61 protein-coding genes and 1 pseudogene (1 of these 62 only partly in view) are annotated in these 55,464 nt (G+C 75.8%); 30 read left to right on the top strand and 32 right to left on the bottom strand.

Translation table 11 applies throughout. The features are described 5' to 3' along the window. Positions 1–106, top strand: a 106-nt coding sequence (locus DQ240_RS00005; protein WP_147261914.1) for an integrase core domain-containing protein, incomplete at its 5' end; no start/stop codon positions are given. A gap of 121 nt (positions 107–227) precedes the next feature. Next, on the top strand, positions 228–653 hold the full coding sequence (locus DQ240_RS00010) for a hypothetical protein (RefSeq protein ID WP_113837940.1): 426 nt from the start codon (positions 228–230) through the stop codon (positions 651–653). Here DQ240_RS00010 and DQ240_RS00015 read toward each other — a convergent pair. The 4 genes from DQ240_RS00015 to DQ240_RS00030 are packed head-to-tail and all read right to left on the bottom strand — an operon-like array spanning position 650 to position 2,159. Next, complete coding sequence (locus tag DQ240_RS00015) at positions 650–931, bottom strand: DUF427 domain-containing protein (RefSeq protein WP_113837612.1); 282 nt, start codon at positions 929–931, stop codon at positions 650–652. The genes DQ240_RS00010 and DQ240_RS00015 overlap by 4 nt on opposite strands. Positions 932–971: 40 nt before the next feature. After that, positions 972–1,355, bottom strand: coding sequence for a PaaI family thioesterase (locus DQ240_RS00020; protein ID WP_113837613.1), 384 nt, complete (start codon positions 1,353–1,355; stop codon positions 972–974). Positions 1,356–1,383: 28 nt separating this feature from the next. Further along, positions 1,384–1,803, bottom strand: a complete 420-nt coding sequence (locus DQ240_RS00025; protein ID WP_113837614.1) for a MarR family winged helix-turn-helix transcriptional regulator — start codon at positions 1,801–1,803, stop codon at positions 1,384–1,386. 32 nt (positions 1,804–1,835) lie between these two features. Next, the gene (locus DQ240_RS00030) at positions 1,836–2,159 is read right to left on the bottom strand and encodes a hypothetical protein (protein ID WP_233498360.1); all 324 of its coding nucleotides are present in this window, start codon (positions 2,157–2,159) and stop codon (positions 1,836–1,838) included. An 89-nt stretch (positions 2,160–2,248) separates the two neighbouring features. Here DQ240_RS00030 and DQ240_RS00035 point away from each other — a divergent pair, with 89 nt between their 5' ends. Beyond that, a complete protein-coding gene (locus tag DQ240_RS00035) occupies positions 2,249–3,133 on the top strand; it encodes a bacteriorhodopsin (RefSeq protein ID WP_233498361.1) in 885 nt (294 codons plus the stop codon). Positions 3,134–3,136: 3 nt separating this feature from the next. Here DQ240_RS00035 and DQ240_RS00040 read toward each other — a convergent pair whose 3' ends face one another. Continuing rightward, positions 3,137–3,586 (bottom strand): GNAT family N-acetyltransferase, encoded by a 450-nt coding sequence (locus DQ240_RS00040; RefSeq protein WP_113837942.1) that lies wholly within the window; start codon positions 3,584–3,586, stop codon positions 3,137–3,139. 93 nt (positions 3,587–3,679) lie between these two features. On the opposite strand from DQ240_RS00040, the gene DQ240_RS00045 reads away from it, so the two are divergent. The 6 genes from DQ240_RS00045 to DQ240_RS00070 all read left to right on the top strand — a co-directional run bounded on the left by DQ240_RS00045 (position 3,680) and on the right by DQ240_RS00070 (position 9,790). Next, positions 3,680–4,699 (top strand): iron ABC transporter substrate-binding protein, encoded by a 1,020-nt coding sequence (locus DQ240_RS00045; RefSeq protein ID WP_113837616.1) that lies wholly within the window; start codon positions 3,680–3,682, stop codon positions 4,697–4,699. 101 nt (positions 4,700–4,800) lie between these two features. Further along, complete coding sequence (locus tag DQ240_RS00050; RefSeq protein WP_199588950.1) at positions 4,801–6,303, top strand: iron ABC transporter permease; 1,503 nt, start codon at positions 4,801–4,803, stop codon at positions 6,301–6,303. After that, positions 6,300–7,397 (top strand): ABC transporter ATP-binding protein, encoded by a 1,098-nt coding sequence (locus DQ240_RS00055; protein WP_113837617.1) that lies wholly within the window; start codon positions 6,300–6,302, stop codon positions 7,395–7,397. Before DQ240_RS00050 ends, DQ240_RS00055 begins: the two co-directional genes overlap by 4 nt. Before the next feature lie 58 nt (positions 7,398–7,455). Continuing rightward, on the top strand, positions 7,456–8,250 hold the full coding sequence (locus DQ240_RS00060; RefSeq protein WP_233498362.1) for an aldolase: 795 nt from the start codon (positions 7,456–7,458) through the stop codon (positions 8,248–8,250). A gap of 11 nt (positions 8,251–8,261) precedes the next feature. Further along, positions 8,262–9,119, top strand: coding sequence for an NAD(P)-dependent oxidoreductase (locus DQ240_RS00065; RefSeq protein ID WP_113837618.1), 858 nt, complete (start codon positions 8,262–8,264; stop codon positions 9,117–9,119). Further along, positions 9,116–9,790, top strand: a complete 675-nt coding sequence (locus tag DQ240_RS00070; RefSeq protein ID WP_233498363.1) for a glycosyltransferase — start codon at positions 9,116–9,118, stop codon at positions 9,788–9,790. The genes DQ240_RS00065 and DQ240_RS00070 overlap by 4 nt, the downstream gene beginning before the upstream one ends. Here the strand turns inward: DQ240_RS00070 and DQ240_RS00075 are convergent. The 3 genes from DQ240_RS00075 to DQ240_RS00085 all read right to left on the bottom strand — a co-directional run bounded on the left by DQ240_RS00075 (position 9,784) and on the right by DQ240_RS00085 (position 12,615). After that, positions 9,784–10,527, bottom strand: coding sequence for an ABC transporter ATP-binding protein (locus tag DQ240_RS00075; RefSeq protein ID WP_158548463.1), 744 nt, complete (start codon positions 10,525–10,527; stop codon positions 9,784–9,786). The two genes, DQ240_RS00070 and DQ240_RS00075, sit on opposite strands and share 7 nt — an antisense overlap. 90 nt (positions 10,528–10,617) lie before the next feature. Continuing rightward, positions 10,618–12,060, bottom strand: a complete 1,443-nt coding sequence (locus DQ240_RS00080; RefSeq protein ID WP_233498364.1) for a glycosyltransferase family 39 protein — start codon at positions 12,058–12,060, stop codon at positions 10,618–10,620. A 54-nt stretch (positions 12,061–12,114) separates the two neighbouring features. Further along, positions 12,115–12,615: a DUF6328 family protein gene (locus tag DQ240_RS00085; RefSeq protein WP_113837621.1), complete on the bottom strand. Its 501-nt coding sequence runs from the start codon at positions 12,613–12,615 to the stop codon at positions 12,115–12,117. Between the two features lie 112 nt (positions 12,616–12,727). Between DQ240_RS00085 and DQ240_RS00090 the strand changes: the two genes are divergently transcribed. From DQ240_RS00090 to map, 4 genes are all read left to right on the top strand, one after another. After that, on the top strand, positions 12,728–12,946 hold the full coding sequence (locus DQ240_RS00090; RefSeq protein ID WP_113837622.1) for a hypothetical protein: 219 nt from the start codon (positions 12,728–12,730) through the stop codon (positions 12,944–12,946). Positions 12,947–13,007: 61 nt separating this feature from the next. Continuing rightward, positions 13,008–14,672, top strand: a complete 1,665-nt coding sequence (locus DQ240_RS00095) for an alkaline phosphatase (protein ID WP_113837623.1) — start codon at positions 13,008–13,010, stop codon at positions 14,670–14,672. After that, entirely contained in the window at positions 14,669–15,955 is a 1,287-nt protein-coding gene (locus tag DQ240_RS00100; RefSeq protein ID WP_113837945.1) for an alkaline phosphatase family protein, read from the top strand. Before DQ240_RS00095 ends, DQ240_RS00100 begins: the two co-directional genes overlap by 4 nt. A gap of 28 nt (positions 15,956–15,983) precedes the next feature. Further along, positions 15,984–16,766 carry a type I methionyl aminopeptidase gene (gene map / locus DQ240_RS00105; protein WP_233498365.1) on the top strand — a complete coding sequence of 261 codons (783 nt, stop codon included), beginning with the start codon at positions 15,984–15,986 and terminating at the stop codon, positions 16,764–16,766. Between the two features lie 44 nt (positions 16,767–16,810). On the opposite strand, the gene DQ240_RS00110 is transcribed toward map, so the two are convergent. The 5 genes and pseudogenes from DQ240_RS00110 to DQ240_RS24465 form a co-directional block, all read right to left on the bottom strand. Then, a complete protein-coding gene (locus DQ240_RS00110; RefSeq protein ID WP_113837624.1) occupies positions 16,811–17,326 on the bottom strand; it encodes a PGPGW domain-containing protein in 516 nt (171 codons plus the stop codon). 35 nt (positions 17,327–17,361) lie between these two features. Beyond that, on the bottom strand, positions 17,362–17,895 hold the full coding sequence (locus DQ240_RS00115; RefSeq protein ID WP_113837625.1) for a hypothetical protein: 534 nt from the start codon (positions 17,893–17,895) through the stop codon (positions 17,362–17,364). A gap of 81 nt (positions 17,896–17,976) precedes the next feature. Continuing rightward, positions 17,977–18,246, bottom strand: coding sequence for a DUF2277 domain-containing protein (locus tag DQ240_RS00120; RefSeq protein WP_113837626.1), 270 nt, complete (start codon positions 18,244–18,246; stop codon positions 17,977–17,979). 20 nt (positions 18,247–18,266) lie between these two features. Beyond that, a complete protein-coding gene (locus tag DQ240_RS24195) occupies positions 18,267–18,527 on the bottom strand; it encodes a DUF6157 family protein (RefSeq protein WP_199588951.1) in 261 nt (86 codons plus the stop codon). A gap of 17 nt (positions 18,528–18,544) precedes the next feature. Further along, positions 18,545–18,694 (bottom strand): annotated as a pseudogene (locus tag DQ240_RS24465) (DUF6157 family protein); the annotation flags it as partial. Positions 18,695–18,738: 44 nt separating this feature from the next. Between DQ240_RS24465 and DQ240_RS00130 the strand changes: the two are divergent. After that, positions 18,739–19,140 (top strand): hypothetical protein, encoded by a 402-nt coding sequence (locus DQ240_RS00130; RefSeq protein ID WP_113837947.1) that lies wholly within the window; start codon positions 18,739–18,741, stop codon positions 19,138–19,140. A 10-nt stretch (positions 19,141–19,150) separates the two neighbouring features. After that, positions 19,151–20,065, top strand: coding sequence for an SDR family oxidoreductase (locus DQ240_RS00135; RefSeq protein ID WP_113837627.1), 915 nt, complete (start codon positions 19,151–19,153; stop codon positions 20,063–20,065). Position 20,066: 1 nt separating this feature from the next. On the opposite strand, the gene DQ240_RS00140 is transcribed toward DQ240_RS00135, so the two are convergent. Next, positions 20,067–20,801, bottom strand: coding sequence for a GAF and ANTAR domain-containing protein (locus tag DQ240_RS00140; protein ID WP_113837628.1), 735 nt, complete (start codon positions 20,799–20,801; stop codon positions 20,067–20,069). Between the two features lie 195 nt (positions 20,802–20,996). Between DQ240_RS00140 and eat the strand changes: the two genes are divergently transcribed. Genes eat through eutC form a run of 3 tightly spaced genes read left to right on the top strand, consistent with a single transcriptional unit; the run spans position 20,997 to position 24,603 of the window. Next, complete coding sequence (gene eat, locus DQ240_RS00145; RefSeq protein WP_113837629.1) at positions 20,997–22,436, top strand: ethanolamine permease; 1,440 nt, start codon at positions 20,997–20,999, stop codon at positions 22,434–22,436. Then, positions 22,433–23,845: an ethanolamine ammonia-lyase subunit EutB gene (locus DQ240_RS00150; RefSeq protein ID WP_113837630.1), complete on the top strand. Its 1,413-nt coding sequence runs from the start codon at positions 22,433–22,435 to the stop codon at positions 23,843–23,845. The genes eat and DQ240_RS00150 overlap by 4 nt, the downstream gene beginning before the upstream one ends. Further along, positions 23,842–24,603, top strand: coding sequence for an ethanolamine ammonia-lyase subunit EutC (gene eutC / locus DQ240_RS00155; RefSeq protein ID WP_113837631.1), 762 nt, complete (start codon positions 23,842–23,844; stop codon positions 24,601–24,603). The genes DQ240_RS00150 and eutC overlap by 4 nt, the downstream gene beginning before the upstream one ends. On the opposite strand, the gene DQ240_RS00160 is transcribed toward eutC, so the two are convergent. After that, on the bottom strand, positions 24,563–24,844 hold the full coding sequence (locus tag DQ240_RS00160) for a hypothetical protein (RefSeq protein ID WP_113837632.1): 282 nt from the start codon (positions 24,842–24,844) through the stop codon (positions 24,563–24,565). The two genes, eutC and DQ240_RS00160, sit on opposite strands and share 41 nt — an antisense overlap. A 19-nt stretch (positions 24,845–24,863) precedes the next feature. Here DQ240_RS00160 and DQ240_RS00165 point away from each other — a divergent pair, with 19 nt between their 5' ends. Beyond that, entirely contained in the window at positions 24,864–25,502 is a 639-nt protein-coding gene (locus tag DQ240_RS00165; protein ID WP_113837633.1) for a hypothetical protein, read from the top strand. A gap of 7 nt (positions 25,503–25,509) precedes the next feature. On the opposite strand, the gene cydC is transcribed toward DQ240_RS00165, so the two are convergent. The 3 genes from cydC to DQ240_RS00180 are packed head-to-tail and all read right to left on the bottom strand — an operon-like array spanning position 25,510 to position 31,511. Beyond that, entirely contained in the window at positions 25,510–28,887 is a 3,378-nt protein-coding gene (cydC, locus tag DQ240_RS00170; protein ID WP_113837634.1) for a thiol reductant ABC exporter subunit CydC, read from the bottom strand. Beyond that, entirely contained in the window at positions 28,884–29,912 is a 1,029-nt protein-coding gene (gene cydB / locus DQ240_RS00175; protein WP_113837635.1) for a cytochrome d ubiquinol oxidase subunit II, read from the bottom strand. The genes cydC and cydB overlap by 4 nt, the downstream gene beginning before the upstream one ends. 27 nt (positions 29,913–29,939) lie before the next feature. Further along, the gene (locus DQ240_RS00180) at positions 29,940–31,511 is read right to left on the bottom strand and encodes a cytochrome ubiquinol oxidase subunit I (protein ID WP_233498366.1); all 1,572 of its coding nucleotides are present in this window, start codon (positions 31,509–31,511) and stop codon (positions 29,940–29,942) included. 113 nt (positions 31,512–31,624) lie between these two features. Here DQ240_RS00180 and DQ240_RS00185 point away from each other — a divergent pair, with 113 nt between their 5' ends. Then, positions 31,625–31,984, top strand: coding sequence for a BlaI/MecI/CopY family transcriptional regulator (locus tag DQ240_RS00185; RefSeq protein ID WP_113837636.1), 360 nt, complete (start codon positions 31,625–31,627; stop codon positions 31,982–31,984). Between the two features lies 1 nt (position 31,985). Further along, positions 31,986–32,921: a M56 family metallopeptidase gene (locus tag DQ240_RS00190; protein WP_113837637.1), complete on the top strand. Its 936-nt coding sequence runs from the start codon at positions 31,986–31,988 to the stop codon at positions 32,919–32,921. A 33-nt stretch (positions 32,922–32,954) separates the two neighbouring features. Here the strand turns inward: DQ240_RS00190 and DQ240_RS00195 are convergent, their stop codons facing one another. From DQ240_RS00195 to DQ240_RS00220, 6 genes are all read right to left on the bottom strand, one after another. Next, complete coding sequence (locus tag DQ240_RS00195) at positions 32,955–35,249, bottom strand: cation-translocating P-type ATPase (RefSeq protein WP_113837638.1); 2,295 nt, start codon at positions 35,247–35,249, stop codon at positions 32,955–32,957. Next, positions 35,242–36,168, bottom strand: coding sequence for a hypothetical protein (locus DQ240_RS00200; protein WP_113837639.1), 927 nt, complete (start codon positions 36,166–36,168; stop codon positions 35,242–35,244). Before DQ240_RS00200 ends, DQ240_RS00195 begins: the two co-directional genes overlap by 8 nt. 21 nt (positions 36,169–36,189) lie before the next feature. Next, entirely contained in the window at positions 36,190–36,399 is a 210-nt protein-coding gene (locus tag DQ240_RS00205) for a heavy-metal-associated domain-containing protein (protein WP_113837640.1), read from the bottom strand. 27 nt (positions 36,400–36,426) lie between these two features. Continuing rightward, the gene (locus DQ240_RS00210) at positions 36,427–36,732 is read right to left on the bottom strand and encodes a metal-sensitive transcriptional regulator (RefSeq protein WP_091938955.1); all 306 of its coding nucleotides are present in this window, start codon (positions 36,730–36,732) and stop codon (positions 36,427–36,429) included. A 31-nt stretch (positions 36,733–36,763) separates the two neighbouring features. Next, positions 36,764–37,147, bottom strand: a complete 384-nt coding sequence (locus DQ240_RS00215; RefSeq protein WP_113837641.1) for a helix-turn-helix domain-containing protein — start codon at positions 37,145–37,147, stop codon at positions 36,764–36,766. Between the two features lie 74 nt (positions 37,148–37,221). Beyond that, positions 37,222–37,722 carry an Hsp20/alpha crystallin family protein gene (locus DQ240_RS00220; RefSeq protein ID WP_113837642.1) on the bottom strand — a complete coding sequence of 167 codons (501 nt, stop codon included), beginning with the start codon at positions 37,720–37,722 and terminating at the stop codon, positions 37,222–37,224. A 193-nt stretch (positions 37,723–37,915) separates the two neighbouring features. Here DQ240_RS00220 and DQ240_RS00225 point away from each other — a divergent pair, with 193 nt between their 5' ends. From DQ240_RS00225 to DQ240_RS00240, 4 genes are all read left to right on the top strand, one after another. Then, complete coding sequence (locus DQ240_RS00225; RefSeq protein WP_233498368.1) at positions 37,916–38,284, top strand: STAS domain-containing protein; 369 nt, start codon at positions 37,916–37,918, stop codon at positions 38,282–38,284. 9 nt (positions 38,285–38,293) lie between these two features. Beyond that, positions 38,294–39,595, top strand: coding sequence for a YibE/F family protein (locus DQ240_RS00230; RefSeq protein ID WP_113837644.1), 1,302 nt, complete (start codon positions 38,294–38,296; stop codon positions 39,593–39,595). 92 nt (positions 39,596–39,687) lie between these two features. Next, the gene (locus tag DQ240_RS00235; RefSeq protein WP_113837645.1) at positions 39,688–40,263 is read left to right on the top strand and encodes a class I SAM-dependent methyltransferase; all 576 of its coding nucleotides are present in this window, start codon (positions 39,688–39,690) and stop codon (positions 40,261–40,263) included. After that, positions 40,253–40,582 (top strand): TraR/DksA C4-type zinc finger protein, encoded by a 330-nt coding sequence (locus tag DQ240_RS00240; RefSeq protein WP_113837646.1) that lies wholly within the window; start codon positions 40,253–40,255, stop codon positions 40,580–40,582. Before DQ240_RS00235 ends, DQ240_RS00240 begins: the two co-directional genes overlap by 11 nt. A 3-nt stretch (positions 40,583–40,585) precedes the next feature. Here DQ240_RS00240 and DQ240_RS00245 read toward each other — a convergent pair whose 3' ends face one another. The 5 genes from DQ240_RS00245 to DQ240_RS00265 are packed head-to-tail and all read right to left on the bottom strand — an operon-like array spanning position 40,586 to position 45,479. Next, positions 40,586–41,485, bottom strand: a complete 900-nt coding sequence (locus DQ240_RS00245) for a glycosyltransferase family 2 protein (protein ID WP_113837647.1) — start codon at positions 41,483–41,485, stop codon at positions 40,586–40,588. After that, complete coding sequence (locus DQ240_RS00250) at positions 41,482–42,330, bottom strand: glycosyltransferase family 2 protein (RefSeq protein WP_233498369.1); 849 nt, start codon at positions 42,328–42,330, stop codon at positions 41,482–41,484. The genes DQ240_RS00245 and DQ240_RS00250 overlap by 4 nt, the downstream gene beginning before the upstream one ends. Positions 42,331–42,339: 9 nt before the next feature. Further along, complete coding sequence (locus tag DQ240_RS00255; RefSeq protein WP_113837950.1) at positions 42,340–43,410, bottom strand: prenyltransferase; 1,071 nt, start codon at positions 43,408–43,410, stop codon at positions 42,340–42,342. Positions 43,411–43,414: 4 nt separating this feature from the next. Further along, on the bottom strand, positions 43,415–44,200 hold the full coding sequence (locus tag DQ240_RS00260) for a class I SAM-dependent methyltransferase (RefSeq protein ID WP_113837648.1): 786 nt from the start codon (positions 44,198–44,200) through the stop codon (positions 43,415–43,417). A gap of 10 nt (positions 44,201–44,210) precedes the next feature. Continuing rightward, positions 44,211–45,479 carry a glycosyltransferase family 4 protein gene (locus tag DQ240_RS00265; protein ID WP_113837649.1) on the bottom strand — a complete coding sequence of 423 codons (1,269 nt, stop codon included), beginning with the start codon at positions 45,477–45,479 and terminating at the stop codon, positions 44,211–44,213. 85 nt (positions 45,480–45,564) lie between these two features. Between DQ240_RS00265 and DQ240_RS00270 the strand changes: the two genes are divergently transcribed. From DQ240_RS00270 to DQ240_RS00280, 3 genes are all read left to right on the top strand, one after another. Further along, positions 45,565–45,858, top strand: coding sequence for a Dabb family protein (locus DQ240_RS00270; protein ID WP_113837951.1), 294 nt, complete (start codon positions 45,565–45,567; stop codon positions 45,856–45,858). Then, positions 45,859–46,575: a hypothetical protein gene (locus tag DQ240_RS00275; protein WP_113837650.1), complete on the top strand. Its 717-nt coding sequence runs from the start codon at positions 45,859–45,861 to the stop codon at positions 46,573–46,575. Between the two features lie 100 nt (positions 46,576–46,675). After that, entirely contained in the window at positions 46,676–47,704 is a 1,029-nt protein-coding gene (locus tag DQ240_RS00280) for a DUF4192 domain-containing protein (RefSeq protein WP_113837651.1), read from the top strand. A gap of 3 nt (positions 47,705–47,707) precedes the next feature. Here the strand turns inward: DQ240_RS00280 and DQ240_RS00285 are convergent, their stop codons facing one another. Both DQ240_RS00285 and DQ240_RS00290 read right to left on the bottom strand, forming a co-directional pair. Further along, positions 47,708–49,777: a S9 family peptidase gene (locus tag DQ240_RS00285; protein WP_233498370.1), complete on the bottom strand. Its 2,070-nt coding sequence runs from the start codon at positions 49,775–49,777 to the stop codon at positions 47,708–47,710. 90 nt (positions 49,778–49,867) lie between these two features. After that, positions 49,868–50,602, bottom strand: coding sequence for a metal-dependent transcriptional regulator (locus tag DQ240_RS00290; RefSeq protein WP_113837653.1), 735 nt, complete (start codon positions 50,600–50,602; stop codon positions 49,868–49,870). A 162-nt stretch (positions 50,603–50,764) separates the two neighbouring features. Between DQ240_RS00290 and DQ240_RS00295 the strand changes: the two genes are divergently transcribed. Beyond that, the gene (locus DQ240_RS00295) at positions 50,765–51,946 is read left to right on the top strand and encodes an acetoin utilization protein AcuC (RefSeq protein WP_113837654.1); all 1,182 of its coding nucleotides are present in this window, start codon (positions 50,765–50,767) and stop codon (positions 51,944–51,946) included. Further along, positions 51,939–54,641 carry a GNAT family N-acetyltransferase gene (locus DQ240_RS00300; protein ID WP_113837655.1) on the top strand — a complete coding sequence of 901 codons (2,703 nt, stop codon included), beginning with the start codon at positions 51,939–51,941 and terminating at the stop codon, positions 54,639–54,641. Before DQ240_RS00295 ends, DQ240_RS00300 begins: the two co-directional genes overlap by 8 nt. Positions 54,642–54,694: 53 nt before the next feature. Here DQ240_RS00300 and sigB read toward each other — a convergent pair whose 3' ends face one another. Then, a protein-coding gene (sigB, locus tag DQ240_RS00305; RefSeq protein WP_113837656.1) for an RNA polymerase sigma factor SigB crosses the window boundary here: on the bottom strand, positions 54,695–55,464 show its 3' portion. The gene runs 214 nt beyond the window's last position; 770 of the gene's 984 nt are visible here — the last part of the coding sequence; its start codon lies off the right edge, out of view; it ends in the stop codon at positions 54,695–54,697.

Here is a 55,464-nt window from a genome sequence, read left to right on the forward strand (position 1 = left end):
CGACCAGCGCACGGCCGCCCTGGACGCCTGGCTGGAGCACTACAACACTGCCCGCAGCCACTCCGCCCTCAAAGGTCAGCCGCCGATCAGCCGCCTCGCCGCGTGAACAACCTGTCCGGTCACGACACCTAGGAGGTGCCTGCGCAGGGTCGCCGACGCCCGGCGTGTCCGCCGTCGCACCCCTCTCGGGTCGCCGCGGGCCGGGGGGCGGGGGCATGGTGGAGGCCATGCACATCACCCCCGAGGTCCTCGAGCGGGAGTTCTCCCTCAGCACCGCCGCCACCCGCCTGGACTTCCTCAGCCGGCGCGACAGCGGTGCGGCGACGCTCAACACCGTCGCTCCCGAGGACCCCGACGACTGGAGCTCCATCCGGGACGCGGAGACCACGCTCGACGTGCCCGAGGCCCTGGAGCTGCTCGCCCTCGGCGAGGTCATCGCCCGCAAGGCGCGCGACAGCCAGCTGATCGGCATCCGCGCCGCGCTGCGCGGCGGAGCGGGCTGGGACCAGATCGCCGCGGCTCTCGACGTCGCGCCCGACGAGGCCTGGACGGCCTACCACCGGCTCATCGAGCTCCAGGAGCGTTCCCGGGCGCTGGACCCGGAGGCCGCCGGGGCCGCTCGTGACCTCGCCGGCGCCCGCCCCCGCCGCTAGTGGACCTCCACGCCCTTCCAGAAGGCCACCCGGCCGGTGATCTCCTGCGCGGCCGGCTTGGGCTCCGGGTAGTACCAGGCCGCGTCGGCGTTGGTCTGCCCGTCGACTTCCAGGGAGAAGTACGACGCCTCGCCCTTCCACGGGCAGGTGGTGTGCGTGCTCGAGGGGCGCAGCACGTCCTCCCGCACCGACTCGCGCGGGAAGTAGGCGTTGCCCTCGACGGTCACGATGTCGTCGGACTCGGCGACGACGGTGCCGTTCCAGGTGGCGGTGGTCATGAGCCGATGATCCTCCTGCCGGCCGCCGGCCGCCGCGGGCTCAGGAGTGCAGCAGCGCGAACGTGGCGACGGCGTGGGCGATCGCCGTCCCCTCCTGCTCGACGTCGGCCTCGCAGACGGTCAGGTGCTCGCCGCGGGTGCGCACGGAGGCGGTGACCGTGACGTGCCCCGGCTTCCCGGGCCGCAGGTAGGTGACCGTCAGCTGGCTGGTCGCCGGGACATCACCCTCGCCGGAGACCGTCCGCACGGCCTGGCCCATCGCGGTGTCGACGAGGGTGGCGAGCACGCCGCCGTGCAGGGTGCCCGCCGGGTTGAGGTGCTCGTCGGTGACGTCGAGGCCCAGTCGCGCCCCGCCGTCGTCGGTGTCGTCCACCCGGATGCCCAGCGAGCCGGCGAAGCCGCCGGTCGTCGTGTCGTTCGCCATCGCCGGGCCGTACCCACCGGCCGAGGTCTCAGTCCGCGCCGTTCTCGGCCAGCGTGGCGAGCAGCCGGCGGAGGGTCCCCAGGTCGTCGTCCTCCAGACCGGCGGTCAGCCGGCCCTCGAAGGCGGCGGCGGCACGGCGCAGCCGGACGAAGAGGTCCTCGCCGGCGGCGGTGAGCAGCACCCGCTGCACCCGCCGGTTGTCCGGGTCCCGCCAGCGGGTCACCAGCCCGGCCCGCTCGAGCCCGTCCAGGTGGTGGGTCAGCGTGGGCTGCCGGACGCCGACGACGTCGGCGAGGTCGGCCTGCGTGCGGGCGTCGGTGCCCCGGACGGCCCGCAGCACCTGCCACGTCGCGGCGCTGCCCCCGGCGGCGGCGAGCGCGTCGTCCAGCCCCCGTGCCACCGCCTTCGCCGTCCGGAGCAGCAGGTCCGAGACGGCAGAGGTGCTCACGGACCGACCTTAGACGCCTCAGGGTTCGACGTCTAAGGCAGCCGCGCCAGCAGCACGCGGGCCAGGTCGACCAGTCCCGACGGCGGGCCCGGCTCGTCGGCGGCGGCGCGCAGAGCGGCCGCCAGCGGCGCCGCGACGGCGGGGGAGAGCGCCGCGATCCAGGCGCCGGAGGCCGCGCGCGCCTCGGCCACGTGCTCGGTGCTCCCGTCCGGGCGTCCGGCGACCACCTCAGGCCGGGAGGCCAGCAGGCCGGTGAGCCGCCAGTCCCCGGAGGTCGTGCGGGCGGCGAGCGCCTCGAGCCGCCCGGCGGCGGTGCGCAGCAGGTCGGCGGGGATGCCCTCGGGGTCGGGTGCCACGGGGGGATCGTGCCTGCGGGCGGGTGTGGCGGCCGGGATCGGCGGGGACTGCCGGTGTGTCCGCCCCCGCCGTCCTCCGGAGCCGCCCCGTGGAGCCCACCGACAGCCGCGCCCCCGAGCTGCAGACGCTCACGCCGGGCCAGTTCGACGTCGTCCAGTTCGCCGTCCTGGGTGCGGGCTTCGCGCTGCTGGCCTACCTCCTGTACTCGTGGGCGAGCCGGGACGAGGTGTCGGCGCGCTACCGCCCCTCGGCGTACGCGGCGATCTGCCTGGCGGCGGTGGCGACACTCGCCTATGCCGTCCTGTACTCCGACGTCGACAGCGGCTTCCGGCTCACCGGCGGGGTGTACGTGCCGACCGAGGAGGCGCGGACGACGGAGGGGACCCGGTACATCGACTGGTCGGTGACCGTCCCGCTGCTGACCGTCGAGCTGCTCGCGGTCTGCTCGCTGGCCGGTGCCCGGGCACGGCGGGTGCGGGCCGGGGCGATGGCGTCGGCGTTCCTGATGATCGTCACGGGCTACCTCGGCGCCCAGGTGGTGGGGGAGGGCCGGGACACCGTCGCCCTGGTCGTCTGGGGGCTGATCAGCACCGCCTTCTTCGCCTACCTCTACGTGGCGCTGATCGCGGCGGTCCGCGCGTCGCTGCCGACCATGGGGGAGGAGGCGGCGACCAGCCTGCGCAACGCCACGATCGTGCTGCTCAGCAGCTTCGGCATCTACCCGCTGGTCTACGCGGTGCCGGTCTTCGTCGACGTGACGGCGGCCTGGTACACCGCGATGCAGGTCTCGTACTCGATCGCCGACGTCATCGCCAAGATCGGTTTCGGCGTGCTCGTGCACAAGGTGGCGAAGCTGCGTACGGCGGAGGACGTCGCGGCCGGCGTCGACACCCATCCCGAGCCGGTGTGGTCGAGCAACGTGCGCAAGAGCGAGGGTGTGCAGCCGGAGGTCCGCCGGATCGCCGAGCGGTGAGACTCAGGCCGGTTCGCGCCGCATGGGCACGTGCGGGATGCCGTCCTCGTCGCAGCCGGGGCCGCTGCGCCGGAAGCCGAAGCGCTCGTACCAGCTCTCGAGGTGGGCCTGCGCGCCGAGCGTGATCGGGTACCCCGCGCAGAGGTCGATGCCGGCCTCGATGAGCCGGGCGGCATGGCCCGCGCCGCGGTGGGCCGGCGCGGTCGCGACCCGGCCGATCGCCCGGGTCGCGCCGTCGTCGAGCACCCGGATGGTGGCCGCCACCTCGCCGTCGACCTCCGTCCAGAGGTGCAGCGTGGCCGGCTCCACGTCCCGTCCGTCGAGCTCCGGATAGGGGCACTCCTGCTCCACGACGAAGACGTCGACCCGCAGCCGGCACAGCGCGTAGACCTCGAACGGGGTCAGGTCGGCGAAGCGGGCGGTGCGGAGGACGGGCGACGACGGGGCGGACACCGTGCAGTTGTAGCCCACCGTCGTCCGGGGAGGTCCGCCACGTCGGGCACACTCGTGTTTAGGTGTGCCTCGCCTACACCCTCTGGAGGATCCGTGAACACCGCCGGGCGCGTGACCGCCGCCGTCCTCACCGCCGTCGCCGTGGCCGGCACGGTCGCCGGCTGCGGCTCCGACGACGCCGACGGCGACACCCTCACCGTCTACAGCGCCCAGCACGAGAGCCTGGTGCGCACGATGCTCGAGGACTTCACCGAGGAGACCGGCATCGAGCTGGAGTTCCGCGAGGGCAACGACGCCGAGCTCGCCAACCAGATCGTGCAGGAGGGCGAGGCCTCGCCGGCCGACGTGTTCCTCACCGAGAACAGCCCGGCGATCGACGTCCTGGACCGCGAGGGGCTGCTCGCGCCCCTGGAGCAGGCGACGCTGGACCAGGTCGGCGCGCAGTTCCGGCCCTCGTCGGGCACCTGGACCGGCTTCGCGGCGCGCTCGACGGTCCTGGTCTACAACCCGGCGCAGCTGCCGGAGTCCGAGCTGCCCGCGTCGATCCTCGACCTGGCCGACCCCGAGTGGGAGGGCCGCATCGGGATCGCGGCCGGTGGCGCGGACTTCCAGGCGATCGTCAGCGCCGTCCTCGCGCTGCGCGGGGAGGACGAGACCCGCGCCTGGCTCGAGGGCCTGGAGCGCAACGCCGACGTCTACCAGAGCAACACCGCGGTCATGACCGCCGCCGACGAGGGCGAGATCGACGCCGGGATCATGTACCACTACTACTGGTACCGGGACCAGGCCGAGAACGCCCTGCGCGGGGACGACGCGGCGCTGCACTTCTTCCGCAACGCCGACCCCGGTGCGTTCCTCAGCGTCTCCGGCGCCGGGGTCCTCGCCTCGTCCGACCAGCAGGAGCAGGCGCAGCGGCTGGTGGAGTACCTGACCAGCCCGGCGGCGCAGGAGCGGCTGGCCCGCAGCTCCGCCCTCGAGTACGCCGTCGGCACCGGGGTGGCGTCGGCCGAGGCGCTGCCGCCGCTGGACACCCTCGGCGCACCGGACGTCGACCCGGGTGGGCTGGACCAGCAGCGGGTCACCGAGCTGATGCAGGACGTGGGGCTGCTCTGAGCACCCCGACGTCGCTCCCGGTCCCCGGGACGCCGGCCCCTCCGGCGCCCCGGGGACCGCGCGCGTCCGCGGGCGGCCTGCGCGAGCTGCGCCGCTCGCCGGTGACCGTGCTGCTGGCCACCGCCGTGGCGGCCCTCGCCCTGGTGCCGCTGGGCTACATCGTCACCGGCGCCCTGGACATCGGCTGGAGCGGGATCTCCGAGCTGGTGTTCCGCGAGCGGGTGGCCGAGCTGCTGTGGAACACCACCCGGCTCGTCGTCGGCACGGTCGTCGTCTGCGCCGTCCTCGGGGTGGGCGCGGCCTGGCTGGCGGAGCGCTCCGCGGTCCCCGGCCGCCGCGCGTGGCACGTGCTGCTCGTGGCGCCCCTGGCGGTGCCGGCCTTCGTCAACAGCTACGCGTGGATCTCGCTGCTGCCGGGCCTGGACACCTATGGCGGCGCGCTGCTGGTGGTGTCCCTCTCCTACTTCCCGTTCGTCTACCTGCCGGCGGTCGCCGCCTTCCGCGGTCTGGACCCCGCGCTGGAGGACACCGCACGGGGACTGGGCCTCTCCACCTGGGCGGTCTTCCGGCGGGTCCAGCTGCCGCAGCTGCGGGTGGCGGTGCTCGGCGGCAGCCTGCTCATCGCCCTGCACGTCCTGGCGGAGTTCGGCGCCTTCGCCATGCTCCGCTACCCGACGTTCACCACGGCCATCTACGACCAGTACCGGGCGACCTTCAACGGCCCCGGCGCGACCGCCCTGGCCGGGGTGCTCGTGCTGCTGTGCCTGGCGCTCCTGGTGGCCGAGCTGCGGCTGCGCGGCTCGCGCGGCTACGCCCGCACCGGGGCCGGCGTCGCCCGCCCGTCGCGGCCGGTCCGCCTCGGCCGGCTCACCCTCCCGGCGCTGGCCGGGCTCGCCGCCCTGGTCGGCCTGGCCGTCGGCGTGCCGCTGGCCAGCCTGGGCACGTGGCTGGCCCGGGGTGCCTCGACCGCGCTGGACCTCGGGGAGCTCGCCACCACGACCGGCACCACGCTGGGCCTGGCCGCCGCGGCCGCCGCGGTCACCACGGCGATGGCCCTGCCCACCGGCTGGCTGGCGGTCCGCCGGCGCGGCCCGGTGAGCACGCTGCTGGAGCGCAGCACCTACCTGGGCAGCGCCGTCCCGGGGATCGTCATCGCGCTGGCGCTGGTCACGGTGAGCATCCGGGCCACCCCCTGGCTGTACCAGACCGTGCCGGTGCTGCTGGCCGCCTACGCGATCCTGTTCCTGCCCCGGGCGATCGTGACGGTGCGGGCGGCGGTGGAGCAGTCGCCCCGGCTCTACGACGACATCGCCGCCTCCCTCGGGGCCTCGGCTCCCGACCGGCTGCGGCGGGTCACGCTGCCCCTGCTCGCGCCGGGCATCGGCGCGGGAGCGGCGCTGGTGTTCCTGGCCGTGGTCACCGAGCTCACCGCCACCCTGCTCCTGGCCCCGACCGGGACGACGACGCTGGCGACGGCGTTCTGGTCCTCCAGCAGCGCCCTGGAGTACGGCGCCGCCGCCCCGTACGCGGTGGTGATGGTGCTGCTGTCGGCTCCGGCTACCGTGCTGCTCTCCCGAGACGCCCGACGAGGTCTGACCACATGAGTGCCCTGACGGTGCAGGACGTGACGAAGTCCTACGGCACCACCCCCGTCCTGACCGGCGTCGACCTGCACGTGCCGACCGGGACCACGACCGCGCTGCTCGGCCCCTCGGGCTGCGGCAAGACGACGCTGCTGCGGATCGTCGCCGGCTTCGACGACCCGGACTCGGGCACCGTCGAGCTCGGCGGCCAGGTGGTGGCCGGCGGGGGCCGCGGGGTCCCCGCCCGCCGCCGGGGCATCGGGTTCGTGCCGCAGGAGGGCGGGCTCTTCCCGCATCTCAGCGTCGCCGCGAACGTCACCTTCGGCCTCCCGCGCCGGCGGCGGTCCGACCGCGCACTGGTCGCGGAGCTGCTGGCGCTCGTCGGCCTCGACGCCGCGCTGGCCGGCCGGTCCCCGCACCAGCTCTCCGGCGGTCAGCAGCAGCGGGTGGCGCTGGCCCGCGCGCTGGCCCCCCGGCCGTCCCTGGTCCTGCTGGACGAGCCGTTCTCCTCGCTGGACGCCTCGCTGCGGGAGGAGACCCGGCGGGCGGTCTCCGACGCGTTGGCCGCGACCGGCGCCACCGCGCTGCTGGTCACGCACGACCAGTCGGAGGCGCTGTCGATGGCCGACCAGGTGGCGGTGCTCCGCGGCGGCCGCCTGGTGCAGCTGGCCGACCCGAGGACCCTCTACCGCCGGCCCCGGGACCTCGACGTGGCGACCTTCGTCGGCGAGGCCGTCGTCCTGGACGCCGACGTCCGCGACGGCCGGGCGCACTGCGAGCTCGGGACCCTGGCGCTGGAGCAGCCCTGCCCCGACGGGCCGGCCTCGGTGCTGCTGCGGCCCGAGCAGCTGCGGCTGACCGCGCCGGCCGAGGGCGCGCCGGCTGCCCGGGTGAGCGGGGTGGACTTCTTCGGGCACGACGCGCGGGTCCGGCTCGAGCTGTCCTCGGGACGCACCGTCAGCGCGCGGCTGGAGGGCGCGGCGCTGCCCACCACGGGCGACGTGGTGTCGATCGAGGTCCGCGGCGCCGCGCTGCCGTTCCCGGCACCGGGGATCCCGGGAGCCGAGGCGGACGGCCCGGACCGGCCGATCGGGTCGGCGCTCGCCGCCGGCTGACGCGATCCGGAGGAGCCGGGGTCCGGCCACGGGTTAGGTGTGCCTACGCTCACGCCTCGTGGACCTGTTCCTCTTCACCGTCGACCCCCGCTGGGGGCGGGACGTCGTCGCCGCCGGCGCGGCCGGGATCGTCGTCGACTGGGAGCGCCGCGGCAAGCACCGCCGGCAGCGCGGCGAGGGCACCCAGATCAACGCCGACACCCTCGACGACCTCGTCCGCATGCGGGCGGCGACCGACGGCCGGCTCGTCTGCCGGATCAACGGCTACGGACCGTGGACCGCGGGCGAGGTGGCCGACGCGGTCGCCGCCGGCGCCGACGAGCTGTTCCTGCCCATGGTCCGCGGCACCGAGGAGGTCGACCGCACGCTCGACCTGGTGGCGGGCCGGTGCGGGCTCGGCATCCTGGTCGAGACCCAGGACGCCGTCGACCGGGTCGACGCCCTGGCCCGGCGGCCGCTGTCGCGGATCTACGTCGGTCTCAACGACCTGCGGATCGACCGGCGCAGCAGCTCGCTGTTCCAGCCCCTCGTCGACGGGACGGTCGAGGCGGTGCGGGCCGCCGTCGCGCAGCCGTTCGGCGTCGGCGGCCTGACGCTGCTGGAGGGCGGCTCGCCGGTGCCCAGCAGGCTGCTGGCGGCCGAGCTCGTACGGCTGCGGACGGACTTCACGTTCCTCCGCCGGTCGTTCACCGCCGACATGGCCGGCCGTGACCCGTCCACCGAGGTGCCGGCGCTGCTGGCCGGCCTGCGCGAGCTGGCGGCGGCCGACCCCGCCCTGGCCGGCGCGCGCCGCGACGACCTCGTCGCCGCGGTCACCGGCCAGGCGGACCCGTCGGTCGCCTCCCCGGCCTGAGGCGGACGCCGGTGCGTGCGCTCGTCACCGGAGCCGGCGGGTTCGTCGGCCGGCACCTCGTGCGGCGGCTGCGGTCCGACGGCTGGGACGTCGTCGCCCTGACCCGGCTCGACGTGGACCTGGCCGATCCGCTCGCCGGAGCCGCGGCGGTCCGGGCGGCCGATCCCGACGTGGTCTTCTCCCTGGCCGCCGGGCGGGCGAAGGCGACGCCCGCGGAGCGTGCCGCCACGCTGGCGGTGAACACCAGCCCGTGGCTGGTCGACGCGCTGCCCGACCGCTGCCGCGCCGTCGTCCGGCTCGGCTCCTCGACGGAGTACGCCGCCGGTCCGGCCCCCCTCGCCGAGGACGCGCCGCTGCGGCCCCGCGGGTTCTTCGGCGCGACCAAGGCCGCGGGCTCGCTGCTGCTGCAGGCCGCGGCGGCCGAGCGCGGGGTCCGCTCGGCGGTGCTGCGGGCCTTCCAGGTGTACGGCCCGGGCGACCACCCGACCCGGCTGGTGCCCGTCGTCCTCGCCGCGGCCCGCGACGGCGGCACCGTGCCCCTGCCGGCCGCGGTGAGCCGGCGCGACTGGGTGTGGGTCGGGGACGTGGTGGACGCCTGCGTGCGGGCCGCTCTGGCGGACGACCTCCCGCCGGGCCAGGTGCTGAACGTCGGCACCGGCGTGCAGACCAGCACCGAGGAGCTGGTGGCTGCCGCCGAGCGGGCCACCGGGCGGGCCATCGCCACCGCGCCCGGTGCGCATCCCGGGCGGTCGTGGGACACCGCCGACTGGGTCTGCGACCCGCGCGCGGCGGCGGAGCTGCTCGGCTGGCGGCCCACCGTCGCGCTGGACGAGGGACTGGCCCGCACGTGGGCGGAGGACCACGCGTGAGCGGGCCGCGGGTGGCCGTCGTCGTCCCCGTCTACGGCAACGCCGACACGCTCCGGCCCCTGGCCGCCCGGCTGGGCGCGGCCCTCGGGGGACGGGACTGGCGGCTGCGCCTGGTCGTGGACGCCTCTCCCGACGACAGCGACCGCGTGGCGCACGAGCTCACCGGCGAGGACTCCCGCATCGCCGCGACGCTGCTGATCGAGAACGTCGGCCAGCACGCCGCGCTGGCCTCCGGCCTGGCTGCCGAGCCGGACGCCGACGTGTGGGTGTGCATGGACGCCGACTTGCAGGACCCGCCGGAGGCCGTGCCCCTGCTGCTGGACCGGCTGGCGTCCGGGGACGTCGGTGCGGTCTTCGCCGGCCGGCGCGGTCGCTACACGTCCCCGCTGCGGCGGCTGACCGGTGGGCTGCACCGCCGGGTGGCCGCCCGCCTGACCGGTCTGCCCCCGGACGCGGGGGCGTTCCTCGCGATGGGGCCGGCGGTGCGCGCGGCGGTGCTCGCCGAGCAGGCGCCCAGCATCGTGCTCGCGGTGGGCCTGGCCGGGCACCCGGTGGCCAGCGTCCCGGTGGCGCGCGACGCCCGGCCCAGCGGGCGCTCGGCCTGGACCGCGCGGGCGCGGCTGGCGCAGTCGGTCCGCTCGCTGCGGTGGGCCCTGCGCCGCCGTCACTGAGGGCGCGCGGCCCGCAGCGGCGCCGTCGTCCGGTCGGCGACGACCCGGCCGGCGACCAGGACCGAGACGCGGTCGGCGAGCCGGTCCGCCTCGTCCGGGTCGCGGGTGGACAGCAGCACCGTCGTCCCGGCGCGGACGAGGGCGCGCAGCACCGCCGCCACCTCGGCCCGGCAGTGCGGGTCCAGGTCCTGCGTCGGCTCGTCGAGGAGCACCAGTTCGGGCCGGACGACGATGCTCGCGGCCAGGTCGAGCCGCCGGCGCATGGCGGGGGACCAGGTAGCCAGCGGGCGCCCGGCGGCGTCGGAGAGCCCGAACCCGGCGAGCAGCTGGTCGGTGCGCTGCAGGGCCGCCGGCCGCGAGTAGCCGAGCAGCCGGGCCAGCCACAGGAGGTTCGCGCCGCCGCTCAGCTGCTCGTCGAAGCCGGCCGACCGCCCGGTGCGGCCCACGCGGGCGCGCACCTCGTCGGCCTCGGTGACGACGTCGGCGCCGAGCACCCGCACCGATCCGCCGGCCGGGCTCAGCCGGGCGGCGAGGACGTCCAGCAGCGTCGTCTTGCCGGCGCCTCCGGGTCCGCAGACCGCGTGCACGCAGCCGGCCGGGACGTGCAGGTCCACTCCGTCGAGCGCCCGCACCCCGCCGACCACGACGACCAGGCCGTCGGCCGCGACGGCCGGGCTCGCGCGCGGGGCGCCGGGCTCCTGCGCCGCCGCGAGCCGGCCGGGGACGTCCGGTGCCACGCGCCCACCTCCCGGTCCCCGTGCAGCGGGAGCCGCGCGGATACGACAGGGAGACGGCGGCCGGACCGGGAACTCATCGCGCCGGGACCGTCACCGGGTCCACAGCTGCAGCACGAGGTCGGTCTTGCTGCCGCGGAACGACCACTCGCGGGTCACCGCGAGCCCCGCGTCGGTGAGCAGGTCGACGTCGTCGGTGCCGGAGTAGCCGCCCGGGATCTGCCGGCGGACCAGCCACACCCGGTCGGCGTCCGGCGGGGCGTCGTCGGGCGGGAGGAAGAGGTCGGCGCGCAGCTCCGGGACCTCGGTGCGCACGTAGTGGTCCAGCCCCATCGCCGAGCGCAGGTCGGCGCCCACGACCGGCTCGCCCGGACGGTGCAGGTCGGCGAGCACCTCGGCCAGCCGGTCGGCCTGCTCGCGGGGCTCCCGGTCGGCCATCGGAGCGCTCGCCAGGAGGGAGAAGCCGACGAGCAGGGCGCCGACGGCGGCCCGGGCGCCGCGCGGGAGGGCGAGCGCTCCGGCCGCGGCGAGGACGCCCAGCCCGAGCAGGCCGGCCAGCAGGTAGCGGGGCAGGAACACCGGGCGGGCCAGCTCGGCGACCAGCAGCAGTCCCAGCGGCACGAGCACCCAGCAGGCGCCGAGGACCCGCGCGCCCCGCCCCCGCACCGCGCCCAGCACCGCCAGCGCGACGGTGAGGTACAGCAGCGGGGTCCGGCCGCCGGCCCACGCCTCGAGGGCCAGCCGGACGAGGGCGCCGTCGGTGTCGCGCAGGTGCTCGGCGTTGCGGCTGCCGACGCCGTTGACCAGGTTCATCCCGACCAGGCCGACGGCCGGCAGGGCGGCCAGCGTGCCGACGACGGCGACCGGGAGCGCCCGCCGGCGACGGAGCACGAGCGCACCGACGACGAACGCGGCGAGCACCGTGACCGCGTACCAGTGCATGAGCCCCATGCCCGCGCCCGCGAGGCCGAAGAGGAGCAGCCCGCGGGGCGCGCCCTGGAGCCACCGGACGAGGCCGAGCAGGGCGCCGCTGGTGGCCAGCACGGCCAGGCCGTAGCTGCGCGCCTCGACGGACTGCTCCAGCAGCAGCGGGTTCGCGGCGAGCGCCAGGCCGGCCAGGACCCCGGTCGCCCGGCCGGCGAGGCGGCCGACCGCGCGGGTGACCAGGGCGATCCCGCCCGCCGTGGCGAGGAGGGAGAGCACGCGGAGGGAGGTGTCGCCGCCCAGGCCCGGCAGCAGCGTCCAGAGGTGGACGACGAGGTAGTACGGGGCGTTGTACGAGGGCGGGACGCCGGCCAGGTAGCTCGTCGTCGCCTCGCCGCTGGTCGCCGCGTGCACGATGTCGGCGAACGGCAGCCGGGCGACCTCGGCGGTGAACAGCTCGTCGAACCACAGACCGTGCCCGGCGGAGAGCAGCACGGTGCCCAGGACCACCAGCAGCGCCGGTGGCAGCAGCTCCAGGAGCGGAGCCCAGCGGCGGCGGGCCGACGGCGGGGGAGGCGGCACCTGCGCTCCCTCGACCGTCGGCGCCGCCACGCAGGGAGGGTAGGCGAGGCCCGTGCGCGCGCCGCGGAGCCCACGGGTCCCCGGTCAGTCGCCCAGGCCGTCCCGGGCGCGCTGGACGACCGGGCTACCGATCCACAGCCAGCCCAGCAGGACGGCGACCAGACCGCCCACCACCACCGCCAGCGGCAGGCCGAAGAGCACGTCGGTCACCAGCAGCACCGCGCAGACCAGCGCGAGCGCGAGGACCGAGAGCCCGAGGACGGCGTGGCGGTTGCTGCGCCGCAGCAGGTCCTCCTTGTCCGGCCGGCGGAACAGCGCCCGGTGCTGCGCTGCCGGGGCGATCAGCAGGGCGGTCGCCACGACGGCGGCCACGAGCGTCACGAAGTAGACGTCGCGCTGGAAGCCGCTCATCTCCTCCGCGCCCTCCTGGAACGGGACGACGAGCAGGAACGCGAACAGGAACTGCACTCCGGGCAGGGCCACCCGCAGCTCGTTGAGCAGCTCCATCAGCTCGCGGTTGACCCGCTCCTCGCGGGTCTCCGCCGCGTCGCCGGAGCGGGCGCCTGCGGTCTCCTGGGTCGCCATGGGGTCCTCCGCATCCTCCGCGGTCTCACCGGGGGCAGGTGTATGCCCACTGGTCACCTCGGCGTCACCTGGTCGCCCGTTCGGGTGGGCGGCACGCGGGTACCGCGCCGCCATGTCGATGTCCGCGCCGCTCGAGCCGAATCTCCCCGAGACCCCTGACGACGGCATCCCCGCCGCGGACGCCGGTCGGGGAGCCCCGCCGCCCGCCGAGGGGTTCGGCATCGACGGCGAGGACCCCGACCGCGCCGAGGGAGAGCCGCGGACGCCGGAGGTGGAGCTGTCCGACCCGCCGTTCCGCACGCCCGACCCGCGGGACGTGGGCCGCGACTGAACGGTCGGTGAACACCCGCCGATCCGCGTGACCTGCGGGGATCCGGAGTCATTGAGGAGCCGTGACCACTCCGCTCCCCGCCGTCTCCCGGCGCCGCGTCCTGCAGGCCGGCGGTGCCCTGACCGGCGCCGCCGTCCTGGGGCTGGCGGCCGCCGACCCCGCCGCGGGCACCCCGGTCCGGCCCGCCTTCGCCCACGGTGTGGCGTCCGGTGACCCGTTGCCCACCGCCGTCCTCCTCTGGACCCGTGTCACGCCGACGCCCTCGGCCACGCCCGGCTCGGGCGCGGGTCCGGTCGTGCCGGTCGACTGGGAGGTGGCGACCGACGACCGCTTCCGCCAGGTCGTCCGCCGCGGGACGGTGCGCACCGGCCCCGACCGCGACCACACCGTCAAGGTCGACGCCACCGGCCTGACCCCCGGCCGCACCTACTGGTACCGCTTCCGCTGCCAGGGGGTGCTCTCGCCGGCCGGGCGCACCCGCACCGCGCCCGCCGACGACGCCGCCGTCCCGCGGCTGCGGATGGCCGTCGTCTCCTGCGCCAACCTGCAGGCGGGGTGGTTCGGCGCGTACCGGAGCCTCGCGGCCCGCACCGACCTCGACCTCGTGCTGCACCTGGGCGACTACCTGTACGAGTACGCGCCGGGGGAGTACCAGGCGCGCGACGTCGTCGTCCGCCCGCACGACCCGCCGCGGGAGATGGTGACGCTCGCCGACTACCGCCGCCGGCACGCCCAGTACAAGGCGGACCCGGACCTGCAGGCCCTGCACGCGGTCGCGCCCTGGGTGGTCACCTGGGACGACCACGAGTCGGCCAACGATGCGTGGTCCGGCGGCGCGGAGAACCACACGCCCGGCGGCGAGGGCGAGTGGACGTCGCGGCGGGCGGCGGCGCAGCGCGCCTACGCCGAGTGGATGCCGGTGCGCTACGAGGCCGGCGGCCGGCTGTACCGGCGATTCCGCTGCGGCCGCCTGGCCAGCCTCTCGATGCTCGACCTGCGCACGTACCGCTCGGAGCAGGTCTCCTCGCCGGTGGACCCCGCGCTCGGCGATCCCGGCCGGACGATCACCGGAGCCGAGCAGATGGACTTCCTCCTGGAGGGCCTGGCCGACCCGGCGGTGCAGTGGAAGCTGGTCGGCAACCCCGTGATGGTCGCGCCGGTGCAGTTCCCGAGCACGCTCGACGCCCGAGCCCTCCAGGGCCTGGAGGCGCTGCTGGGGGTCGACCTGCCCGACCAGGTCGGGGGGCTGCCGTACAACGTCGACCAGTGGGACGGATACCCCGCCGAGCGGGCCGGGGTGCTGGGCCACCTGCGCGACCGCGGCATCCGCGACACGGTGTTCCTCACCGGCGACATCCACTCCGGGTGGGCGGCGGAGCTCCCGTCGGACCCGCTGACCTATCCCGTGACCGGCGACAGCCTGGGGGTCGAACTCGTGTGCACCTCGGTGACCAGCGACAACCTCGACGACATCGTCGGATCTCCACCGCGGACGACGTCGCGGGCGGTGGAGACGGTCATCAAGGGAGCCAATCCGCACGTGAAGTACCTGGACTTCGACTCCCACGGCTACTCGGTGCTCGAGGTGACCCCGGCGCACGTGCAGATGGACTGGTTCGTGCTGCTGGACCGGACGAACCGGAGCTCCGGCGCGGTGTGGTCGACCTCCTGGCGGGTCGCCGCGGGTTCGTCGAGGGTCATCCCGGCCGCGCGGCGGCTGTCGTGACGGCGCAGCGGCCGGCGCTGGACCGGCGTGCGTTCCTGCGGCTCACCGCCGCGAGCGGTGCGGCCGTCGTCCTCTCCACGGCGGTCGGCATCCCGGCCGCGCGGGCGACGACGGGAGGTCTGCGGGTCTACGTCGTGGTCACCGACGGGATGCGCCCGGAGGAGATCAGCCCGCTGCTCACCCCGCGGCTGCACCGGCTGAAGACCGAGGGCACCTGGTTCCCGTCCGCGCGGTCGCTGCCGGTGATGGAGACGATCCCCAACCACGTGATGATGATGACGGGGGTCCGCCCCGACCGGTCCGGCGTCCCGGCCAACTCGGTCTACGACCGCGCCGAGCGCGTCGTCCGCGACCTCGACCGGCCCACCGATCTCCGCTTCCCCACGGTTCTCGAGCGGCTCCGCGCGGCCGGGCGCACGACCGGGACGGTGCTGTCGAAGGACTACCTCTACGGCATCTTCGGCGAGCGGGCGGACCACCGCTGGGAGCCCTTCCCGCTGCTGCCGGTCACCGACCACGCGCCGGACGCCGCGACGATGGACGCGATGCTCGCCATGGTCGACCGGTTCGACCCCGACTTCGTGTTCACCAACCTCGGCGACGTCGACCGGGTCGGGCACAGCGACCTGAGCGGCACCACGCTCCGGCTCGCCCGCACCGCCGCGCTCGCCTCGACCGACCTGCAGATCGGCCGGCTGGTGGACCACCTGCGGGCCACCGGCCGGTGGGAGCGCACCGCCCTCGTGGTCCTCGCCGACCACTCGATGGACTGGTCGCTGCCGACCAACCTGGTCTCCGTCAGCACGGTCCTGCGGGCCCGCCCGGACCTGCGGGGGTCCATCCAGATCGCCCAGAACGGCGGAGCCGACCTGCTGTACTGGACCGGTCCGGCGGCGTCCCGGCAGGCGGGCCTGGCCGAGGTGCGGCGGCTGGTCGCGGCGCACCCGGGCGTGGCCTCGGTCCACCAGCCGCGCGAGCTGCGGCTCGGACCGGAGGCCGGCGACCTGGTCGCCTACTGCCGGGCGGGCTGGCGGTTCACCGACCCCACACCCCTGTCCAACCCCATCCCGGGCAACCACGGCCACCCGGTCACCGAGCCCATCCCGTTCCTCGTGGCGGGCGGGCACCCGCAGCTGCCCCGGGGTGCGGTGTCGAACCTGGCCGTGCGCACGATCGACGTGGCACCGGCGGTCGGCGCCGCCTTCGGACTGGGGGCCCCGCGCGGCGGCTACGACAGCTCCGTGTCCGCCGACTCCCTGCGCTGGCTGATCCCGCGGAGGTGACCTGCGCCCTCCTCGTACCGTGGGGCCCGTGGAGACGACGACCTTCGCCAGCCGTACCACCCTCGAGCTGGACGCCATGCGGGACGCCGGGCGGGTGGTCGCCGAGACCCTCGCCGCGGTGCGGGCCGCCGCGGTGCCGGGGGTGAAGCTGCGCGACCTCGACGACCTGGCGCAGACCTGCATCCGCGAGGCGGGCGCCACGTCGTCGTTCCTCGGCTACAAGCCGGCGTGGGCGCCGACCGCCTACAACGGCGCACTCTGCCTCTCGCCGAACGAGGTCGTCGTGCACGGCCGGCCCAGTGGCCGACGGCTGCACGAGGGCGACGTGCTGAGCATCGACTGCGGCGCGATCGTCGACGGCTGGAACGGCGACGCGGCGATCACGCTGCTGGTGGGGGAGCAGGTCAGCGAGGACGACGCCCGGCTGGTGCGCGCCACCGAGGAGGCGCTGGCCGCGGGGATCGCCGCGTCGGTGCCCGGGGCCACCCTGCTCGACGTCGCGACGGCGATCGACGCGGTGGCCCGCTCGTACGGCTTCGCGCACCTGCCCGACCACGGCGGTCACGGGATCGGCCGGTCGATGCACGAGCCGCCGTTCGTGCCGAACAAGCCGATGACCGGGCTGGACCGCGTGCGGCTCCAGGCGGGCAGCACGCTGGCGATCGAGCCGATGCTCCTGGCCGGCGAGGAGCGCTACAAGCACAAGAAGGACGGCTGGGCGGTGGTCACGGCCGACGGCCGGCGCGCGGCCCACGTCGAGCACACCGTCGCGGTGACCGACGACGGCCCGGTGGTGCTCACCACGACCTGAGGCGGAGTGCGGGAGCGCAGGATCCCTGCGCTCCCGCACCCCGCTCAGCTGCCGATGCCCAGGGCGGTCGTCGCCTTGTCGACCAGCTGGAAGTGGGCCACGGCCCAGAAGAAGGCGACGCCGGCCATGACCAGGCCGCCCACGGTGACCACCGTCGAGCTGACCGGGTGCTGCTTGGCGTGCTCCCAGGTGGCGACGGCCTTGCGGCGGAAGCCGGCGAACAGCCGGCGGGCCCAGTCGAACTCCGTCGACCACACCCACAGGCCGAGCAGCACCGGGGGGATGGTCAGCGGTCCGGGGAGCGCCGTCAGCGCCACACCCAGCAGGACGAACAGCAGGCCGGCGGTGAAGACGGCGCCCCGCCACGCCAGGTGCGTCGTCCGCTTGGCCCGGATCCGCCCGCGCCACGAGTCCGGGTCGACCTCGGCCGGCTTGCCGAGGCCGTCGGTGCAGTCGGGGCACACGGTGGCGCCGCGGCCGGTGTCCCGGTGCCGGTCGCCGTGCTCGGCCGCGGTGTTGCCGCTGAACGTGATGCTGCGGGTGTCGGTGCTGCGGGTCATGGGGTCCCCCCGTGGTCTCCTGCGTGCGGTGCGGGTCAGCGGGCGGCGATGCCGCGCGCGACCTCGCCGGGACGCTGCTGCTCGCCGGCGTAGGAGCTGACGACCACCAGCGCACCGGTCAGCGCGGGGATGACCCACTGCAGCCGGTCGAGCTGCTCCTGGGCGGCGGCGACGTCGCTCCGGGTGCGCTTGCTGGGCTTCGTGCCCGACTTGGCGGAGGTGTTGCCGCCGCTGTCGACGATCTTGCCCAGGCCGCGGCTGTAGGCCGTGACGCCGAGGGCGGCGATGGTCAGCGCCGTCTTCAGCGTCGACATCCCGGCCACGCCCTGCTGCTGGGCGACCCGGTCCTTGTGCGCGGTGAGCTGGCCGACGCTGCCGACGAGGTGCGCGCCGATGGCCGCGGCGTTGACCGGGGTCCACCGGTTCCAGCCCGCGTTGGCGACGGCGCCGGTGTTCCCACCGGCCTCGGCGGCGGCGGCGTTCAGGGCGACGGCGTTGGCCAGCGTGCCGCCGAACCAGGCGGACAGGCCGAGGTCGTGCAGTGAGCGGGAGAGCGTGTTGCGCGCCATGGGGGACTCCAAGTGTGGGGAGCCCGTCACCTACCCCCGGACGCCGACCCCCATGCCCGTTGCGCGCAATCGATCTTCGGCTCAGCCGCCGTAGCGGGCCGCCGACCGGGCCCGGGCCTTGGCCGCCTCGACCTCCCGGTCCTTGGGCGGCGCGGTGGTGACCAGCGCGTCCAGCAGCCGGGCGGACGCGGCGGCCACCTCGGCGACGGCGCGGTCGAAGGCCTCGGTGTTGACCCGGGCCGGCTTCGTCGTCCCACTGATCTTGCGGACGTACTGCAGCGCGGCGGCCGAGACCTCCTCCTCCGTCGCCGGGGGCGCGAAGTTCGACAGCGGGCGGATGTTGCGGCACATGCCGCGGACTCTAGGAGCGCTCAGCGCGCTCGGGAACTGCGCATCGCGCGGACGACGGTCACCGGCGCGCCGCTGCCGGGCACCCGCCCGGCCGCGAACTCGGCGTACTCCGGGGTCTCCCGGCCGACCAGCGCGAGGCGGCCCTCGGCGTCGGCGTGCAACCCCCAGCCGTAGCGCTTGCCCAGGGGCGAGGCCCGCAGGCACGCCTGGCTCCTCGCGTAGAAGGCGCGCCGCGCCTCGGGTCGCTCCTCCTCGGGGATCCCGGCCCGGTCGGCGTGCACCGCGAGATCACGTCGGCCGAGGTGAGCTCGTAGGGCCGGCCGTCGAGCAGGGCGTGGCTCAGCGCGGCCACCGACGGCTTCGCCGTCACCGGCGGCACGGTGCCGGCCTCGGCGGGGCAGTCCTCGGCGACGGCGATGAACGTGTCGGCGTAGTCCACCTTCTCCACGCCGGGGAGGCTAAGGGGTGGGGGCGACGGAACGGAGGGTGTCGGTGACGGTGCTGCTGGTCGACGTCGCCAACGTGCTCGGCGCCCGGCCCGACGGCTGGTGGCGCGACCGGGCCGGGGCGACGGCGCGGCTGCTGGCGCGCTTCGCGGCCCTCCCCGGCACGACCGTCCCCGGGCCGGACGGCGGACCGCTGACGTGCACCGGGCTGACCGCGGTGGTCGAGGGGGCGGCCCGCGACGTCACCGGGCCCCCCGGCGTCCGGCTCGTCCGGGCGACCGGCAGCGGGGACGACGCCCTGGCGGCCGAGGCGCAGGCCGCGGCCGGGCCCCTGCTCGTCGTCACCGCCGACCGGGGCCTGCGTGCCCGGCTGCCGCCCGGGACCGCCGTCGCCGGGCCGGGCTGGCTGCTCGGGGTGCTGCCGAGTGGAGCGCCCCCCACCGGGTAGGGCACGACCCATGACCGGCCCCGCGGAGAGCACCGCGACCCCCACCGCGTCCCCGTCCGTCCTCGTCACCGGCGCCTCCAGCGGCATCGGCCGCGCCACCGTCCTCCGGTTCGCCCGCCGCGGCAGCGCGCTGCTGCTCGTCGCCCGGGGGCGCGAGGCGCTGGAGGACACCGCCCGCGAGGCCCGCGAGGCCGGCGCCGCGCAGGTGCTGGTCTGCCCGGCCGACGTCACCGACGCCGACGCGGTCCAGCAGGCGGTGGAGACGGCGGTCGCGCGCTTCGGCCGCCTCGACGTCGTCGTCCACGCGGCGCAGGTGATGGCCTACGGACGCGTGGAGGACGTGCCGCGCGAGGTCTACGAGGCCGTCGTCGACACCGCCCTGCACGGCACCGCGAACGTCGCCCGCTCGGTGCTGCCGGTGTTCCGGGAGCAGCGCGCCGGGGACCTGGTGGTCATCAGCTCCCTGCTGGCCGAGGTCACCGCGCCGCTGATGGGCAGCTACGTGGCCGCCAAGTGGGGCCAGCTCGGACTGGTGCGCACCCTGCAGCAGGAGATCCGGGACCTGCCCGACGTGCACGTCTCCGCCGTCGCGCCCGGCGGGGTGAACACCCCGATCTACTACCAGGGCGCGACGTACGCCGGACGGGCCGGGCGGCCGCCGATCCCCGTCTACTCCGCCGACCGGGTCGCCCGCGCCGTCCTGGCCCGGCTCGACCGGCCGCGCCGGCTGGTCCACTCCGGCTTCGCCAACCCGGTGGTCGTGGCCGGGTTCCGGCTGTTCCCCGCCGTCTACGACGCGCTGGTGGGGCCCCTGCTCAAGGTCTTCGCGCTGGCCGACGACGACCGCCGCGAGCCCACCGAGGGGAACGTCTTCCGATCGCAGCCCCGTGCCAACGCCACCGACGGGCGCTGGCGCGGGATCTGACTCACCAGCGCGGGGAGCCGCCCTCGGGCAGCGCGGACTGGAAGGCCTCGACGATGCCGGCGGCCACCTCCCGCAGCTTCACGTTCCGCCGCTGGGAGGCCAGCGTGAGCAGCCGGAACGCCTCCTCGGCCGAGCAGCGCTCCTGCGCCATGAGCAGGCCCACGGCCTGACCGATCGTGGTGCGGGTGTCCATCCCGCCGAGCAGCTGCTCGGCCCGCTCGTGGCCGTCGGCGATCCGCAGGGCCACGGCGAGGGCCCCGGTGGCCTGGGCGGCCCAGCGGGTCGCGAGCTCCTCGTCGCGGTCGGTGAAGGAGCCCGTCCCGGTGGAGTAGAAGTTCAGCGCTCCCCGGCTGCGGTCCTCCACCACCAGCGGGATCGACAGCGACGAGCGGACGCCGACCTGGGCCGCGAGCGAGGGGTAGGGCCCCCAGCGGTCATCGGAGCGCATGTCGGCCACCCGGACCACCACCCCCTCGCGCATGGCCTGCAGGCACGGGCCGTCGTCCACCTGGTACTGCCGCTCGTCGGCGCGGGCGGCGAGCTCGCCGCTGGCCGCGACGGTCACCCCACCGGACGTGCGGGCGAGCGTGAGCCCGCACGCCTGGGCGCTGGGCGTCTGCCGGGCGGCCACGCGGACGAGATCGGCCAGGAACGCGTTCAGGTCACCGGCGGCGGCGAGGAGGGCGAGGAGGTCGGCGTCATCGGGGACAGTCGTGTCCCCGAGGGTGTCCACCACGGTCGTACTGCTCCTGGAGGGGCCGAGCTGAGGCGGCCCACCCTTGGACCGTCGAGGAGTTTACGTCGTAACCGGGGCGGCGCCGTCGCGGGTGTGAACAGCGTGTTCCGATGCGTCGCCGCCCGTTGACCCCACGTCCGTCCCGGCGACACGCTGGCTCCTCCCGACCCCGGGGGGCACGACCGGGAGGCCGCCATGCCCGCGGAGCCGCACGTCCGCACCACGCACCCCACCACGGCGACCGAGGCGGTGGACCCGGGGTACCTGGACCGGCGGCGGCTCCGGTCGGGGACCGCCGGCTGGGTGCTGCTGGCCGGTCTCGGCGTCGCCGCGGTGATCTCCGGTGACTACGCCGGGTGGAACTTCGGCCTCGCCGAGGGCGGCTTCGGCGGGCTGCTGATCGCGACGGTCCTCATGGGGGTCATGTACACCGCGATGGTGTTCGGGCTGGCCGAGCTCGGCGCCGCCCTGCCGACCGCCGGCGGCGGGTACACCTTCGCCCGCCGGGCGCTCGGCCCCTGGGGTGGCTACGCGGCAGGGGTCGCCGTGCTCATCGAGTACGCGATCGCGCCCGCGGCCATCGCCACCTTCACCGGCGGCTACGTGGAGTCGCTCGGCCTGTTCGGCATCACCGACGGCTGGTGGGTCTACCTCGCCGTCTACGCGCTCTTCATCGGCATCCACCTGATGGGCGTCGGCGAGGCGCTCAAGGTCGTGCTCGCCATCGCCGCCGTGGCCGTCCTCGGCCTGGTGCTGTTCCTCCTCGGCGCGATCGGCGACTTCGACGCGGCGAACCTGACCGACATCGCGCCCACCGACGCCGTGGGGGCCTCGGAGTTCCTGCCGTTCGGCCTGCTCGGGATCTGGGCGGCGTTCCCCTTCGCGATCTGGTTCTTCCTGGCCGTCGAGTGCGTGCCGCTGGCCGCCGAGGAGGCGAAGGACCCGGCCCGGTCGATGCCCCGCGGCATCGTCGCGGCGATGGGCGTGCTGGCCGTCCTGGCGGTGCTCATGCTCGTCTTCACCACCGGCGCCGGGGGCGCGCAGGTCATCTCGGAGAGCGCGAACCCGCCGGTCGACGCCCTCCAGGAGGGCGGCCTGCGGACCGTCGTCAACTACATGGGCCTGGTCGGGCTGGTCGCGAGCTTCTTCTCCATCGTCTACGCCTACAGCCGGCAGACCTTCGCGCTGTCGCGGGCGGGCTACCTGCCGCGGGCGCTGTCGGTGACCAACGGCCGCAAGGCCCCGGTGCTGGCACTGGTCGTGCCCGGCGCGATCGGCTTCCTGCTCACCCTCACCGGGCAGGGCGCGGTGCTGCTCAACATGGCGGTCTTCGGCGCGACGGTGTCCTACGTCCTGATGATGACCAGCCACATCGTGCTGCGCCGGCGCGAGCCGGACCTGGAGCGGCCGTACCGCACGCCCGGCGGGACGGCGACGACGGGCGTCGCCCTCGTGCTGGCCGCGCTCGCCGTGGTCGCGACGTTCCTGGTCGACCCGCTGGCGGCGGTCCTGACGCTGGGTGCCTACGCGCTGTTCCTCGCCTACTTCGCGGTCTACAGCCGCCACCACCTCGTCGCCGCGGCGCCGGAGGAGGAGTTCGCCGCGCTCGCGGCCGCCGAGGAGGACCTGCGGTGACCGCCCGCCGCGCCTCGCTGGGCGGGCACGCGTACGAGTTCCCCTCGCTGGTGGAGCTCATGGCGAAGGCGACGCCGGCCCGCTCCGGGGACGTGCTCGCCGGGTGCGCCGCGGAGTCCGAGGCCGAGCGGGTGGCCGCGCAGACCGTGCTCGCCGACCTGCCGCTGACGACCTTCCTCGACGAGCAGGTCGTCGGCTACGACGAGGACGACGTCACGCGGCTGGTCCTCGACGGCCACGACCCCGCGGCCTTCGCCCCGGTGCGCTCGCTCACGGTCGGGGCGTTCCGCGAGTGGCTGCTCGCCCGCGCCGCGGAGGGGGACGAGGCGGCGATCTCCGGACTGGCCCGCGGGCTGACGCCGGAGATGGTCGCCGCGGTCTGCAAGCTCATGCGCAACGCCGACCTGGTCGCCGTCGGCCGGCGGACCCGCGTGGTCACCGGGCTGCGCTCCACCCTCGGCCTGCCCGGCCGGCTGGCCTCCCGGCTGCAGCCCAACCACCCCACGGACGATCCCGTCGGCGTCACCGCCTCGATCCTCGACGGCCTGCTGCACGGTTGCGGCGACGCGGTGATCGGGATCAACCCGGCCACCGACTCGCCGGCGCAGACGATCGCGCTGCTGGAACTGGTGGACGCGGTCATCGCCCGGTACGAGATCCCGACCCAGTCGTGCGTGCTGGCGCACGTGACCACGACCCTGCGCGCGCTGGACGCCGGCGCGCCGGTCGACCTGGTCTTCCAGTCCGTGGCCGGCACGCAGGGCGGCAACGAGGGGTTCGGCGTGACGCTGGGACAGCTCGCCGAGGCCCGGGCGGGCGCGCTCGAGCTCGGCCGCGGCACGGTGGGCCGCAACGTCACCTACTTCGAGACCGGGCAGGGGTCGGCGCTGTCGGCCGGGGCGCACCTCGGCGTCGGCGGGCGCCCGGTCGACCAGCAGACGCTGGAGTGCCGGGCGTACGGCGTGGCCCGGGCGTTCGACCCGCTGCTGGTCAACACCGTCGTCGGCTTCATCGGCCCGGAGTACCTCTACGACGGCAAGCAGGTGGTCCGCGCCGGCCTGGAGGACCACTTCTGCGGCAAGCTGCTCGGCCTGCCGATGGGGGTCGACGTCTGCTACACGAACCACACCGACGTCGACGGGGACGACACCGACACCCTCACCCTGCTGCTCGGTGCGGCGGGCTGCTCGTTCGTCATCGCCGTCCCGGGATCGGACGACGTGATGCTGCACTACCAGTCGCTGTCGTTCCAGGACGTGCTCACCGCCCGGCAGGTGCTCGACCTGCGGCCGGCGCCGGAGTTCGAGACCTGGCTGCAGCGGATGGACCTGGTCGACGATGCCGGCCGGGTCCGGGCGCTCGCGCCGGACGCGCCGCAGGCGAGGGCGCTGCTGGCGGCGGCGCGATGAGCGGGCTGACCGGCGCCGACCCGTGGGCGGTGCTGCGCGGCGCGACGCGGGCGCGGGTGGCGCTGGGCCGCGCCGGGGACGGGCTGCCCACCTCCCGGCTGCTGGAGTTCAGGGCGGCGCACGCGGCCGCCCGCGACGCCGTCCACGCCTCCCTCGACGTCGCCGCGCTCCGCGGGGCGCTGCGGGCGGCGGGGGTCGCCGCCGACGTCGTCGACGGGCTGGTCGAGGTGCACTCCGCCGCTCCCGACCGCGCGACCTACCTGCAGCGGCCCGACCTCGGCCGCCGCCTCGCCGACGGCACCGACCTGCCGGCGGGGGAGTGCGACCTGGCGATCGTGATCGCCGACGGGCTCTCCCCGCGGGCCGTGCAGGACCACGCCGCCGGCCTCGTCGCGGCGGTGCTGGACCGGCTGGCCGGCTGGACCGTGGCCCCGCTGGTGCTCGCGGCGCAGGCGCGGGTGGCGCTGGGTGACCCGGTCGGTGCGGCGCTGGGTGCCCGGGCGGTCGTCGTCGCGATCGGCGAGCGGCCGGGCCTGTCCAGCGCCGACAGCCTCGGGCTCTACATGACCTTCGCGCCCCGGCCGGGGAGGGCCGACAGCGAGCGCAACTGCATCTCCAACGTCCGACCGCCGCACGGGCTGGGCTACGCCGAGGCCGCCGGCACGCTGGTCGCCCTGCTCACCGCCGCCCGGGAGCTCGGGGCCTCCGGCGTCGCGCTCAAGGACGAGGGTCCGGCGCTGCCGCCCGGCGCCGGATGAGCCGGCCGATCCGCCCGCGCAGGCCCCGGGCGGGCTCCGCCGCCGGGGTCGGCTCAGGGTCGGGGACCGCGGCCAGCGTCGCGTGCCGCTCGTGCAGCCGGCTGCGGACGTCGTCGGGCGTGTAGGCGCGGCGCTGGCGCTCGTTGCGGGCCAGCACCGCCCCGGTGGCGGCGACACCGGCCAGGCCGGCGAGTCCGAGGAGCTTCCAGACCGGCTTCCGGTTCCGTGGCGCAGGGGGCACGGTCGCCTAACGTAGCCGCGTGTCCCCGCCCCGCGCGCTCCCGTTCGCCGAGGCCGTCGAGCTGACCCGCACCGGCGACGTCTGGGTCTTCCGCGGCGCCTCGATCGCCGACCGCGCGATCCGGGCCGTCACCAACGCGCCGGTCAACCACGTCGGCATGGCCGTGGTGCTCGAGGACCTGCCGCCGCTGCTGTGGCACGCCGAGCTCGGCCGGTCGCTGCCCGACGTGTGGACCGGGCAGCACCAGCGCGGCGTGCAGCTGCACGACCTCGCCGACGCCGTCTGCACCTGGAAGCAGCGCTACGGCCAGTCCGCGTGGCTGCGCCAGCTCGTCGGCCCGGCCGACGACGGCGGGGTGACGGCGGAGATGGAGGACGCCGTCCTGCGCACCGTCGCCCGCTTCGACGGCCGGCCCTTCCCGACCACCCGCGGGCTGGTGTCGGGCTGGGTGAACGGCCGGCTGCGGCGCGGCACCGCGGCCGAGACCGTGTTCTGCGCCGAGCTGGTGGCGGCCACCTACACGGCGATGGGACTGCTCGCCGACGACCGCCCGCGCAACGCCTACGACCCGGGCAGCTTCTGGTCCGGCGACGACCTCCCGCTGCTGAAGGGCGCCACCCTGGGGCCGGAGATCCCGGTCGACGTCCCCGCCGCCTGAGCGGCGGTCAGCCGACCGGGGCGGGCGCCGTCGCGTCCAGCCGCACGACCCGGTCGCCGGGAGCGGCCAGCGCGTCGTCGTGGGTCACGCAGACCACGACCCGGCCGGCCAGCGCGGTCCGCAGGTCGGCGACGAGCGCGGCGGCGGTCGGCGGGTCCAGGTGCGCGGTCGGCTCGTCGAGCAGTACGACGTCGCGGTCGGCCAGCAGCGCGCGGGCCGCGGCCAGCCGCCGGCGCTCCCCGCCGGACAGCGCGGTCCCGCCGGCGCCGACCGGGGTGTCCAGCCCGTCGGGCAGCGTGGTGAGCAGCCCGCCGAGGCCGGCCGCGGTCAGCGCGGCGCGCATCCGGGCCTCACCGGCCGGCCCCGACAGCTCGCCGCGCGGCGCGGCGAGCGCCAGGTTGGCGCGGATGGTCGAGGCGAAGACGTGCGCCTCCTGCGGGAGCCAGGCCATCGGCGCGCGGACGTCGGCACCGGTCAGCCGGGCGGTGTCGGCGCCGCCCAGTTCGTAGCGCCCGCCGAGGGGGCGCAGCGCGGCCAAGAGGACGGCGAGCAGCGTCGACTTCCCGGAGCCGGAGGGCCCGCGCACGATCAGCCAGCCGTCGGTGTCGGCCCGGGCATCGAGGTCGCGCAGCACGTCGGGACCGCCGGGCCAGCCGGCGCGCAGCGCGGTCACCTCGAGGTCGCGGACCTCCGCGGGCGCCGGCGCCGGGTCGGCCGGGTCTGCGGGGACCGGCGCGGCGAGGACGGCGTCCAGGCGGCGGTGCGCGTCGGCGAGGGCACCGCGCCGCTGCAGCGCTCCGACCAGGCCGGCCAGCGGCTCGGCGAGGGCGAGCGGGGCGAGGGCGAGCACTGCCAGGGACGGTCCGGCGACGCCCTCCGCGGCGGCGACCGCGGCCGCGGCGACGGCGGCGGATCCGGTGCTGAGGCCGACCAGCGCGGTGCCGAGCGCGGCCGCGCGGCCGGCGGTGGCGGAGGCCCGCCCGCGGTGGCGGGCGAGGGTCCCGAGGTCGTCGGCGGTCCGGGCGGCGAGGCCGTGGGCGCGCAGGTCGGCCGCGCCGGCCAGCGCCGTCGTGGTGTCGTGCAGCGCCTGCACCCGCAGGTCGCCCTCGGTCCGGGCAGCTCCGGCGTCCACCCGGCGGTGCGCGGCCAGCACCCCCAGCACCGTCAGGCCCAGCACCGCCGCGGCCACCCCGGCGGCGGCGGGGGAGACGAGCGCCAGGGCGGCGACGGTGCCGGTCGTGACGGTGCCGGCGACCAGCGCCGGCGGCACCACCCGCACGGAGAGGTCCTGCACCAGGCCGACGTCCCCGACGACGCGCGCGAGCGCGGTGCCCGGCGTCCGCTCCGCGGCGATGCCCTGGGCGGCCAGCGCCCGCCACACCCGAACCCGCAGGCCGGCGGCCTGGCGGAGCGCGGCGTCGTGCGCGGCCATCCGCTCCAGCCACCGCAGCAGCGCCCGGCCCACCCCGAAGAACCGGACCCCGGCGGTCGCCACCAGCAGGGTGAGGATCGGCGGCATCTCGGCGGCCCGGACGATGAGGAAGCCCGACAGCGCGGTGAGGGCGACGCCCGCCCCGGCCGAGGCGGTCCCGGCGACGACCGCCCGCAGCAGCGCTCGCCGCGGCCAGCCTCGACCGGGTTCCACGCCCGGTCCTCCGCCGAGATCGGCGATCTCGGCGGCATCGGCGTCCGCAGGCGCTGAGATCGGCGCCGCGGTGGGGGCGGGGACGGCAGCAGCGGGGGCGACAGCGGTCGCGGGAGCAGCAGGCGCGGGCAGCTCGACCGTGCGGTCGGCGAGCGCGGCCAGCACCGGGTCATGCGTCACCAGGACGACGGTGACCGTGCCGCGCAGCGCCGCGAGGACGGCGGCGACCCGGTCGGCCGTCGCGGCGTCGAGGTGCGCGGTCGGCTCGTCGAGCAGCAGCAGCCGGGCACCGCGGCGGACCCGCACGAGGGCGCGGGCCATCGCCACGCGCTGCAGCTCGCCGGGGGAGAGGGTCTCGCACGCCCGCCCGGCGAGCGGGGCCGCGTCGACCCGGGCCAGCGCCTCGATGACGTACGCCTCCGCGACGAGCTCGTCGACCCCGGGCTCGGCACCGGCGTGGCGGCGCAGCTCGTCGGCGACCGTGGCACCGGTGGTGCGCGGGTGCTGGGGCACCCAGGCGACGCCCCCGGCCGGCAGGCCGCCCACCGTGCCGGCGACCTCGGCCGCGGGGGACAGCACGCCGGCGAGGACGGCCAGCAGCGTGGACTTGCCCGATCCGCTGGCGCCGCGCAGCGCGACCAGCTCGCCGGGCCGCACGTCCAGGTCCGCCGGGGAGAGGGCGGGCACCCCGCGGCCGGGGAAGCGCACGGTCAGGCCGCGGACGGTGAGGTCGGCGCCGCGCGGGTCGTCGCCGGGGCCCGCCGCCGCGACGGTCCCGGCCTTGCCGTCGTCGGCGGCGAGCACCGCGCGGGCCTCGGCGGCGGCGAGCGTGGCGGCCTCGTTGGCGTGGTGCGCCGAGCCGAGCGCGCGCAGCGGTGCGAACGCCTCCGGCGCGAGGAGCAGGGCCGTCAGGGCCAGGGTCAGCGGCAGGTCGCCGTCGACCAGCCGCACCCCGGCGGTGACGGCCACCAGGGCCACCGAGAGGGTGGCGATGAGCTCCAGGACGAGCGAGGAGAGGAACGCCAGGCGCAGGGTGGCGAGCGTCCGGCGGCGGGACGCCTCGCCCAGCTCGGCCAGCGCGGTCACCTGGTCCGCGGCCCGGCCGAGGCCGACCAGCACCGGCAGCCCCCGGACCAGCTCGGCGACGTGGGCGGCGATGCGGTCCAGCGCCCGCGCCGAGGCCGTCGTCCCGTCCCGGGTGGTCAGGCCGACCAGGACCATGAACAGCGGCACCAGCGGCAGGGTGACCGCCACGAGCGCCGCCGAGAGCAGGTCGGTGGCGGCGAGCACGGCCAGCAGCGCCGGGGGCACCACCAGCGTCGAGGCCAGCGCCGGCAGGTAGGTCGTCAGGCCGGGGGCGAGGTCGGCCAGCCGGGTCGTGGCGAGGACGGCGGCCGGACCGGCACCGCCGGCGGCCTCGACGGCGGCCGGGGAGGCGGCCAGCCGGGCGAGCAGCCGCTCGCGCAGCTGCTGCTCCGCGCGCCGGGCGTCGCGGGCGGCGAGCAGCTCGCCCACCGCGCCGGCGACCGACCGCAGCACCGCGCCGCCCGCGGCCACGGCGAGGGGCACGACCACCGACCCCTCGGCGGAGCCCGCGGCCCGGGCGACGGCGTGCGCCAGGCCCGCGGCCAGCAGGACCAGCCCCGCCGTCTGCACCAGGGCGGTCAGCGCCGAGCGGACAAGCGTGCCGCGCAGCCCGGGGACGCCCTCCAGCGCCGCGAGCGGCCCCCGGGAGCTCACGCCGCCACCTGCTCCTCGGCGTGCTCCGGCCCCGGGTGCTGGGGCTCGGCGGTCAGCCGCTTGCGGAACACCCAGTACGTCCAGGCCTGGTAGCCGAGCACCACGGGGAGCCCGATGCCGGCGGCCCACGTCATGACGGTGAGGGTGTAGTCGCTGACCGAGGCGTCGGCGACGGTGACGTCGAAGGCCGCGTCGATCGTCGAGGGGACGACGACGGGGTAGGCCGCGCCGAAGATCGTGGCGGCCGCGGCGACCAGCATCGCGCCCCAGGCGGCGAAGGCCTGACCCTCGCGGCCGACCCGCAGCCGCGCCCAGGCCACCACCACCGACAGCGCGGCCACCAGCCACAGCACCGCGGTGAACGGCGTGCCGTACCGCAGGTGCGTGATGCCCGCCCAGGCCAGCAGCGGCAGCGCGGCCACCGGGGCCCAGCGCAGCGCGAAGGCGTGCGCCGCCGCACGGATCGGCCCGTCGGTCTTGAGTGCCAGGAACACCGCGCCGTGCACGACGGAGAACGCCAGCACCGCGACCGCGCCGAGCAGCGCCGACCAGCCGACGCCGGCGAACGGGCCGCCGACCCGGTTGCCGTCGGCGTCGATCGGCAGGCCGAGGGTCGTGGCGCCGAGGGCCGCGCCGACGCCGAGGGCGGCGATGAGCGAGCCGGCGGTGATGACGCGGGTCCAGGTCGTGTCCCAGGCCGCGGTGTGGTGCGAGTGCCGCCACTCGAAGGCCACGGCCCGGATGATCAGGCCGAACAGCACGAGCACGAAGGGCAGGTAGAGCGCCGGCAGCCAGGTGGCGTACCAGCCGGGGAAGGCGGCGAACACCGCGCCGGCGGCGGTGATCAGCCACACCTCGTTGCCGTCCCACACCGGGCCGATCGTGCGCAGCATGAGGTGCCGGTCGGCCGTACGGCGGCCGAGCACCGGCAGCAGCGCGGCGACGCCGAAGTCGAAGCCCTCCAGCAGGAGGAAGCCGATCCAGAGCACCGCGACGGCGGCGAACCAGAGGGTCTGCAGGTCCATGGTCAGTGTCTTCCTGGGTCCGGTCGCTCAGTACGCGAAGGAGAGGACGTCGTCGTCGGTGCGGTCCCGCGGCGGGCCGCCGGGGTCGTCGTCGCCGTCCCGCTGCGAGGGCAGGGTCACCGGGGTGGGGGAGCCGTCCCCGGTCGTGATCCCGCGGCGGACGAAGCGGGTGATGAGCCACAGCTCGACGACGGCGAGCACGCCGTAGACGAGCGTCAGGCCGATCAGCGAGGTCCACACCTCACCGGTGCTGACGCCGGGGGAGACGGCCTGGGCGGTGAAGAAGTACACCTGCTCGCCGACCGGCACGTCGGGGTTCGGGTAGACGACGAAGGGCTGGCGGCCCATCTCGGTGAAGATCCACCCCGTCGCGTTGGCGACGAAGGGCGCGGCGACGGCGAGCAGGGAGCCGTACACGCCGATCCGCGAGGTCGGCACCCGGCCGCGCCGCGTGGACCACAGGGCGTAGGCGGCGACCCCGGCCGAGACCAGGCCCATGCCGATCATGAGCCGGAAGCTCCAGTAGGTGACCGCCAGCAGTGGCGTGTAGTCGATCTCGCCGCCGGCGCGCTCCCCGAACGACGGGTCGTCGGGGTAGGTCTCGCCGTAGACGGCGGCGTACTCCTCCTGCAGCTCGTTCACGCCGGGGACGGCGGTCTCGAAGTCGCTGTGCGCGAGGAAGGAGAGCAGGCCCGGGACGGTCCAGGAGTGGACGTCGTCGCACTCGTTGGACCCGAGCTTGCCGAACGCGAAGATCGAGAACGGCGCCGGCGCCTCGGTCTCGCAGAGCGCCTCGGCCGAGCTCATCTTCAGCGGCTGCTGCTCGTACATGAGCTTGGCCTGGAAGTCGCCGGTGACCGCGACGAGGACGAAGGCCACCAGCGACACCCACCCGCCCAGGCGCACCGACTTCCGCCAGACGGCGTGATCGACGTCGGTCACCGGCTGGTCCGCCAGCTTCCGCTTCCGCAGGTGCCACAGGCCGATGCCGACCAGCAGCGCGCCGGCGACCATCGTGGCCGCGGCGAGCGTGTGGCTGTAGGCGGCCAGGGCGGTGTTGTTGGTCAGGACGGCGCCGAAGTCGACCTGCACCGGCCGGCCGTCCGTGCCCACCTCGACACCGACCGGGTGCTGCATCCACGAGTTGGCGGCGATGATGAAGTACGCGCTGATCCAGGAGCCGATGACGGCGGCCCACAGCGACGCCAGGTGCAGCTTCTTCGGGATCCGGCCCCAGCCGAAGATCCACAGGCCGAGGAAGGTCGACTCGAGGAAGAAGGCGAGCAGGGCCTCGAGCGCCAGCAGCGAGCCGAAGACGTCACCGACGAAGCGGGAGTACTCGCTCCAGGCCAGGCCGAACTGGAACTCCTGGACCAGGCCGGTGGCCACGCCCAGCGCGAAGTTGATCAGGAAGATGCGGCCCCAGAAGCGGGTCATCCGCAGCCACTCGGGCCTGTTCGTGCGCACCCACAGGGTGTGCATCACCGCGACCAGGAGCCCCAGCCCCAGGGTCAGCGGCACCATCAGGAAGTGGTAGACGGTCGTGATCCCGAACTGCCAGCGGGCGACGTCCAACGTATCCAGGCCGAGCACGTCCACCGTGCAGCTCCTCCGGTCGTACGATCGACGTGTTCTTTTCTACGCCATGTAGAAGACAAAGTTCTACGTCTCGTAGACAATCGGCGTGTGAGACGTCGGACAGGGAGGGACCTTTGGCCTCATTAGGGGATCTCGAAAGGACCGTCATGGACCGCCTCTGGTCCTCCGACGGTCCGCTGTCGGCGACCCAGCTGCGCGACGCCCTGGCCGACCGCGGCCTGGCGCTCACCACCGTGCACACGGTGCTCGGCCGGCTGGAGCAGAAGGGCTTCGTCGCCCACGACGAGGCGCGCCCCCGCCGGTTCCGGCCGACCGCCACCCGCGAGCAGCACGCGGCGGAGCTGATGCACGAGGTGCTCGGGCAGGCTCCCGACCGGCAGGCGGTGCTCGCCCGGTTCGTCGGCAGCGTCGACGCCGAGGAGGCGGCGCTGCTGCGCCGGCTGCTCGCCGGCACGGACCCCACCCCCGCCTGACGTGCTGCCCGCCACGGCGGTCGCCCTCGCGGTGCTCGCGGCGCTGCTGGCGTGGCCGGTGCCGGCGCTGCTCGGCCGGGCCCGCTGGCCGGGGCGCGACCCGCTGGCCGCGCTGGTCTGCTGGCAGGCGGTCGGCCTGGCCGGTGGCCTGTCGATCGTCGGCGCCCTGCTGGTGCACGGCCTGGCGCCGTGGGGCCACTCGCTGCCCGAGGCGGTGGGGCACGTGCTCACCGGCACCCCGGCGACCGAGCGGGTGCGGGGTGACCACTGGGTGACGCTGACCCTCGCCGGCGTGCTGCTCGCCGAGCTCCTCGGGGTGCTCGCGCTGTCGTGGTGGCGGACCGCGCGGACCCGCCGGCGGCACCGCGAGCTGCTGGAGATCGTCGTCCGGCCGGCCGACAGCGTGCCCGACGCCCGGTTGCTCGACACCCCCGCACCGGTGGCCTTCTGCATCCCCGGTGCCCGGCCGCTGCTGGTGCTCTCGTCCGGCATGGTCGCCGAGCTGGACGAGGACCAGCTCGCCGCCGTCGTCGCGCACGAGCGGGCGCACCTGCGCGAGCACCACCACCTCTACCTGCTGCCGTTCGTGGCCTGGGAGGCGGCGCTGCCGGTGCTGCCCGCGGCCGGCCGCGCGCACGCGGCGGTGCGGACCCTGGTGGAGATGCGCGCCGACGACGTCGCCCTCGCCGCGCTCCCGGGGCGCGATCCCCGGCGCACCCTCGCCCGGGCCATCGTGGCGGCGGGCGCGCACGGTGGCGGGGACGGCGTGCCCTCCGGCGCCCTGGCCGTCGCCGAGAGCGCCGTCACCGCCCGGGTGCGGCGGCTGCTCGACCCGCCCGCGCCGCTGCCGGCCGTCGCGCGCGCCGCCGTCCTCACCGCGGCCGCGCTGCTGCTGGCCGTCCCGACGGCGCTGCTGCTGCTCCCCGCGGTCGTCTGACGCGCGTCCGCGAGCCCCTCGGCGCCCGGGTGGCTATGCCGACCGGGCGTAGGCGGGGTCGGCCGGACGGCCCTCGGGCAGCGGCAGGGCGGCGTCCCGGTTCTCGGCCAGCGGCGCGAAGCCGCGCAGCCGCAGGCTGTTGGTCACCACGAACACCGAGCTGAACGCCATCGCGGCGCCGGCGATCATCGGGTTGAGCAGACCGGCCACCGCCAGCGGGATCGCCGCCACGTTGTAGGCGAAGGCCCAGAACAGGTTCCCCTTGATCACGGCGAGCGTGCGACGGGCCAGCCGGATCGCGTCGGCGGCGGCGCGCAGGTCGCCGCGGACCAGCGTCAGGTCGCTGGCCTCGATGGCGACGTCGGTACCGGTGCCCATGGCCAGGCCGAGGTCGGCCTGGGCCAGGGCGGCGGCGTCGTTCACGCCGTCACCGACCATGGCGACCGTGCGGCCATCGGCCTGCAGCCGGCGGACGACGTCCACCTTGTCGGCCGGCAGCACCTCGGCGACGACCTCGTCGATGCCCACCTCCGCGGCCACGGCGCGGGCGGCGCGCTCGTTGTCACCGGTCAGCAGCACCGGGCGCAGACCGAGGTCGCGCAGCTGCCGGACGGCGGCGGCCGAGGTCGGCTTCACCGTGTCGGCGACGACGAGCAGACCGCGGGCGGCGCCGTCCCAGGCCACCGCCACCGCCGTGCGACCGGCCGCCTCGGCGGCGAGCCGGGCGGCATCGAGCCCCGCCGGCAGCGGCACCGACCAGTCGGCGAGCAACCGCGGGCGGCCGACGACGACCGCATGCCCGTCGACCGTGCCGGTGACGCCCAGGCCCTCGACGTTGGCGAACCCCTCGACCGGCGGGAGCGCGCCCGTCCGCTCGACGGCCGCCCGCGCCACGGCCTGGGCGATCGGGTGCTCGGACGCCGTCTCCAGTGCGCCGGCGAGCCGCAGCACGGTGCCGGCGTCCTCCCCGCGGGCCGCCACGACGTCGGAGAGGGTCATCTGCCCGGTGGTCACCGTGCCGGTCTTGTCCAGGACGACCGTGTCGGCCCGGCGGGTGGACTCCAGGACCTCGGGGCCCTTCACCAGGATGCCCAGCTGGGCCCCGCGGCCGGTGCCCACCATCAGGGCGGTCGGCGTCGCCAGCCCGAGCGCGCACGGACAGGCGATGATCAGGACGGCGACCGCGGCGGTGAACGCGGCGGGCAGCCCGCCGCCCGCGCCGATCCAGAAGCCGAGGGTCGCCACCGCCAGGGCCAGCACGATCGGCACGAAGACCGCGGAGATCCGGTCGGCCAGGCGCTGCACCTCGGCCTTGCCGTTCTGCGCGTCCTCGACCAGGCGGGCCATCTGCGCCAGCTGGGTGTCGGCGCCGACCCGGGTGGCCCGGACGACGAGCCGGCCACCGGCGTTCACCGTGCCGCCGGTGACCGGGTCGTCCACGGTGACCTCGACCGGCACCGGCTCGCCGGTGAGCATCGAGGCGTCGACGGCGGAGCGGCCCTCGGTCACCACGCCGTCCGTCGCGATCTTCTCCCCGGGGCGGACGACGAACAGGTCGCCGACGGCGAGCTGGTCGGCCGGGACCCGGCGCTCGGTGCCGCCCCGGAGGACGGTCACCTCCTTGGCGCCGAGCTCGAGCAGCGCCCGCAGCGCCGCACCGGACCGCCGCTTGGAGCGGGCCTCGGCGTAGCGGCCGGCGAGCAGGAACGCCGTCACGCCGGCGGCGGCCTCGAGGTAGATGTTGGCGCTGCCGTCGCCGCGCTCGACGGTGAAGGAGAAGGGGTGGGTCATGCCCGGCGTGCCGGCGGTCCCCCAGAACAGCGCGTACAGCGACCAGGCGAAGGCCGCCAGGGTGCCGAGGGAGACCAGCGTGTCCATGGTCGCGGCGCCGTGTCGCAGGTTGGTCCAGGCGGCGCGGTGGAACGGCAGGCCGCCCCACACCACGACCGGCGCGGCCAGGGTGAGCGAGAGCCACTGCCAGTACTCGACCTGCAGCGCCGGGACCATCGCCATCGCGACGACCGGCACGCTCAGGCCGACCGAGACCAGCAACCGCGTCCGCAGCGCCCGGTCGGGATCGACCTCGGCCTCCGGCGGCGCCTCGGGCCGTGGGAGCTCCGCCGTGTAGCCGGTCTTCTCCACCGTGGCGATCAGGTCGTCGGTCGACACGTCGCCCTCGACGGTCACCCGGGCCTTCTCGGTCGCGTAGTTGACGGTGGCGGTGACGCCGTCCATCCGGTTGAGCTTCTTCTCGACCCGGGCGGCGCAGGAGGCGCAGGTCATGCCGCCGATGAGCAGCTCGACCTGGGTGGGGGCCTGCTCAGGCATGGGGGTCCTCCACGGCAACGGTGAACTCCGCCGTCCGGACGACGTCGCCGTGGCGGAAGTCGAGGAAGAGCCGGTGGGTGCCGGCGGCGGGGGGAGTGGTGGCGAAGACGACGTGCGGCCCGGGTGCGGCGGCGGTGCCGGGCACGGCGTCGACGGGGTGGACGTGCAGGTAGGCGAGGTCACCGGCGCGCAGCACGACCAGGTGGCCGTAGGCGCCCAGGTAGGGCTGCAGGTCGGTGATCGGGACGCCGTCGCGGCTGATGCTGAGCTGCAGTTCGCTCTCCTCGCCGGCGGTCAGGTGCCCGGTCAGGACGACGGTGTAGCCGTCGACCTCGGCGGTGGCCGCGGCCGGCGGGAGCTCCCGCGGCTCGAAGTCGCCGGGGACCGACAGGTCGGCGCCGAGGACGAGACCCTCGCCCAGCTCGGTGGGGGTGGCGTCGGCGACGACGCGCCAGCTGCCCGGGGTCAGGTCGAGCGGGACGGTCCAGGTGCCGTCGGGCGCGAGCTCGGGGTGCACGTGCTGGTACCCGCTGAGGTCGCGGCGGACGGCGACCAGGTGCAGGTCCTCCTCGTGCTCCACGTCGAAGGCGGTGACCGGAGCGCCGTCGGGGCCGAGCACCCGGAAGGCCAGCGTCGAGGTGCCGGCGGGGAGGGTGTCGGTCAGCAGGTCGAGGGTGTGCCCGGACTCGCTGACGGCCAGGCCGCCCACGCCCGGTCCGGCGGCGGCCGGGTCGTGGCCGGCGTCGTCGTGCGCTCCGCCGGTCCCGGGAGGCCCGTCGTCCGCGTGCCCACCGTCGGTGTGGTCGTCGGCGGCCGGCTCGGCGTCCACCGGGCCGACCGCCGCGCCGACGCCCAGGCTGGCGCCGAACACGGCGGTCAGGCCGAGGGCGAAGGCGGCGACCCTGGCGGGGGTGTTCATCGGGGTGCGCTCATCGGAGGATCAGCGCCCGGCCAGCTCGTAGCCGGCCTCCTCGACGGCGGCGGCCACGGCCGCGTCGTCGAGCGGGGTGTCGCTGGTGACGGTCACCGCGCCGGTGGGCAGGTCGACCTGGACCTCGGTGACGCCGGGCAGGGCGCCGACCTCCTCGGACACCGCGGAGACGCAGTGGCCGCAGGTCATGCCGGTGACGGTGTAGGTGCTGGTGCTCACGTGGGCTCCTCGGGGTGGTGGTGGTGCTCAGCTGCGGACGAGCCGGGCGATGGCGGCCGAGGCCTCGCGGACCTTCTCCTCGGCCTCGGGGCCGCCGGCCTGCGCCGCCGCGACGACGCAGTGGGACATGTGCTCCTCGAGCAGCCCCAGGGCGACCGACTGCAGGGCGCTGGTCATGGCCGAGACCTGGGTGAGGATGTCGATGCAGTACTTCTCGTCCTCGACCATCCGCTGCAGGCCCCGCGCCTGGCCCTCGATGCGGCGCAGCCGCTTGAGGTAGTCGTCCTTGCGGGAGATGTACCCGTGCGGGGCGTGCGCCGTGCCGTCGTCCATGGGTGAACCATACCCCCGTTGGGTATGTCTGTCAGCCCCCGGCGGTCGGTGGGTCCGTCCGGTCGCGCTCCGCGCGGAGCCGGTCGACGGTCCCCTGGAGCCGGGCGGCGTCCTCGCGGGCGGAGGCGAGCTCGTCCTGCAGGCCGGCGATGACCTCGGCCGAGGCGAGGCTGTGTCCCTGGTCGAGCAGCGTGCGCAGCCGCGCGGCCTGGGTGAGCTGGGTCCGGGAGTAGCGACGGTGCCCACCGGGGGAGCGGTGCGGCTGGAGGGCGCCGGATCCGTCGAGGCTGCGGAGGAAGGCCGCCTGCACCCCGAGGAGGTCGGCGGCCTGGCTCATGGTCAGCGCCGGGTAGTCCGGGTCGTCGAGCCGGCGCAGGGGGTCGGCCGGCGCCGCGTCGTCCGCCGGGATCTCCATCGTCGTCCCCCTCCTGATGCGACGGGGGCCGGACCTCGCGGTCCGGCCCCCGGTCCTGCGGATCGGATCGGTCGTCAGCTCTCGACGGCCCGCTGCTCCGACCCGGCGTGCTCGCCCTCGATGGTCCGCGCCTCGACGGCGGCGGGCGCGTCGGCCCGCGTCACGGTGATCTTGCGCGCCTTGGCCTTCTCGGCCACCGGGATGCTCACCGTGAGGACGCCGTCGTGGTAGCTGGCGTCCAGCCGGTCGGTGTCCAGGCTCCTGCCGAGCACCAGCTGGCGGGTGTAGCTGCCGAACGGCCGCTCCGCGACGGTCCACTCCGCACCCTCGAGCTGCGGTACCGAGCGCTCCGCGCTGATGGTGAGCGTGTTGCCCTCGATCGACAGGTCGATCGACCCCGGGTCGACGCCCGGCAGGTCGAAGTGGGCGACGAAGTTGTCGCCGACGCGGTAGGCGTCCATCGGCATGCCCGACAGCGGTCGGGCGGTGGCGGAACCCGCGCGGCCGGTGAGCTGGTCCAGCGCCCGGAAGGCGGCGGACGTGGCGGCGAACGGGTCGTAGGCGGTCAGCATCATGGCTGGTCAACCTCCTGGTCGTGCTCTGTTCGTGTTCGCTGCCCGAGGTGGAACCTCTAGTGGCGACTAGAGATTACCTCGGTCGTGCACTCGTGTAAACGTCTCGTCGCCGGGATTGTTCCCCGGGTGGTCGGGATCGACTGCGTCGCCCGACGGAGGTTCCGATGCGGCCGGTGCGGGGCAGGAGGTGGTCGTGGAGGAGATCCCCAGCGCAGCAGCCCCCGCCGGCGGCGACGTCCTGGACGTCCGGGAGCACCGGGAGGGGGACGTCTGCACGCTCACCCTCAGCGGCGAGCTGACCGAAGCCGCCCGCCGGCCGCTGGTCCGTGCCCTGACCGACGCGCTGCTCGAGGTGTCGACCCTGCGCCGCGTCGAGCTCCTGCTGGGCGACGTCACGTTCATGAACTCCGCGGGCATGGCCGTGCTCGTCCAGCTGCAGAAGATGGCCACCCCGCGCGGTGTGGAGATCGTGCTCGTCCGCCCGCGCGCCGTCGTCGCCCGACCGCTGCAGCTGTCCGGCCTCTGGCACCGCTTCACGGTCACGGAGGAGCCGGGCACCTAGCATCTCCCGGTGCCGTCCAGCCACTCGCACGACCACGCGCACGGGCCCGACCCGGACGCGCCGCCCCCACCGCCGGAGGTGCTCGCCCGCCGCCGGCAGGCGGTGCGGCTGATGCTGTTCCTCCTCGTGCCGGTCGGCCTGGCCACCGTCGTCGGCCTCATCGCCCTGTGGCCCTCCGGCGGAGCGAGCCGCGCGCAGGAGGCCGCGGAGACCTACCTCCCGGCGGGCACCACCTACCCCGACGGCCGGGTCGTCTCCGTCGACCCCTTCGACTGCTCGATCCCCGACAGCGAGGGCGGCGTCCAGGACCTCACCTGCGCGTCGGTCGTCGTCGAGGTGCTCGAGGGCGACGGCGCGGGGGAGTACCAGCAGCTGGAGCTGCCCGCCGAGGTCTACGCCGCCGGCATCGAGGTCGACGACGTGCTGGTGCTCAGCCGGGACCCCGGTGCCGAGGGCGGCCCGAGCTACGGGTTCTTCGACTACGAGCGGACGACCCCGCTGGTCCTGTTCGCCATCGCCTTCGCGATCGTGGTCGGCGCCGTGGCCCGGTTGCGCGGGCTCGCGGCGCTGCTCGGCCTGGCCTTCGCCTTCCTCGTGCTCCTGCAGTTCGTGCTCCCCGGCCTGCTGTCGGGGTCCTCGCCGACGCTGGTCACCCTCACCGGCTCCGCGGCGATCATGTTCGTCGTCCTCTACCTCGCGCACGGGTTCTCCGCACGGACGACGACGGCGCTGGTCGGCACGCTCTTCGGGCTCGCGCTGGTGACCGTGCTGGGCGCGGTCGCCGTGGCCGCGGCCCGGCTCACCGGGCTGACCACCGAGGAGACGGTGCAGCTGCAGACCTTCGACCCGTCGCTGGACTTCTCCGGGCTGGTCATCGCCGGGGTGGTGGTGGCCGGGCTGGGCGTGCTCAACGACGTGACGATCACCCAGGCCTCGGCCATCTGGCAGCTGCACGAGGTCGACCCGTCGATGAGCTGGCGGCAGCTGTACCTGCGCGGCATGGCCGTGGGCCGCGACCACATCGCCTCGACCGTCTACACCGTCGTCTTCGCCTACGCCGGCGCCGCCATGCCGCTGCTGCTGCTGTTCGAGATCTACGCCCAGCCGGCCGGGGTGACGCTGACCAGCTCGGCGCTGGCCGAGGAGGTGATCCGTACGCTGGTCGGCGGCATTGCGCTGGTCCTGGCGGTGCCGGTGACGACAGCCGTCGGGGCGTTCTTCGCCACGGCCTCGGGAACGGAGACCGGATCGATGAGCACGAAGACCCCCGCCAGGGGCCTGGCGGCGCTGCGGTCCCGGTTCGCCCGGTGAGGCCCCGTCCCGAGGCTCGCGGCGAGCTTGCGAGTCGTGAGGAGGACGGGGTCCTTCACCTGCTCGCCGCCGCCCGGGCGGCGGAGGGCTTCATGCCCGACGACGAGGGCACCGCCCTCTACGAGGCCGCCCGCGCCGTCGCCGTCCCCGGCCCGCTGTTGGAGGTCGGCAGCTGGATGGGCAGGTCCGCGCTCTACCTGGCCGCGGCCGCCCGGGAGACCGGCCGGCAGGTCGTCACCGTCGACCACCACCGCGGCTCCGAGGAGCACCAGCCGGGCTGGGAGTACCACGACCCGTCGCTGGTCGACCCGCACGTGGGCCTGATCGACACCCTGCCCCGGTTCCGTCGGCAGGTCGCCGAGGCCGGCGCCGAGGACGTCGTCATCGCGGTCGTCACCCGGTCGGAGGTCCTGGCGCCGCTGTGGTCGACCCCCTTGGCGCTGCTGTTCCTCGACGGCAGCCACACCGAGGAGTCGGCCCGCCGCGACCAGGACGCCTGGGTCGCCAAGCTCGCCGTCGGCGGCACGCTGGCCATCCACGACGTCTTCCCCGACCCGGCCGACGGCGGCCAGGCCCCGTTCGGCGTCTACCAGCGGGTGCTCGCCTCGGGGGACTTCGAGGAGCTCTCGGCCACCGGGTCGCTGCGGGTGCTGCGGCGTGTCCGGTGACCGGCTGGCCGCCGAGCGGGACGCGGCCCGTGCCTCGATCGCGGCGCTGACCGGGGAGTTCGACGCCGTCGTCGCCGCCTCGAAGGCCTCCAACGCCGACGACGAGCACGACCCCGAGGGCGCGACCATCGCCTTCGAGCGGCAGCAGGTCGCGGCGCTGCTCGAGGCCGCCCGCCGCCGCCTGACCGACGCCGAGGCCGCGATCGCCCGCCGCGACGACGGCTCCTACGGCGTCTGCGAGGGCTGCGGCCACGCGATCGGCGCCGAGCGGCTGGCCGTCCGGCCGGCGGCGCGCACCTGCATCAGCTGCGCGCGGTAGCCCTCAGCTGACGTACCTGCGGGCGGTCGACCGCCGCTGCGCCTCGTCGAGTGCGGCGAACCGTGCCTCGGCGTGCGGGGGCAGCACCCGGCGCTCGCGCACCACCCAGGGGATCCCGCGCGCGGCGGCCAGCAGCCCATGCGCGGTGACGCGGTCCCGCGGCAGGGAGTGCAGCAGGTGCGCGGTGCGGCGCAGCGCCGGCAGCACCGGGCGGCGCAGCCACGTCGTCCAGAGGGTGTTGCGGATGCCGTCGCGGCGCCGCCGGTGCGGGTCGCGCGCCCGGCTGGCCTGGTGGTGCACGGTGAGCTCGGGCAGGTAGCAGAGCTCCCAGCCGCGGGCGGCCAGGTCGCCGGCCATCAGCTCCTCCTCGCCGCCCAGCCACAGCCGCTCGGAGAACCCGCCCACCTCCTCGAACGCCGCGCGGCGAACCACCGACGCCCCGGCGAGGAACGAGCCCAGCGCCGGACCGGGCAGCCACGGGGCACCGCGCACGGGGGAGTCCCGCAGCTCCGGGACGATCGGGTCCTCGGTCCCGCCCGGCTCCACCAGGATGCGGGCGGTGACCACGGCCAGCCGCGGATGGGCGTCGAGGACGTCCGCCGCCGTCGTCAGCGAGCCCGGCTCCCACCAGGTGTCGTCGTCGCAGAAGGCGACGTAGGGGGTGTCCACCCGGGCGACGCCGACGTTGCGGCCGGTCGCGCCGAGGTTCTCCGGGCTCGCCACCAGCTCGACCTGCGGGAACCGCCCGCGGACGGCGCCGGCGGTGCCGTCGGTCGAGCCGTTGTCGACGACCACGACGTGCGGTTGCTCGGGCAGGGCCAGCAGCCGCTCCAGGGCCAGCAGCAGCTCGTCGCGCCGCTCGTGGGTGATGACGACGACGGCGACCCGCGGGTCGCGGCTCACGCCCGCCCCTCGAGCAGACGGCGACGGGCCAGGACCTCGGCCGGGACCGGCCGCCGGCGGCCCACCGCCCCGGGGAGGTCCCGCAGCGCCCGCAGCACACCGCGACGCTCGGGCGCCCCGGCCCGGACCGCGGCGACCACCACGCGGAGGACGTCGGACAGCGGCAGCCGCATCACGGCGGTGAGCAGCCGGGACCGCCAGATCGCCGCCCGCCGGGCGGCCGGGTCGTGCCGGCGGGTCGACGGGTGGTGGTGCACGGTCACCTCGTCGACGTAGGCCAGGCCCCACCCCGCCGTCGCCAGGTCCAGGCTCAGCCGCTCCTCCTCGCCGGGGAAGCGGACCACCGGGTCGAAGCCGCCGACGGCGAGGAACGCCTCGGTGCGCACCATCGCCCCGCAGGCGACGAACCCGAGCAACGACGGTCCGGGCAGGTCGGGGTCGGTGCCCAGCGGGCTCGCCGCCATCTCGGCGCAGACGGGGTCCAGCCGCTCCTCGGGGCCGACCAGGATGCGCGCGTTCAGCACGGCCAGCCGGGGGTGGTCGCGCATGATCGCCGCGGCCCGGGCCAGGTCGCCCGACGCCCACCACGAGTCGTCGTCGGCGAAGGCGACGTACGGCGTGCCGGCGTGCTCGGCCCCGATCGTGCGGGCCCGGGCCCCGACGTTCTCGCCCAGCGGCAGCACGGTCACGTCCGGGTGGTTCGCGCGCACCGCCTCGACGGAGCCGTCGGTCGAGCCGTTGTCGACGAAGACGACCGGTGCCTCGTGCCGGGGCATCGACGCGATGAGGTCGTCTCGCCGGTCGCGGCTCATGACGACGACGGTGACGTCGTGGGGTGTGTTCACGGGGGAGTCCTACCCCGCGCGGGGCTCGAACTCCTCGTCCGCCTCGACCGGCGGCAGCGCGGCGGGGTCGGCGAACAGGCCCGAGGCGCCGGTGGCGCCGGTCAGCGCGTCCGCGGCGAGGACGACGGCCGCGGCGGTCCAGGTGGTGCGCTCGATCGGCCAGCGCTTCCCGTCGGCGAAGACCAGGCCGGTCCAGTAGGCGCCGTCGTCGTCGCGCAGGTGCTGCATGGCGGCCACCTGCTCGAGGGCGTCGTCGGGGCGGCCCGCGGCGGTCAGCGCCAGGGCCAGCTCGCACGTCTCCGCGCCGGTCACCCAGGGCCGGTCGGAGACGCAGCGGATGCCGAGCCCGGGGACGACGAAGGTCTCCCAGCCCCAGGCGATCCGGTCGTCCGCGGCGTCGCCGGTCAGCGCTCCGCCGAGGACGGGGTAGTACCAGTCCATCGAGTAGCGGGACCGGTCGGCGAAGCCGTCGGGACGGGTGCGCAGCGCCGTCCCCAGGTCGACCGCGGCCAGCTCCCAGTCCGGCTGCGGATCGCCCTGCAGCGCGGCGAGGGCCACGCCGCAGCGCAGCGCCTGGAACAGGCTGGAGTTGCCGGTCAGCAGGGCGGTGGCGTCCGGGGTGCCGTCGGGCCGCTGCGCCCACCCGATCGCGCCGCCGGGCAGCTGCATGCGGGTGACCAGGTCCAGGCCGCGGCGCACCGCCGGCCAGAGCTCGGTCACCAGCGCGTCGTCCCCGGTGACCAGCCAGCGGTGCCACAGACCGACGGCCAGGTAGCCGGCGTGGTTGCTCTCGACCCCGGCGGAGGTCTCCGACCAGGCCCCGGTCGGGGCCAGGTACTCCGCGGCCCAGGAGCCGTCGGGTCGCTGCCTCCCGGCCAGCCAGCGGTAGGCCGCCGCGGCTCGGTCGTGACGGCCGCCGACGTCGAGGGCCATGGCCGCCTCGACGGAGTCCCACGGGTCGAGCTGGCCGCCGCGGAACCACGGCAGCGCGCCGTCGGCGTCCTGCTGGTCGGCGATCCAGTCGACGGTCTGGCGCACCTGCCCACCGGTGAGGACCCCCGGCAGCTCCGGCAGGAGCACCGGCTCAGCGGGCAGCGGCCCGCTCCCGGTCCAGGGAGCCCGACCCGGCCGACCAGCGGCGCGCGGCGGGCGCATCGGCCACGGCGGGCTTGTCCGCGTAGACGACGAAGCTCTTGCCGATCAGCGGGTCGAGCACCTTCTCGGCTGTCCGGGTCAGCCACGGCCGCGTCGTCAGGTCCCAGACCAGCAGCCGGTGGTAGGCGCGGACGGCGGCGTTGTCGCGCTCGACCCCCGTGGCGCACTTGAGCCACCAGAACGGGGCGTGCAGGGAGTGCGCGTGGTGGGTCGGGCCCGGCTCCAGCCCCACGGCGGAGAGCCGGTCGCGCAGGTCGTCGCCGCGGTAGATGCGGATGTGCCCGCCCTCGTTGGCGTGGTACTGGTCGGACAGCGCCCAGCAGATCCGTTCCGGCAGCCACCGCGGCACGCTGACGGCCACCCGCCCGCCGGGCTTGAGCACCCGGGCGATCTCGGCCATGGCGGCGGCGTCGTCGGGGATGTGCTCGAGGACCTCGGCGGCGATGATCCGGTCGACGCTGGCATCGGGGACCGGCAGGTGCAGCAGGTCGCCCCGGATCGACGTGGCCGCGGCACCGGCGGGCGCCTCGCCGGCCTCGCCGATGGCGGTCAGCCACCTCTGCGTCGTCCGGACCTCGTCGACGCCCCAGTCGAGGGCGACCACCCGGGCACCGCGCCGGTAGGCCTCGAAGGAGTGCCGCCCCTCGCCGCAGCCCAGGTCGAGCAGGGTCATGCCCGGCCGCAGGTCCAGCAGGTCGTAGTCGACGGTCAGCACGAACGGGTCCTCACTGGTCGGTCCTCTTCCGGTCGAGCACCTCGGCGTACCAGGCGGCGGTGCGCTCGGCCGCGGACCGCCAGGTGTAGGAGGCCAGGACACGCCGCCGCCCCGCCCGGCCCAGCTGCTCCTGCAGCGACGGCGAGTCCAGCACCAGCCGCAGCGCCGCGGTCAGCTCGTCGACGTCCCCGGCCCTGACCCGCAGCCCGGCCTGGCTGCCGACGACCTCGGGGAGGGCTCCGGCGTCGGTCGTGACGAGCGGGGTGCCGCAGGCCATGGCCTCGATCGCCGGCAGCGAGAAGCCCTCGTAGAGGGAGGGGATGGCGACCACGGCGGCCTGCTGGAGCAGGCGGACCAGCTCGGCCTCGGGGACCGGGCCGGTGAAGGTGACGGCGTCGTGCAGCGCGAGGCGGTCCAGTGCCGTCTCCGCCGGGCCACCGGGACGGGCGCTGCCGACGACGGTCAGCGCGACCGTCCGCTCGGTGCGCAGCTTCGCCACGGCCTCGAGCAGGTGCACGAGGCCCTTGAGCGGGACGTCGGCGCTGGTCACCACCACGATGCGGTCCGGGTCGCGCGGCCGGTCCGCCGGCGGGGGCGTGAAGACGTCGGGGTCGATCCCGACCGGGATGACGTCGATCCGGTCGGCCGGCACGCCCAGGTGGGTGCCGATGTCGGCGCGGGAGTTCTCCGAGACCGTGGTGATCGCGTCGAGCCGGGGTGCCACGCGGGCCTGCATGCGGGTGAAGGCGTACCAGCGGCGCAGCGTGAGCTTCCGGTACGCCGAGGGCGCGGCCTTCAGGTCCAGCTCCCGGTCGATGGCGACCGGGTGGTGCACGGTGGCGACGGTCGGCACGCCCGCCCTGACCAGCCGGAGCAGCCCGTACCCGAGGCTCTGGTTGTCGTGGACGATGTCGAAGGGCGCCTGGCCGGACTCCTCGCGCCGGGCCAGCAGCAGGCGGGCGGCGCGGAGGCTGAAGGTCAGCGGCTCGGGGAACCCGGCGACGGCCATGGTCGCCCACTCGGCGACGTCGATCCAGTCGCGGATCTCCGACGGGCGGACGATCCGGAACGGGTCGGGCTCCCGGTACAGGTCGAGGCTGGGCACCTGCACGAGCGGGACGCCCTCGTCGAGCTCGGGGTAGGGCTGGCCGCTGAGGACCTGCACGTCGTGCCCGAGGCCGGTGAGCTCGCGGGAGAGGGCCCGGACGTAGATGCCCTGGCCACCGCTGTGCGGCTTGCTGCGGTAGGACAGCAGTGCGATGCGCAGAGGCCGTCCCATGCCCCGGACTCTAACGACCCGGTGTGGCGGCCCGGGATCACCCGGTCGGATGCGGGCTGGTCAGGAGGGCTGGGAGGCTGTGGCCATGCTGCGCCACGTGGTCGTGTTCACCTGGAACGACGATGCCGACGAGGAGCGCCGGGCCGCCACGCTCGCCGAGCTCCGCCGCCTCCCGGAGACCGTCGGCGGGATGACCTCCTTCGCCATCGGGCCCGACGCCGGCCTCCGCGCCGGCAACGCCCACGCGGCGCTGGTCGCCGACTTCCCGGACGCCGACGCCTGGCGCCGCTACGCCGAGGACCCGGTCCACCTGCAGGTCATCGCCGAGCACGTGACGCCCATCCTCGCCGCCCGCACGGCGGTCCAGTACGAGGTCTGAGTGGCTCCGGTCCGTCGCGTCCTGCCCGCGCTGACCGTGGCCGGACTGCTGCTGACCGGCTGCGCGGGGGACGGCGGGGCGGACACCGCGGCCGGGCCGTCGGCCCCGTCCTCGCCGGGTGGCGGCGGCACCGACCTCGCTCCGGGCCTGCTGCCCGCCGACGCCTTCGGGGCCGGCGCGCAGCTGCGGCCGCTGACCGAGCAGCAGCTGCGCCAGGGGGCCGCCGCGGTCCTGGGCGAGGCCTCCGGCGCGGAGATCTCGCCGCCGGACTGCGCCGCCGCGCTGCAGGCGACCGAGCCGGTCGCCGCCCGGTACGAGGAGGTGGCCGGGCAGGCGGTCACCGCCGGCTCGACGGTGACCGCGGAGGTGCTGCTCTCCGGCGGCCCGCCGGTGGACCTCGACGCGGTGGAGGCGCAGCTGTCGGCCTGCATGCAGGTGCGGCTGACGGTGCCCGGCCGGGGCAGCGCCGCCGTGGCCGTGACGCCGCTCGACCTGCCGCCCGTCGGCGACCGGGTCCTCGGCCTGTCGGTGCTGACGACGACGGTCGCAGCCGACGGGCAGGACCGCACGGTGCCGGGCCTGATCGCCGTCGTGGTGGACGGCGACCGCGTCCTCACCCTCTTCCGCACCGACACCGGTGGGGGGTCGTTGGACCCGGCCGCCTTCGCGGACCTGACCGGACGGGCGGCCGCCACCGCAGCCGACGCGCTGGACTGACCCACCGACGGACGGGCCGACGCCGTCCACAGGGGGCCGTCGGGTCCACAGCTCCGCTCCCACCGCCGTGCCGCGGGCTCCGGCGCAGCACGGTCGGGGCATGGACGAACCCCCGCGCTCCCCGGTGCGCGTCTCCGACCCCGGCGAGATGGCCGCCGCGCTGCCCGCCCTGGTGGGCTTCCTCCCGCACGAGTCGGTCGTGCTCGTCGCGTTGGGTGGCGCCGGTGGCCGGCGGGTCGTCCTCACCGCTCGGGCGGACCTCCCCGCCGGCGCCGGATCGGCGTCCCCGGTCCGGCAGCTGGTGCACGCGGTCGGAGCCGAGCAGCCGACCGGGGTGCTGCTCTACGTGGTCTCCGAGGCCGCCGACGATCAGGAGCTCCTGGCGTTCGGGCCCCCCGGAGAGGTGCTGACCGGACTGCCGCACCGGGCGCTCGTGCACGACCTGGTCCGGGCCCTGGCCGGCGGCGACGTGCGGGTGCACGACGCGCTCCTCGTCCGCGGCGGCCGTTGGTGGTCCTACGACTGCCCGCGCCCGTGCTGCGCCCCCGGGGCCGGGACACCGCTGCCGGGTGGGGTGTCGGAGGTCGAGGTCGCCGCGGTCGCCGCCGGGGCGGTGGTCGAGACGAGCCGGGGGGCCCTGGCCGAGCGGATCGCGCGCGTCGCGGGCCTGGCCACCCGGGCCGGCGCCGGCCGTCCCGTCGGGCCCGGGCTGGCCGTCGAGGACGGGTGGCCGGCGGTCCTGGCGGCTCTGCGGCTGTGCCGTCCCGGGAGCGTCGAGCCCCTGCCCGATGCCGCGCTCACGGCCGTCGTGTGGGCGCTGACCGACCTGGCGGTGCGCGACCGCGCGCTCGGCCTGGCACTCGGCGCGGACGCCGCCGCGGCGGAGGTGCTGTGGACCGAGTGCACCCGCCGCGCGCCGGCGCCGCTCGACGCCGCGCCCGCCACGCTGCTGGCGACCGCCGCCTGGCTGCGGGGCGACGGGGCCATGGCCAACGTCGCCCTGGAACGGGCGCTGACCTCCCGCCCCGGTTACCGGCTCGCCGAGCTGCTGGCGGACTGCCTGGCCGCCCGGGTCCACCCGTCGGAGCTGCGCGGCCTCATCGCCGACGTGGTGGGTGGACCCGGGTGAGCGTCAGAGGAGCTCGGGGCGCTGCCAGTCCTGACCCAGGACGTGCTCGGCGAGGAAGGACAGCACCGTCTCGTACCAGACCGTGGCGTTGCCGGGGGTGAGCACCCAGTGGTTCTCGTCGGGGAAGTACAGGAACTTCGACGGGACGCCGCGCTTCTGCAGGCCGTACCAGAGCTGCAGCGCCTCGCCGATGGGCACGCGGAAGTCCCGGTCGCCGTGGATCACCAGCACCGGCGTCCGGATGGCGTCGACGAAGCGGTGCGGCGAGTGCTGCTCGTAGCGGCGCGGCTCGGTGAACGGGTCGCCCCACTCCTTCTCCCAGTAGTAGGCCGCGTCGGTGGTGCCGACGAAGGAGTCGAGGTTCCACAGGCTGGCGTGGGTGACGATCGCGCGGAACCGGTCGGTCTGGGTGGCGATCCAGTTGGCCATGTAACCGCCGAACGACCCGCCCATGGCCGCCGTGCGCTCGGCGTCGAGGTCGGGCCTCTCCAGCGCGGCGTCGACCGCGGCCATGAGGTCGGTGTACGGCGCCTCGCCCCAGGACCCCCAGCCCCGGCGCACGAAGTCCTGGCCGAAGCCCTGCGACAGGGCCGGGTTGGGCAGGAGGACGGCGTATCCGCGGGCGGCCATGACCCACGGGTTCCACCGCCAGGACCACGAGTTCCAGCTCATCAGCGGACCGCCGTGGATCCACAGCAGCAGCGGGGCGGGGGAGTCCGCGGAGGCGCCCTCGGGGAGCACCAGCCAGGACTGGACCGAGGTCCCGTCGGCGGCGGTGGCCACGACCTCGGTCAGCGTCCCGGGCAGGGGGCCGAGGGCACCGGGGGAGGGGAGGGCGGGCGGCTGCTGCAGCGGGGCCTCGGGGTCGAGGCGGACCGGCGCCGGCGGCTCGTCGTAGGCCGAGCGCAGCGCGAACAGCGCGCTGCCGTCGCGGGCGACCCGCAGGTCGCTGTACGCCCCGTCGGCGGTCAGCCGGACCGGCTCGCCGCCGTTCACGGGCACCCGGAACAGCGCGTGCCGGCCGCCGTCGTCGGCGAGGAAGTAGACGGCCGAGCCGTCGGCGGCGAACTGCGGCGCGCTCGGCCAGCGGTCGAAGCCCGGGGTGAGGTCGCGGATCTCACCGGTGGCCACGTCGACGTGCAGCAGCGTGTAGTCCGGCGGCTCGGCGTAGCTGGACAGGGCCTCGCGGACGCAGACGACGGCGGTGCCGTCGGGGGAGAAGCGGGCGGCGTAGACGTCGGCCAGCGGGTCGTCGACCAGCGGCCGCGACTGCCCGGTCGCCGTGTCCACGAGGGCGACGCGGCTGCGCTGTCCGGCCGGGCCGTCGGGCACCGACTCCCCGACGAGCAGCAGCGCGCCGTCCGGGGAGAGCGAGGGGTCCTCGCCGCCGCCCGCGGGCGGACGCGCGTCGGGGGTCAGGTCGCGGAGCTCGACCGGCTCGGCGCGCGCGCCGGTCGGGTCCTCGGCGGGGAGCCGGCCGGCCCAGAAGAGGTGCGTGGTGTCCGGGCCGAGGTCGTGGTCCCAGTAGCGGACCGGGTAGCGCTCGTGCAGCACGGCCGTGACGCCGGCGTCCTTGCGGGCCTTGCGCCGGGCGGCCTCGTCCTCGGCGTCGGCCGCCCCGGGCATCGCCGACGCCGCGACGACGACGTCCCCGCTGTCGGCGGCGACCGTCACGCCGCCGATCCCGCCGGGGTGGCCGACCACGAGCCGGGCCTCGCCACCGTCGGCGGGCAGGCTCCACAGCGCGGGTCGCGGATCGCCGGCGTCGGCTGCCGCGGCGGGGTCCGGCCGCGCGGAGGTGAACAGCAGCGAGCCGTCGGGGGCGAACACCGGCGCGGACTCCCCGGGCGCGCTGCGGGTCAGCCGGCGGGGTGGCCGCTGCCCTTCGGGGTCGACCTCCCACAGCGCCGACACCCACTTCTTCCCCTCGGGGTCCAGGGTCTGCACCGAGACCGCGAGCCGCCGGGCGTCCGGCGACAGCGCCAGGCCGGTCACGCGGGGCAGCGTCGCGAAGGCGGCGAGATCGGCGAACGGGCTGCTGGGAGGGGTGCTGGCGGCGTCGGGCGAGCTCACCCCGGCCACGTTAGCGATCCGCCCCGACATGCGCCGGAGCCGCCGTCCGGGAGGGGACGGCGGCTCCGGGGTCGTGCTGCGGAGGCGGCGTCAGAGCCGCGGCGCCGCCTGGGCGGGGGTCAGCTCCTCGTCGAGGGCGTTCACGAAGACGTGCTGCGCGACGCCGGCCGGGAGCAGCTCGCCGTCGACGCTGACGCTGTCCCGCTCGGCGCGGGCGGTGACCGTCGCGCCGGGGCGCAGCCCCTGCTCGGCGAGCGAGCGGATGAGGTCGGTGTCCTCCTGCAGCTGCTCGCTGATCCGCCGGATCTCGACCCGGCGGCCGTCCGGCGTCGCCGTCGTGGACAGCAGCGTCAGGGCGTCGAGCACCGCGGAGGTCTCCCCGCCGATGGGCACCGCGGGGGACTCCCCGCCGAGCTGGTCCAGACCCGGGATCGGGTTGCCGAAGGGGGAGACCGTCGGGTTGCCGAGCAGCGCGAGCAGCTTCTTCTCCACCGCCTCGCTCATGACGTGCTCCCACCGGCACGCCTCCTCGTGGACGTCGGCGTACTCCAGGCCGATGACGTCGACGAGCAGGCACTCGGCCAGTCGGTGCTTGCGCATGACGGCGGTGGCCAGGCGACGGCCCTCGTCCGAGAGCTGCAGGTGCCGGTCGCCCTCGACCGTGAGCAGGCCGTCGCGCTCCATCCGGGCCACCGTCTGGCTGACGGTCGGGCCGCTCTGGTGCAGCCGCTCCGCGATGCGGGCACGGAGGGGGACGACGCCCTCCTCCTCCAGCTCGAAGATCGTCCGGAGGTACATCTCCGTGGTGTCGATCAGATCGTTCACAACTCTCCTCGGTGTCACCGCTCATCGTACGGGCGGGGGGCGACTTCCCAGGTTTGCCGCAGCAGGGGAACGGTGCCACGCTGCTCCGGATTCCCGGCGGTAGCGTCGGGGGGTGAGGATCGGGGCCCCACCGGCCGGCAGGACAGCGAGCGGGGAGAGAGCGTGAGCGACTCGGTCGCGGTCGTCTGGGACGACGCACTGCTGGGCTACACCATGGGCGGCGAGCACCCCATGCACCCCGTGCGGCTGGATCTGACCATCCAGCTGGCCGACAGCCTCGGCGTCCTGGCCAACGACCGCGTCACGGTCGTGAAGCCCGAGCCGGCCGGCGCCGACCTGCTCACGCTGGTGCACGACCCCGCCTACCTGGAGGCCGTGCGGCGGGCGCCGGACGACCACGGCGTCGGCCACGGGCTCGGCACCGACGACAACCCGATCTTCCCGGGCATGTTCGACGCGGCGGCCCTCATCACCGGCGGCAGCGTGCAGGCCGCGCGGATGGTCCACGAGGGCACCAGCCAGCACGCGATCAACATCTCCGGCGGGCTGCACCACGCGATGCGCGACCGCGCCGCCGGGTTCTGCGTGTTCAACGACGCCGCGGTGGCGATCGCCTGGCTGCTGGCCCAGGGGCACGAGCGGATCGCCTACGTCGACATCGACGTCCACCACGGCGACGGCGTCCAGGCCGCCTTCTACGACGACCCCCGGGTGCTGACGATCAGCGTCCACCAGACGCCGCTGACCCTCTTTCCCGGGACCGGCTTCCCCGAGGAGACCGGCGACCCCGACAAGGCCCTCGGCAGCGCGGTGAACCTGGCGCTGCCCAACGGCACCGACGACTCCGCGTGGCTGCGGGCGTTCCACGCGGTGGTGCCCGGCGCGCTCAAGGCGTTCCAGCCGCAGATCCTGGTGACCCAGTGCGGGTGCGACGCCCACCACGAGGACCCGATGGCCGACCTCGGGCTCACCGTCGACGGGCAGCGGGCCAGCTACCGGGCCCTGCACGACCTCGCCCACCAGCTGACCGACGGCCGCTGGATCGCCCTCGGCGGTGGCGGGTACGGGCTGGTGCGGTGCGTGCCGCGCGCCTGGACGCACCTGATCGCCGAGGCGTCCGGCGACCGGCTGGACCCCGCGACGGAGATCCCCGAGTCCTGGCGGGAGGACGTCGTCCGCCGCGGGCTGCGGGCGCGGCCACCGACGCACATGACCGAGGGCGGCTACACCGGCTTCGCGCACTGGGACCCGTTCACCGAGTCCCGGGTGGACCGGGCCATCCTGCGGACCCGGCACGCCTCCTACCCCTACCTCGGCCTCGACCCGGACGACCCTCGTGACTGAGCAGCAGAGCGCACCCGAGTCCCCCGAGCCGCAGCCGCCGGCGCACTGGGAGGCCGACATCGTGGCCGCCGACGGCGGCACCGTGCACCTGCGGCCCATCTGCCCGGACGACGCCGAGGGTCTCACCGGGCTCATGGAGCGCAGCTCCGACCAGACCCGCTACTACCGGTTCTTCGGCCCGATGAAGCGATTGAGCGAGAAGGACCTGCGCCGCTTCACCCACGTCGACCACGACAACCGGGTCGCGTTCGTGCTGCTGCTGGGCGACCAGTTGATCGGCGTCGGTCGCTACGACCGCTACCCCGGGACCGACGACGCCGAGGTCGCCTTCCTGATCGAGGACGCCCACCAGGGCCGGGGACTGGGCTCGGTGCTGCTCGAGCACCTCGCCGCCGCCGCCCTGGAGCGCGGGATCAAGCAGTTCGTCGCCGAGGTGCTGGCGCAGAACAACCGCATGGTCCGGGTCTTCCTCGACGCCGGGTACACGCCCACCCGGACCTACGAGGAGGGCGTGGTCCACCTCTCCTTCCCGATCGCGCCGACCGCGACCGCACTCGCGGTGGCCTCGGAGCGCGAGCAGCGCAGCGAGTCCCGCTCCATCGCCCGGCTGCTGACGCCGTCCTCGGTCGCCGTGGTGGGCGCCAGCAACGACGAGAGCAAGATCGGCAACGCCGTCCTGCGGCACCTGCTCGGGTACGGGTTCGACGGCCCGATCTACCCGGTGAACCCCGGCGCCCGGCACGTCCGAGGCGTGCCCGCCTACGCCGGGCTGGAGGACATCCCCGGCGACGTCGACCTGGCCGTGGTCGCGGTCCCGGCCGACGAGGTCGCCGCCGTGGTGGAGGCCGCCCGACGCAAGAAGGTGCACGGCCTGGTCGTCATCTCCGGCGGGTTCGGCGAGTCCGGAGACGAGGGCCGGGCCCGCGAGCGGGCGCTGGTGCTCGCCGCGCGGGCGTCGGGGATGCGCGTGGTCGGCCCGAACTGCCTGGGCATCGTGAGCACCGACCCCGCCGTCCGGCTCAACGCCAGCCTCGCCCCGCAGGTCCCCGGCCGCGGGCGGGTGGGCTTCTTCGCCCAGTCCGGCGCACTCGGGGGAGCGCTGCTGGAGCGGGCGCGGGCGCGCAACATCGGGCTGTCCAGCTTCGTGTCCGCCGGCAACCGGGCCGACGTCAGCGGCAACGACCTCCTCCAGTTCTGGGCCACCGACCCCGGCACCGAGGTGGTGCTGCTGCACCTGGAGAGCTTCGGCAACCCGCGCAAGTTCGCTCGCCTGGCCCGCTCGGTGGGCCGCACCAAGCCCGTGGTCGCGGTGAAGAGCGGCCGGCACGTGCGGATGACCGCCGGCCTGGCCGGCACGTCGGTCGCGGTGCCCGAGGAGTCGGTGGCGGCGCTGTTCGCCTCGGCCGGCGTCATCCGGGTCGAGACGCTGGCCCAGCTCTTCGACGTCGGCACCCTGCTGGCCCACCAGCCGCTGCCGGCCGGCGACCGGGTGGCGATCGTGGGCAACTCCACGGCACTCGGCGTGCTCGTCGCCGACGCCGTCCTCGAGGAGGGCCTCGTGCTGGCCCACGACGCGCCGGTCGACGTCGGCACCACCGCCGGCCCCGAGGCCTTCGGCGCGGCGCTGCAGCGCGAGATCGACGACGACGCGGTGGACGCGGTCGTCGCGGTCTTCCTCCCGCCGCTGGCGCAGCGCGTGGAGCAGTTCGGGCACGCGCTGCTCGAGGTCGCCCGGAACTCGTCCAAGCCCGTGGTGGCGACCTTCCTGTCGAGCGAGGGCATCCCGCCCGAGCTCACCGTGCCCGGCGAGGACGGCACCCCGGCCCGCGGCTCGGTCCCGTCGTTCTCGACGCCGGAGCGGGCCGTCATCGCCCTGGCCAAGGTCGCCCAGTACGCGCGGTGGCGCCGTCGGCCGGTGGGCGAGCTGCCGGACCTCACCGACGTCGACGAGCCGGCCGCCCGCGCGCTCGTGCAGACGGTGCTGGCCGAGGGGCCCGAGGGGCGTTCCCTCACCGACGACGAGCTGATCCGGCTCCTGGGCGCCTACGGGCTCCCGCTGCTGCGGACGCACTCGGCCACCAGCGAGGAGGAGGCCGTCGCCGCGGCCGAGGCGATCGGCTACCCCGTGGTGCTCAAGTCGACCGCGCCCTGGTTGCGGCACCGCACCGACCTCGGTGGGGTCCGGATGGACCTGGCCGACGACGCCGCGGTCCGGACGGCGTTCGCCGCGATCCCGGCCGGCGACCCGGTGATCGTGCAGGAGATGGCCGCGCCGGGGGTGGCCACGGTGGTCGAGATCGTCGACGACCCCTCGTTCGGTGCGCTGGTGAGCTTCGGCGTCGGCGGCGTGGCGACCGACCTGCTGGGGGACCGGGCCTACCGGACGCTCCCGCTGACCGACCTGGACGCCGCCGAGCTCGTCCGGGCGCCGCGGGCCTGGCCGCTGCTCAACGGCTACCGCGGCTCGGAGCCGGTCGACGTCGCGGCGCTGGAGGACCTGCTGCTCCGGGTGGCCCGGCTGGCCGACGACCTGCCCGAGGTGCTGTCGCTGACGCTGGACCCGGTGATCGTCGGGCCTCCCGACCCGTGGCACGGCGGACGGTCGCTGGTCATCGCCGGCGCGATGGCCCGGGTGGGGCAGCCGACCGCACGCGTCGACCCCGGTCCGCGCAAGATGCGCAGCCCCGGCGTCTGAGACGCCAGGAGGCCCGCCCCCGGGTGGGGACGGGCCTCCTGGGAGGTGGTGCGTCAGGCCAGGTAGTCGCGCAGGGCGTCGGCGCGCTGCGGGTCGCGCAGCTTGGCCATCGTCTCCCGCTCGATCTGCCGGACCCGCTCGCGGGACAGACCGAACTGCTTGCCGATCTGCTCCAGCGTGCGCGGCTGGCCGCCGTCGAGGCCGAAGCGGAGGACGACGACGTCGCGCTCGCGCTCCTCGAGGGTCTGCAGCACGTTCCGGACGTCGCCCTTCATCATCTGGAAGGCGACGGCGTCCTCGGCGACCGCGGCGTCGGCGTCCTCGATGAAGTCACCGAGCCGGGACTCCTCGTCGGCGCCGACGGTCTGGTCCAGGCTGACCAGGTCGCGGCTGTACTCCAGCAGCTCGGTGATCCGCTCCGGGGTCATGTCGAGCTCCAGGCCCAGCTCCTCGGCGGTGGGCTCCCGCTCCAGCTCCTGGTGGATCCGGCGACGGGTGCGCACCACCTTGTTGACCTGCTCGGCCAGGTGGACGGGCAGCCGGATGGTCCGGCCGGAGTCGGCCATGGCGCGGGTGATGGCCTGGCGGATCCACCACGTCGCGTAGGTCGAGAACTTGAAGCCCTTGGTGTAGTCGAACTTCTCGACCGCACGGATCAGGCCGACGTTCCCCTCCTGGATGAGGTCGAGGAAGGTCATGCCGTGGCCGGTGTAGCGCTTGGCCACCGAGACCACGAGCCGGAGGTTGGCCTCCAGCAGGTGGCGCTTGGCGGCCTTGCCGTCGGCGGCGAGAGCCGTGTAGTCGCGCTTGACCGCGGGCGTCA

The organism is Blastococcus sp. TF02A-26 (assembly GCF_003319125.1).
GTDB lineage: Bacteria > Actinomycetota > Actinomycetes > Mycobacteriales > Geodermatophilaceae > Trujillonella.

Bases quoted from the DNA above. Each gene is read 5' to 3' on its own strand.
- DQ240_RS00010 (WP_113837940.1), top strand. From the start codon at position 228: ATGCACATCACCCCCGAGGTCCTCGAGCGGGAGTTCTCCCTCAGCACC.
- DQ240_RS00015 (WP_113837612.1), bottom strand. From the start codon at position 931: ATGACCACCGCCACCTGGAACGGCACCGTCGTCGCCGAGTCCGACGAC.
- DQ240_RS00020 (WP_113837613.1), bottom strand. From the start codon at position 1,355: ATGGCGAACGACACGACGACCGGCGGCTTCGCCGGCTCGCTGGGCATC.
- DQ240_RS00055 (WP_113837617.1), top strand. From the start codon at position 6,300: ATGAGTGCCCTGACGGTGCAGGACGTGACGAAGTCCTACGGCACCACC.
- DQ240_RS00085 (WP_113837621.1), bottom strand. From the start codon at position 12,615: ATGGCGACCCAGGAGACCGCAGGCGCCCGCTCCGGCGACGCGGCGGAG.
- DQ240_RS00090 (WP_113837622.1), top strand. From the start codon at position 12,728: ATGTCGATGTCCGCGCCGCTCGAGCCGAATCTCCCCGAGACCCCTGAC.
- DQ240_RS00110 (WP_113837624.1), bottom strand. From the start codon at position 17,326: ATGACCCGCAGCACCGACACCCGCAGCATCACGTTCAGCGGCAACACC.
- DQ240_RS00115 (WP_113837625.1), bottom strand. From the start codon at position 17,895: ATGGCGCGCAACACGCTCTCCCGCTCACTGCACGACCTCGGCCTGTCC.
- DQ240_RS00120 (WP_113837626.1), bottom strand. From the start codon at position 18,246: ATGTGCCGCAACATCCGCCCGCTGTCGAACTTCGCGCCCCCGGCGACG.
- DQ240_RS00135 (WP_113837627.1), top strand. From the start codon at position 19,151: ATGACCGGCCCCGCGGAGAGCACCGCGACCCCCACCGCGTCCCCGTCC.
- eat (WP_113837629.1), top strand. From the start codon at position 20,997: ATGCCCGCGGAGCCGCACGTCCGCACCACGCACCCCACCACGGCGACC.
- eutC (WP_113837631.1), top strand. From the start codon at position 23,842: ATGAGCGGGCTGACCGGCGCCGACCCGTGGGCGGTGCTGCGCGGCGCG.
- cydB (WP_113837635.1), bottom strand. From the start codon at position 29,912: ATGGACCTGCAGACCCTCTGGTTCGCCGCCGTCGCGGTGCTCTGGATC.
- DQ240_RS00195 (WP_113837638.1), bottom strand. From the start codon at position 35,249: ATGCCTGAGCAGGCCCCCACCCAGGTCGAGCTGCTCATCGGCGGCATG.
- DQ240_RS00200 (WP_113837639.1), bottom strand. From the start codon at position 36,168: ATGAACACCCCCGCCAGGGTCGCCGCCTTCGCCCTCGGCCTGACCGCC.
- DQ240_RS00210 (WP_091938955.1), bottom strand. From the start codon at position 36,732: ATGGACGACGGCACGGCGCACGCCCCGCACGGGTACATCTCCCGCAAG.
- DQ240_RS00215 (WP_113837641.1), bottom strand. From the start codon at position 37,147: ATGGAGATCCCGGCGGACGACGCGGCGCCGGCCGACCCCCTGCGCCGG.
- DQ240_RS00220 (WP_113837642.1), bottom strand. From the start codon at position 37,722: ATGATGCTGACCGCCTACGACCCGTTCGCCGCCACGTCCGCCGCCTTC.
- DQ240_RS00235 (WP_113837645.1), top strand. From the start codon at position 39,688: ATGCCCGACGACGAGGGCACCGCCCTCTACGAGGCCGCCCGCGCCGTC.
- DQ240_RS00265 (WP_113837649.1), bottom strand. From the start codon at position 45,479: ATGGGACGGCCTCTGCGCATCGCACTGCTGTCCTACCGCAGCAAGCCG.
- DQ240_RS00270 (WP_113837951.1), top strand. From the start codon at position 45,565: ATGCTGCGCCACGTGGTCGTGTTCACCTGGAACGACGATGCCGACGAG.
- DQ240_RS00280 (WP_113837651.1), top strand. From the start codon at position 46,676: ATGGACGAACCCCCGCGCTCCCCGGTGCGCGTCTCCGACCCCGGCGAG.